Genomic DNA, 57,484 nt, shown 5'->3' with positions numbered 1-57,484 from the left:
GCCAATGATCACAACTTCGGTCGAGCGCACAGCCATGTCCTCACAAAAATTCTGAATTGAAATACAGTCAAATGTGGGAGCGGGCTTGCTCGCGAATGCGGTGGTTCAGTGACAAACGTGTCGACTGATACTCCGCATTCGCGAGCAAGCCCGCTCCCACAAGGGATCTTCACCCATCGATAGGTCTTTACAAAATACGCACGCGCAGCGAACGGCCCTTGATCTTGCCGTCATTCAAACGCTGCAGCGCCTGCTTGGCGATGCCGCGCTCCACGGCCACGAAGGCCTGGAAATCAAAGATCGCGATCTTGCCGACCTGGGCACCCGGAATGCCGGCTTCACCGGTCAATGCACCGAGGATGTCGCCTGGGCGAACCTTGTCTTTACGCCCGGCGGCGATGCACAGGGTGCTCATCTGCGGCAAGAGTGGGCCACCGCTTTGTGGCTTGAGGTTGTCCAGTTGGTCCCAGTTCAGCGGCGACTTTTGCAGTTGCTCGATGGCCTGGGCGCGGTGGGCTTCGGACGGCGCCACCAGGCTGATGGCGATGCCGGTCTCACCGGCACGGCCGGTACGGCCTACACGGTGGATGTGAATTTCCGAGTCGCGGGCCAGTTCGACGTTGATCACCATGTCCAGGGCGTCGATGTCCAGGCCACGGGCGGCAACGTCGGTGGCCACCAGCACCGAGGTGCTGCGGTTGGCAAACATCGCCAGTACCTGGTCACGGTCGCGCTGTTCCAAGTCACCATGCAGGCCAACGGCGGAGATGCCCTTGGCGGTTAGGTGGTCGACGGTTTCCTGCACTTGCTGCTTGGTAAAGCAGAACGCCACGCAGGAGGCCGGGCGAAAGTGCGCCAGCACCTTGGTCACGGCGTCCATGCGTTCTTCCGGGGAGATCTCGTAGAAGCGCTGTTCGATCTGGTCGTCGGAGTGGAACGCTTCGGCTTTCACTTGCTGAGGCGCACGCATGAACTTGGAAGCGAGCTGCTTGATGCTCACTGGGTACGTGGCCGAGAACAGCAGGGTTTGGCGACGCGGCGGGGTCTTGCTGATGATGTCTTCGATGGCGTCGTAGAAGCCCATGTCGAGCATGCGGTCGGCTTCGTCGAGGATCAGGGTGTTCAAGCCGTCCAGCACCAGCGAACCTTTACGCAGGTGCTGCTGGATGCGACCTGGCGTGCCGACGATAACGTGGGCGCCGTGCTCCAGGGAGGCGATCTGCGGGCCGAGGGACACGCCGCCGCACAGGGTCAGTACCTTGATGTTGTCCTCGGCACGGGCCAGGCGGCGGATTTCCTTGGCCACCTGGTCGGCCAGCTCGCGGGTCGGGCACATCACCAGCGCCTGGCAACCGAAGTAGCGCGGGTTGATCGGGTTCAACAGGCCGATGCCGAATGCAGCGGTCTTGCCGCTGCCGGTCTTGGCCTGGGCAATCAGGTCCAGCCCTTTGAGGATCACCGGCAAGCTTTGCGCCTGGATCTGCGTCATCTCGACATAACCCAGCGAGTCGAGGTTAGCCAGCATGGCGGCGGACAGGGGCAAAGTATTAAAAGCGGTGGCGATGGTAGTCACGGGACTGGCTCTGCAAAACAAAATGTCGCGCAGTGTACCAGTCTCGTGGGATTTTCCCCGCAAGTTCTCGACGAGACGCCCGTTAGTGCTCGATATCGTGCTCGCGGCTGACCACGCGTTTGCCGTCTTTAGGCGACAGTTGCAGGAAGATCGCCGCCGCCAGCATCGCCATGATGCCCACGGTGAGGAAGGTCAGCTGGAAGGCGCCCAGCACCGTATTGACCCCGTCATTGCCGGCTTCGGCGGTAAAGCCGCCGAGCAATGCACCGGCACAGGCCACGCCCAGGCTCAGGGACAACTGCGCCACCACCGACAGCAAGCTGTTGCCGCTGCTGGCCTGGGCGTCGTCGAGGTCGATCAGGGTGACGGTGTTCATCGCGGTAAATTGCAGGGAGTTGATGGCCCCCAGTACTGCCAGCATGCCTAGCAGTAACGGGTAGGGCGTTTGTTCGCTGACCAGGCCCATGCTCGCCAGCATCAGGCCCAGGGCCAGGGTGTTGCCGGTCAGGACGATGCGGTAGCCGAGGCGCTCGATAAGCGGGCGGGCGATGGATTTGGCGAACATTGCCGCCGCCGCCAGCGGCAGCATGCTCATGCCCGCTTCTGACGGCGAATAGCCCAGCGCCACTTGTAACAGCAGCGGTACCAGGAACGGCAATGCGCCGCTGCCCAGGCGCGCAAACAGGTTGCCGAGGATCCCCACGGCAAAGGTGCGCGTCTTGAACAGCACCGGCGAGAACAGCGGGTTATCGATGTGCCCGGCGCGCAGCCAGTACGCGGCCAGGCAGGCAAGCCCGCCGAACAACAGCAACATCACCCGCAGGTGCGGCAGGTGCAGTTCGCCCAGGCCCTCCATGGCGATGGTGATCAGCACCATCGCCGCGCCGAACAGCAGAAAGCCCAGGCCGTCGAAGCGCGTGCGCTCGCTGCCGCGCAGGTCGGGGATGAATTTCCACACGGCATAGCAGCCGATCATGCCCACCGGCAGGTTGATCAGGAAGATCCAGTGCCAGGTCAGGTATTGCACCATCCAGCCGCCCATCGTCGGGCCAAGCAAGGGGCCGAGCAGGCCGGGAATGGTGATAAAGCCCATGATCCGCACCAGCTCGGAGCGCGGATAAGCGCGCAGCACCACCAGCCGCCCGACCGGCAGCATCAGCGCGCCGCCCAGGCCCTGGACCACCCGTGCGCCCACCAGCATGCTCAGGCTACTGGACAGCGCACACAGCAACGACCCGATGCTGAACAGCATGATCGCGCCAAAGAAGATCTTCTTGGTGCCAAAGCGGTCGGCGATCCAGCCCGAGGCGGGAATCAGCAAGGCCACGGTGAGCATGTAGGCGATCACCACCCCTTGCATGCGCAGCGGGTTTTCCGCGAGGTCCTGGGCCATCGCCGGCAGCGCGGTGTTGAGAATCGTCCCGTCCAGCGACTGCATGAAGAAGGCAATCGCTACCACCCAGGGGAGCCAGCGGGCGGTCTTGGCATCGAGAGGGGCACGATTCGGCATGGGATCCCTTTTTATTAGCAGGCTATGTGTTCGCGATTATGCGCCATCCGTCGTCCGTTTTCCCACTGGCGGTTCGTCTATAGCTGACAACGTCGCATGCTCGCCCACCAGGAAGTCCAGCAAGGCCCGATGCACTGCCAGCGCGGCTTCGCGGGACTCCAGGTCCAGCAGATGGCCGGTGTGTTCGGCCACGGCAAAGCTGCTGCGGCCTACATAGTGTTTGAACAGCTGGGCCTCGTCGGCCGGGGTGTATTCGTCCAGCGCGCCGTTGAGAAAGTGCACCGGTGTTTCAATCTGCCTGAGCGCCGGCAAGTAGTTGCCATCGCCCAAGCCCAGCACCTGATGAATATGAAAGCGCGCCTGGCGGTACTCGGTGGTGGCCATGGTCGACAGGTGCCGATGGTTATTGCGCTTGAGGCGCGGCGACAGGTATTTGCCCACCGTTTCGTTGAGCAGATGGCCGACCGCCGACTTGTCATCAGCCTCGATCAGCACACGCACGCGCTCGACATACTCGAGCATCGCCTGGTTGAGGTTGGGCGCCAGGGCCATCACCACCGAGCTTTCGATGGAGGGCGGGTTGTGCGCCAGGGTCAACAGCGTGGAGATGCCGCCCCATGATGCCGAGACCAGATGGTTGACCGCAAAGCGCGCCACCAAGGCACGCAGGATTTGCACTTCGTCGTCCTTGGTAACCAGGTCGAGTTCGGTGTTGTGCTCGCGTGACAAGCCAGAGAAGGGCAAGTCGAACAGCAGCACATTGAAGTGCTCGGCCAGGCATTTACTGGTGCGGGCAAAGGAGCGCGTGGTGGACAGCGCGCCGTTGACCATCAGTACGGTTTTTCTGTGCGGGTCGTTACCCAGTTGCTCTACGTGAACGTTGTAGTGCTTGTACAGCTTCTCTATGACAAAACTTCCATGGTTCATCTCAAGACTCCAGCTTGCCTTTCCCAGGCAAGGTTATGCTCTCGTGGGCAGGGGTGGCGGGATAGACGTTTCTTTGCAGTGCAGGTTATTGCTCTGTAGGAGCGAGCTTGCTCGCGAAAAACGCCAACGATAACGCAGCGCTGACAGCCAGCCCGCAGTGTCTGTACGTTCTTCGCGAGCAAGCTCGCTCCTACGGTTTATAAGGTCAGCGTCAGGCGTTTTACCAAAGCGCCTGGCAACAGGTTGGAAGCGGTATTGCGCTGGCTGTAGGTACTGGCCGACAACAGCAGCTCCCGATCAGCAGTCAGCGCTTCCAATTGCGAACCGAGCAACTGATAGACACTGTCATCAAAGCGCATGGTGCTGACCGGCGCCTGGATCTCGCCGTTTTCCACCCAGAAGGTCGCAAAGCGCGTCATGCCGGTCAGACGCGCTGCCGGCAGGTCGGAGTAGTTCAGGTACCACAGGTTGCTGATATACAGCCCAGTGCCCAACTGCTTGAGAATATCGGCCTGGGCCAGGTTGCCGGCCGCCATTTGCAAGGCGCTGGGCGACTCGTCGCTGCTGGCGCCGTTGGTTTTCAAGCCGTATTCGGCGGCGCTGCGCGAGTTGATCAACTGCCCCTCCGCCTGGCCTGCGTTGATCAGGGTGACATCCTTGCGCGGGTAGCCTTCAGTGGAAAACGCCTGGCTCAGGGAGCCGCTGATCTGCTCATCCACCGTCACCAGCGGGCTCAGTGACTGATCACCCGCGTACAGGCGTTGCAACGAACTGCCTTTGCTGGCGATGGCCTGGGCCGAAAAACCACCCCAGGTGATGATGCTGATGATTTCTTCCAGCGCTGCCGGCGCAAGGTAGGCGCGGTATTGGCCGGGCGCCAGGTTGTGCAGCGGGCGCCCGAGAAACGCCAGTTGCTCCCGGGCCTGTTGGAAACGCGCGGCGAAGTCAGCGCTGTTCCAGGTGTGCCCGGCGTAGCTGGCTTTGACCGCTTCGCCATTGGCGTGGAACAGGCTGAAATCGAAATTGAAACTGTTAGCCCGGTGCCAGCCGAACGCGCCCGTTGAGCTGGCGAAACCACGGCTGATGGGGCCGGCGGCGTAGAAACCGACCAGGTCCACGCCGTCGGCGGCCTGGCTGATATCGTCCAGCACCTGGGCCAGTTCCGGCAGCGGGCGCAGCTGTTCGTTATGGTTGTGCCAGGCGTCGGGGTTCAACAGCAGGTACGGGTCAGGCGGTAACAGCGGCAAGGTTTCGCGCAGTTGTTGCAGGCCATTCGCCAGGCGTTGGCGATCCAGCTCCGCTTCGCCCGACAGGGTGATACCCAGGTCGGCGTGGCGCCCATCGTTGATTAATTTGAGGTTCAGGCTGGCCTGCTGTACCTGGCCGGCCTGGCGCACCTGTGCGTGGTTGAAGCGCACGAACTCGGACGCTTCATCCGCGTAGCCGAGTTGAAAGTGTTCCTTGTCGGTGATGGCTTGCTGGAGCCAGTCCACCAGTGCCTTGAAGTGGTTCATCAGGCATCTCCCCCAAATACATCGACATTGCTGAATACACAGGCCGGCGACGCATGGCCGACGCGGATCACCTGGTTGGGTTCGCCCTTGCCGCAGTTCGGCGTGCCCAAGACCTTGAAGGTGCTGGCATCGCCCACCGCGCTGAGCTTGCGCCAGAACTGCGCGGAAATCGCCCGGTAGTTGGGGTTCTTTACCACGCCCTTGAGCTCGCCGTTTTCGATCAACTGGCCCCACTCGCAGCCGAACTGGAACTTGTTGCGCGCATCGTCGATGGACCACGAACGGTTGGTCGACATCAGGATGCCGCTTTCAATACCGCCCACCAGTTGCGCGAGGCTTTTATCGCCGGGCTCGATATTCAGGTTGGCCATGCGGTCGATGGGCGCACGGTTCCAGCCGCAGGCGCGGCTGTTGGCAACGCCTGGCAGGTTGGCGCGAAATTGCGACAAGGCCCCGCCCAACGGCTTGAGCAGCAGGCCCTCGCGAATCAGAAATTGCTTGCTGGCAGGCGTGCCGTCGTCGTCATGGCCGTAGCTGGCAAGCTGTTCGGGGATGTCCGGGTCGAAGGTCACGTTGAGCAACGGTGAGCCATATTGCAGGTGGCCGAAGTCGCTGGCCTTCACAAAACTGGTGCCGGCGTAATTGCGCTCGTCACCGAGGATGCGGTCCAGCTCCAGCGGGTGGCCGATGGACTCGTGGATCTGCAGGATCATCTGGTCGGGCATCAGCAGCAGGTCACGCGGGCCGTGGGGCGTATTCGGTGCGAGCAGCAATTGCAGGGCTTCGTCGGCCACTTTACGGGCGGCGCCCACCAGGCCGAAGCGCTGGATCACGCCGGCACTGCCTTGCTGGCCGAAGTTGGTACCGCCCAGGGTGCGGGTCTGGCTGTCGTTGCCGTCGAAGGCGGTGACGCTCAGGCCGGGGAACACGAAACGCTGGGCCTGACGCAATTGCGCGCCGGCGCTGTTGAGGTAGATCTGTTCGACCCGCGTGGTGCCCAAGCTGACTTCCCAACTCACCAGGCGCTCATCCTTGGGCACGGCGGCGGACTCATCGCCGAGCAATTGGTAGCAGTCGCTCAGGGACGGGAAGGGCTGGTCGAGGTCGGGCGACAGGTAGTCGGCGACGTCGCTGGACACCGGTTGCTGGTGCAGGTCGAGCAGGGCGTGGGGCTTGATCAACCGGGCTTGCTGTTCAGCACGCTCAAGGGCGGCTTGCAGGCCGGCAAGGGAAATATCGTTGGTCGCGGCGTAGGCTTCCACGCCGTTGAGGCGCACGGTGAGCATGGCGCCTTCGTCGTGGCCCAGGTGAGGCGGTTCGGCGACGTTCTTGCGCACCGACAGGTACTGGCCGGATTCGCGAACGTAGCGCAGGGAGAAAAATTCGGCAGTGGTGCGCAGGGCACCGAAGTGTTTCTTGAGCGTGGCGTGGTGTTCGAACATGGGGCCTTCCTTGTGGGCGGCTCGGCGCGGGCAGGCCAACAGAGTAGGCCTGGGCGGGGAGCTGATCAAGGGAGGTTTTGTTGTGTGATCGTTCCCACGCTCTGCGTGGGAATGCCACCCCGGACGCTCTGCGTCCGCTCTTGAAGGGCGTGACGCGGAGCGTCACAGGATGCGTTCCCACGCGGAGCGTGGGAACGATCAACCGCGGTGTTTCAGTTACTGCGCAATCTCACGCAACGGCTTGCCACGCACCGGCGCATCGCCTGCCACGTAGTAATCGGCGGTGCTGCGCGGCAATGGCTTGCGGCCACGGATCTTGTCGGCGATTTTCTCGGCGATCATGATCGTCGGCGCGTTGAGGTTGCCGGTGGTGATGATCGGCATGATCGAGGCATCGACCACACGCAGGCCCTGCATGCCATGTACGCGGCCTTCACCATCGACTACGGCCATCTCGTCGGTGCCCATCTTGCACGAGCAGGACGGGTGGAACGCGGTCTCGGCGTGCTCGCGGATGAACTTGTCCAACTGCTCATCGGTTTGCACGTCGATGCCCGGGCTGATTTCGCGGCCACGGTATGGGTCCAGTGCAGGCTGCTGCATGATTTCACGGGTCAGGCGGATGCCATCGCGGAACTCCTGCCAGTCCTGCTCGGTGGCCATGTAGTTGAAGAGGATGCTCGGGTAGTCCCGTGGGTTCTTCGACTTCAGCTGGATACGGCCACGGCTTGGCGAACGCATGGAACCCATGTGCGCCTGGAAACCGTGCTCTTTCACACCGTTGCTGCCGTTGTAGTTAATGGCTACCGGCAGGAAGTGGTACTGGATGTTCGGCCACTCGAATTCTTCACGGGTACGGATAAACCCGCCCGCTTCGAACTGGTTGCTGGCGCCGATGCCGGTGCCGTTGAACAGCCATTCGGCACCAATCGCCGGCTGGTTGTACCAGAGCAGCGAAGGGTACAGCGACACCGGCTGGGTGCACGCATATTGCAGGTACAGTTCAAGGTGGTCCTGCAGGTTTTCACCCACACCCGGCAGGTCGTGGACCACCGGGATGTCGAGGCTTTCCAGCAGTTTGGCCGGGCCAACGCCGGAGCGTTGCAGCAGTTGCGGCGAAGCGATTGCGCCGCTGCACACCAGTACTTCTTTACGCGCACGGGCTTCAACGCGTTCTTCGGCGGCGCCAATCAGGTAACGCACGCCCACGGCACGCTTGCCTTCGAACAGTACTTTGTCGGTGAGGGCATGGGTGACGATGGTCAGGGTCGAACGCTTTTTAGCCGTGTCCAGGTAACCGCGAGCGGTGCTGGCGCGACGGCCGTTCGGCGTGACGGTACGGTCCATCGGGCCGAAGCCTTCTTGCTGGTAGCCGTTCAAGTCTTCGGTACGTGGGTAACCGGCCTGTACGCCCGCTTCAACCATGGCGTGGAACAGCGGGTTGTTGCCCGCTTTCGGCGTGGTCACGCTGACCGGGCCGTCGCCACCGTGCCAATCGTTAGGGCCGATGTCGCGGGTTTCGGCTTTGCGGAAATACGGCAGGCAGTCCAGGTAGGTCCAGTCTTCCAGGCCCGGCAGCTTCGACCAATTGTCATAGTCCATGGCGTTGCCACGGATGTAGCACATGCCGTTGATCAGGGAAGAGCCACCCAGGCCCTTGCCGCGACCGCATTCCATCCGGCGGCCGTCCATGTGTGGCTCTGGATCGGTTTCGTAGGCCCAGTTGTAGCGGCGGCCTTGCAGCGGGAAGGCCAGGGCGGCTGGCATCTGGGTACGGAAGTCGAGGCGGTAGTCCGGGCCACCGGCTTCCAGCAACAGGACGGTGACGCCTTCGTCTTCGGTCAGACGGGTCGCCAGGGTGTTACCGGCGGAGCCGGCACCCACAATGATGTAATCGTATTCTTGGGACATTAAATGCACCCTCTTTGAAGTATGGTCAGGTCTGGCGAGTGCTTCGCACTCGATCGCAGGCAAGCCAGCTCCCACATTTGATCGGGTTCACACAGAACAAATGTGGGAGGCGGGCTTGTCGAGTCGTCGCACCGCCGCGATGGCCTCACGGGCAATACAAGACTCGCTGGTGTTAGAACACCGAGGCGTAATCGCCCAATTCAACCTGTACCGATTTGATGCGGGTGAAGTTGTTCAGCGAGCTGATGCCGTTTTCACGGCCCACACCCGACTGCTTGTAGCCACCGACCGGCATTTTCGCGTCGGACTCGCCCCAGGCGTTGATCCAGCAGATACCGGCTTCCAGTTGATGAATCACGCGGTGGGCGCGGTTCAGGTCGCGGGTTACAAGGCCAGCGGCCAGACCGAAGTCGGTGTCGTTGGCGCGGCGGATCACTTCTTCTTCGGTTTCGTAGGTGAGGATGCTCATCACCGGGCCAAAGATTTCTTCACGCACGATCACCATGTCGTCGGTGCAGTCGGTGAACACGGTCGGGGCCACGAAGGCGCCTTTGGCGAAGTCGCCGTCGGTCAGGCGGTCGCCGCCGCACAGCAGGCGTGCGCCTTGCTCTTTGCCTTTGGCGATGTAGCCCAGCACGCTTTCCATGTGGGCGAAGCTGACCAGCGGGCCGAAGTTGGTGTTTTCGTCTTCCGGGTTGCCGATGCGAATACGCGCAACACGCTCAACGATCTTGGCTTCGAACGCGGCTTGCAGGTGCTTGGGCACGAACACGCGGGTGCCGTTGGTGCAGACCTGGCCGGAGCTGTAGAAGTTGGCCATCATGGCGGTGTCGGCGGCGCGGTCGAGGTCGGCGTCGTCGAAAATGATCAGCGGGGACTTGCCGCCCAGTTCCATGGTCACGTCTTTGAGCGAGGAGCTCGACGCGCTGGCCATGACTTTCTTGCCGGTGTCGGTGCCGCCGGTGAAGGAGACTTTCTCGATGCGCGGGTGCTCGGTCAGCCAGGTGCCGACTTCACGGCCGCTGCCGGTCAGTACGTTGAACACGCCTGCTGGAACGCCAGCCTCGGTGTAGATCTCGGCCAGTTTCAGGGTGGTCAGCGAGGTGACTTCGCTTGGCTTGAAGATCATCGCGTTACCGGCAGCCAGGGCTGGTGCGGATTTCCACAGGGCGATCTGGATCGGGTAGTTCCACGCGCCGATACCGGCAACCACGCCCAGCGGCTCGCGGCGGGTGTAGACAAACGAAGTGTCGCGCAGTGGGATCTGCTCGCCTTCGATGGCTGGCACCAGGCCGGCGTAGTATTCCAGCACGTCAGCACCGGTGACGATGTCGACGTACTTGGTTTCGGAAAAGGCTTTACCGGTGTCCAGGGTTTCCAGGGCGGCCAGCTCATCGTTGCGCTCGCGCAGGATGTCCACGGCACGACGCAGGATGCGCGAACGCTCCATGGCGGTCATGGCGGCCCAGATTTTCTGGCCTTTTTCAGCGCTGACCACGGCACGTTCAACGTCATCGAAGGTGGCGCGTTGCACTTGGGCGAGAACTTCACCGTTAGCCGGGTTGATGGCTTCGAAGGTGGCATCGCTGCCAGCGTCGCTGTAGCCGCCGTCAATGTAGAGTTTTTGCAGGTCGAAACGGGCCATAAAGTCCTCGCAAGTGCATAAGTGGTTGGCGTTAACCGCCGAACAGTGGGCCATAAGGGTGTGGCAACACTGAGCGGCAGCAGTTCAGGGGTTGAGCGGTTATGTGTGCTCTAACTCACCTGCTTGGCCAATTGAAAATCCATGTATTCGTAAGCGATCCGTTGCGCCTGCGCCGTGTCGAAAGCGTCTCCCGACAGGGCGCCGCGCAACCACAAACCGTCGATCAGAGCCGCCAGGCCTCGGGCTGCTTTGCGTGCGTGCGGCAGCGGCAGCACTCGGCGGAACTGGCAGCACAGGTTGGAATACAGACGTTGATCGTTGATCCGCTGCAACCTGTGCAATGACGGGTGGTGCATGCTGGTGGCCCAGAAGGCCAGCCAGGTTTTCATTGCCGGGCCGTTGACCTGGCTGGCGTCGAAGTTACCTTCGATGATCACCTGAAGATGCGCCCGTGGGCTGTCATCCTTCAAGGCACGCCTGCGTTCTTGCACGTTCTCGATCAGCGCATTCATCAGGTAGCGCATCGTCGCTGCGATCAGGCCGTTCTTGTCCTGAAAGTAGTGGCTGATGATGCCGTTCGAGACGCCGGCCAGACGGGCGATCAGCGCAATGCTGGCATCTCCCATCCCGACCCGATCGATGGCCGTCAACGTGGCTTCGATCAACTGCTGGCGGCGTATGGGTTGCATACCGACCTTGGGCATGTAGCACCTCTCCTTAGGCCTGCCGATGGGCGATCCACGTCCGTCGGCTTGAGGGCCAGTCTATTTTGTTTTGATTGAACGTTCAATCAACAAAGAATAAGATCTGCGACAAATGGTCGCTGCCTACAGATATTTCCTACCTGCGAGCTGCAACCTTCGACACCTGCAAAAACCCTTGAAACAGGCCACTTCAGAGCCTGATCACCGCCTTGGCGGGCTCAAGAATTTTCGGGGTGTCTTTATAACACCCGTCCGTCGACTGCCGAAAAATCGATGTCCCGGGATAACCGTTGCCTTGTGTTTCTCTCTCGCACTGCCTGGAGCATCTGCGCCATGAGTTCTGCCTCTCTTATAAAGACCCCACCGGAAAAGGTCCGGGTCAACGGTTGGGTGTTCTACACCTCCACCGCGCTGATTTTATTGTTGACCGCCATTCTGATCGTCGCCCCGCAGGAGGCCGGGCGCCTGCTCGGTGTAGCACAGGCCTGGCTGTCGAAAAGCTTTGGCTGGTACTACATGGTGGTCATCGCCGCCTACCTGGTGTTTGTGGTCGGCCTGGCGTTTTCGTCCTATGGGAAACTTAAGCTGGGTGCGAAGGACGATACCCCAGACTTCAGCTACGGCGCCTGGGCCGGCATGTTGTTCTCGTCGGGTATCGGCATCTCGCTGTTGTATTTCGGTGCGTCCGAGCCGTTGGACCACTACTTCAACCCGCCCGAAGGCGCTGCGGCCAGCAATGGCGCGGCACGCCAGGCGCTGCAACTGACCTTCCTGCACTGGGGCCTGCACGGCTGGGCGATCTATGCGCTGGTGGGTCTGGCCGTGGCGTACTTTGCCTACCGCCACAACCAGCCGCTGGCCTTGCGGTCGGCGCTGTACCCGCTGGTAGGCGAGCGCTGGGTGAAGGGCGCGGCCGGCCATGCGGTAGACGGTTTCGGTATGTTCGTGACCCTGCTGGGTCTGGTGACCAACCTGGGGATCGGCTCGATGCAAGTGTCGTCGGGGCTGGAAAACCTGTTCGGCATGGAGCACAGCAATACCAATTTGCTGATCGTGATCATCGTGATGAGCACCGTGGCGACCATCGCCGCGGTGTCGGGTGTGGAAAACGGCATTCGTCGCCTCTCCAACCTCAACATCGTGCTGTTCAGCGGTTTGCTGATCTTCGTGCTGCTGTTCGGCCCCACCTTGCACCTGCTCAATGGCCTGGTGCAGAACACCGGTGATTACCTCAACGGGATCGTGCTCAAAACCTTCGACCTGTATGTGTACGAAGGCGACGGTGCCAAGACCGAACGCTGGATGGGCCTGTGGACCCTGTTTTACTGGGCCTGGTGGATTTCCTGGGCGCCATTTGTAGGCATGTTCATCGCGCGTATTTCCCGTGGGCGTACCGTGCGTGAACTGGTGGCTGGCGTATTGCTGATCCCGTTGGGCTTTACCCTGGCGTGGCTGTCGATCTTCGGCAACTCGGCCCTTGATTTGGTGTTGAACCATGGGGCGGTGGAGTTGGGCAAGACGGCGCTGGAGCAACCGTCCATGGCCATCTACCAACTGCTTGAGCATTACCCGGCGTCGAAAGTGGTGATCGGCGTGTCGATCTTCGTGGGCTTCGTGCTGTTCCTGACGCCTGCGGATTCCGGCGCGGTGATGATGGCCAACCTTTCCTGCAAAGGCGGCAACGTGGATGAAGACGCGCCGCACTGGTTGCGTATCTTCTGGTCGGCGGTGATCACCCTGGTGACCATCGGCCTGCTGTTTGCCGGTAACTTCGAAGCCATGCAAACCATGGTGGTGCTGGCGGGGCTGCCGTTCTCGGTGGTACTGGTGTTCTTTATGTTCGGTTTGCACAAGGCCATGCGCCAGGACGTGGCCATCGAACAGGAGCAGGCGCAATTGGCTGAACGCGGGCGTCGTGGTTTCAGCGAGCGCTTGACGGCGCTGGACCTGCAACCGAGCCAGGCCACCGTGCAGCGCTTTATGGACAAGCACGTAACGCCGGCGTTGGAAGAAGCCGCGATTGCGTTGCGTGATCAGGGGTTGGAAGTGCAGACCTTGTTGGGCAAATCCAAGCGCTGCATCGGCGTGCGAATCGAGATGGACGAGGGCAACCCGTTTGTCTATGAAGTGAGCCTGGATGGCTACTCGGCAGCACCTGCTGACCTGCCTGAAGAAGAGCGCACCCGTTACTACCGTGCCGAGGTGTACCTGCACAACGGGCCGCAGGAGTATGACCTGATGGGCTTCACCCAGGAGCAGATCACCCGGGATGTGCTCGATCAGTTTGAAAGCCATCGGCAGCTCCTTGGCCGGGTCTATAGCTGATGCTTGAAGGCCGGTGGCGTCGTCCTGACGCCACCGGCTCCCTGTAGGAGCGAGCTTGCTCGCGAAAGACGTGAACGATAACGCAGCGCTAATCTGGTAGCTCGTGTTGCTTGCTCGTTTTTCGCGAGCAAGCTCGCTCCTACAGGGGGTCGGTTTTAGCCCAGGTTCTTGCCCAGCAGGGCATGGTAGAGCTCGCTGTCTCCCAAAATCCCCACCACCTTGTTGTTGTCGTGCAGCACCAGCTTGTTGCCTGTCTGGTAGCGAATCTGCAACGCATCGCGCATGCCGATGTTCGAGTCCACCAGCGTCGGTACGCGGCCCAAGCCTTCCACGGCTTGCCCTGGCGCCCAGTTCTGCAGATTCATCGTCACGCCATTCTGGCGTGCGCCCTGGATGGTGTTGCCTTCGGCCAGGTCCAGCCAGGAGTCGCCACCCGGATCAAGGCACACTGAACCATTCACACGCGTGCAGTTATCCAGGGTGCGCATCAGGCTGCGCCCGCACAGCACGTTCAGCGGGTTGGTATGGGCGACGAAGGTGCGCACATAGTCATCCGCCGGGTTCAGCACAATCTCTTCCGGCACGCTGTACTGGATGATCTTGCCGTCTTTCATGATCGCGATACGGCTACCGAGCTTGAGTGCTTCATCCAGGTCGTGGCTGACGAACACGATGGTCTTGCTCAACTTGCGTTGCAGTTCCAGCAGTTCATCTTGTAAGCCTTGGCGGATCAGCGGGTCGAGGGCCGAGAAGGGTTCGTCCATCAGCAGGATATCGGCGTCCATCGCCAGGGCGCGGGCCAGGCCGACGCGCTGCTGCATGCCGCCGGACAACTCGTCGGGCTTCTTGTTGCGCCATTGGCTCAGGCCCACCAGTTCGAGCTTTTCGTCCACCAGCGTACGTCGTTCTTTCTCTGGGCGGCCCTGCATCTCCAGGCCGAAGCTGATGTTCTCGCGCACCGTCAGCCAGGGCATCAGGGCGAACTTCTGGAACACCATGGCGATGCGTTTAGTGCGCATCATTTTCAGTTCGGCGGGGGTGCAGGAGGCGATGTCGATCTGGCGACCTTCATGCTCCACAAACAGCTGGCCACGGCTGACGGTATTGAGGCCGTTGATGCAGCGCAGCAAGCTGGACTTGCCTGAGCCCGAGAGGCCCATCAGCACACAGATCTCGCCTTTCTCAATGTCCAGGCTGGCCTTTTCAACGCCGACAATCTGCCCGGTCTTCTTCAGGATTTCGTTACGGCTCATGCCCTGGTCCAGCAGCTTGAGCGCTTCGCGTGGGTCTTTGGAAAAGATCACGTCGACATTGTCGAATCGGATAATGCTCATGCATCACCCCCTACTTTAGCGTCGGGTTGTTTGCAGATACGGTCGAGCATGATGGCGAGCAACACAATGGCCAGGCCCGCTTCAAAGCCCAGGGCAATATCGGCGGTGTTGAGTGCGTTGACCACCGGCTTGCCGAGGCCATCGGCGCCCACCAAGGCCGCGATCACCACCATCGACAGCGACAGCATGATGCACTGGGTAATGCCGGCGGCGATGCTCGGCATGGCGTGGGGCAGTTCAATGCGCGAGAGCAACTGGCGGCGCGAGCAGCCAAAGGCCTTGCCGGCGTCCATCAGTTCTTGAGGGACATCACGGATACCCAGGTAGGTCAGGCGGATCGGCGCGGCAATCGCGAACACCACCGTGGAAATCAGCCCAGGCACCACACCCAGCCCGAAGAGGGTCAGGGTAGGGATGAGGTAGACGAAGGTCGGCACGGTCTGCATCAGATCGAGTACCGGCCGCATCATGGTGTAGAACATCGGTTTATGCGCGGCAACAATGCCCAGCGGCACACCGATGACCACGCAGACCAGGGTGGCGAACAGCACCTGCGCGAGGGTTTCCATGGTTTCCTGCCAGTACCCCAGGTTGAGGATCAGCAGGAAGGAGGCGATGACAAAAACAGTCAGTCCCCATTTACGTTGAATAAAGTGAGCCAGCAGCGCAATCAGACCGATCAATGCCAGTGGATTGAACCAGGTCAGCGCAAACGTCACGCCGTGGATCATCGTTTCCAGTGTCGATGCGATTGCGTCGAAGTAGTTGGCCCCGTGTTGGGTCAACCAGTCGACGAAGGCAGCGATGTACTGGCCTAGTGGGATTTTCTGTTCAGTCAGCATGGTAGTGAATGTCCACATGCGAAGGGGAAAACATCCCAGGCCAGCGCACCGGCCTGGGGTCAGCGGGTGCTATTTGGCGAGGTAAGCTTTAACGGCATCGAGCCCTGGTTTGCCATCAACGGTGGTGACACCGGCGAGCCAGGTGTCGAGCACTTGCGGGTTCTTTTGCAGCCAGGCCTTGGCGGCAGCATCGGCCTTCATCTTGTCGTCCAGGACGTTCCCCATCAGGGTGCTTTCCATGTCGAGGGTGAACACCAGGTTCTTCAGCAACTGACCAACGTTGCTGCACTCCTGGGTGTAGCCTTTGCGGGTGTTGGTGTAGATGGTGGCCTGGCCGTAGTTGGGGCCGAACGAGTCGTCACCACCGGTCAGGTACTTCATCTTGAAGCGGGTGTTCATCGGGTGCGGTTCCCAGCCGAGGAACACGATGGCCTGGTCGCGCTTGGAGGCGCGCTCAACCTGAGAGAGCATGCCGGCTTCGCTGGATTCAACCACCTTGAAGCCGGCGGTTTTGAGGCCGAAGGCATCTTTGTCGATCAGCGTCTGGATGGTGCGGTTGCCATCGTTGCCCGGCTCGATGCCATAGATCTTGCCGTTCAGCTCATCCTTGAATTTGGCGATGTCGGCGAAGTCCTTCAGGCCCTTGTCGTACAGCGCCTGTGGGACTGCCAGGGTGTACTTGGCGTTCTCCAGGTTGGCGCGCACGGTTTCCACGGTGCCGGCATCACGGTACTGCTTGATGTCGTTTTCCATGGTCGGCATCCAGTTGCCGAGGAAAATGTCCATGTTCTTGCCGTCGGCCAGGGACTTGTAAGTCACCGGTACCGAAATCATCGTGGTGCGCGGCTTGTAGCCCAGGCCCTTGAGGATCTCGCTGGTGGTCGCGGTGGTGACGGTGATGTCGGTCCAGCCGACATCGGAGAAGTTGACGGTCTTGCACTGTTCCGGTTCTGCGGCGTGTGCCACGACTGGCAGACTCAGCATGGCGGCCAACAACAACGAGGGTGAACCTTTCATGTGGGTAGACTCCTGTGTCTTTTCTGGCGGCATTCGCCGCGCTTTATAAGTGTTGCGGTTGGAGCGTGAGACAACAGCTCTGGCGCGGTGCCTTGCAAACGAGTCGAGACTGATCATGTACCAGTGAAAATCTGACGCCTACAGGGGGCGTCGTATCCAGTACAGGGAGGGTCGCATCCAGTACCGATGACGTCGCTTACAGGTTTTTCCGAAGGTAAAACTGCTGTTTTTACCCTTCTGCACCGCAAAAAACGGCCAAAACTGGCGTTCGCACGCGAGCGCCGCTGGTGAGCATGAGTGCGTCGGTGTGAGACGCCGTGATGACGAATAAAAGCTTGATGATGCCGCCATCTGGGCGATCTGAGCGTAGCACCTCGTTCAAGCCCGGCCCGTGCTTATCGAGGAGTTTCACGTTAATGGCTATCAGCGTTTTCGACCTGTTCAAGATCGGCATCGGGCCTTCGAGTTCGCACACCGTGGGGCCCATGCGCGCCGCGGCGTTGTTCGTTCAAGCGTTGCGTGAGCGTGGGTGGCTGGAACAGGTGCAGCGTGTCGAAGTGCAACTGTACGGCTCGCTGTCGGCCACCGGCATCGGTCATGGCAGCGACACCGCCACCATCATGGGCCTGATGGGCGAATGGCCGGACGCAATCGACCCCACGCAAATCGGCGCACGTATCCACACCCTGCGCGAAACCGACACGCTGCTGCTGGACGGGCGTCTGCCGGTGCCGTTTGTGTGGGCGCGGGACATGCGCCTGCTCGATGAAAACCTGCCGTTCCATCCCAACGCCATGACCCTGGTGGTGTTTGGCGAAAACGGCGAGTTGCACCGCGACACCTATTACTCGGTGGGTGGCGGTTTTGTGGTGGATGAAGCCCAGGCCCAAAGCGGTGTGGCAGACATGGACCGCACTGAGCTGCCCTATGACTTTTCCAGTGCCGTGGAGCTGTTGCAGCTGTGCAAGACCCACAACCTGCGCGTTGCCGAACTGATGCTGGCGAATGAAAAAACCTGGCGCAGCGAAGAAGAAATCCGCAGCGGCCTGATGAAGCTCTGGCGCGCCATGCAAGATTGCGTGGAGCAGGGCCTCAAGCACGAAGGCATCCTGCCCGGCGGCTTGAACGTGCGCCGTCGCGCCGCCAAGTTGCACCGCAGCTTGCAGGAGCTGAACAAGCCGAATGTAATCGGCTCGACCTTGAGCGCCATGGAATGGGTCAACCTGTTCGCCCTGGCGGTCAACGAAGAAAACGCCGCCGGTGGGCGCATGGTCACGGCGCCCACCAATGGCGCGGCGGGGATCATCCCGGCGGTGTTGCACTACTTTATGAAGTTCAGTGAAGAAGTCACCGAAGCCAACGTGGTCGACTACCTGCTCGGCGCGGCGGCGGTGGGCATCCTGTGTAAAAAGAACGCCTCGATCTCGGGGGCCGAAGTCGGTTGCCAGGGCGAGGTCGGTTCTGCGTGCGCCATGGCCGCGGCCGGGCTGGCGGAGATTCTCGGCGCCACCCCGGAGCAACTGTGCAACGCCGCTGAAATCGGTTTGGAACATAACCTTGGCCTGACCTGCGACCCGGTGGGCGGTTTGGTGCAAGTGCCGTGTATCGAGCGCAATGCGATCGCGGCGGTGAAGGCGATCAACGCGGCGCAAATGGCGTTGCGTGGCGATGGCCAGCACTTCATCTCGTTGGACCGGGTGATCCGCACCATGCGTGATACCGGGGCTGATATGCATGACAAGTACAAAGAGACATCGCGGGGTGGGTTGGCGGTGAGTGCGGTTGAATGTTGAGTCAGTGACATGATTGTTCCCACGCTCCGCGTGGGAATGCCGCCCCGGACGCTCCGCGTCCCATGGGTGACGCAGAGCGTCACAGGATGCATGCCCACGCAGGGCGTGGGAACGAGCCGAACAGAGGAGCATCATTGCTCACAAAGTGAACATCCCGGCCAAAATCGCCACCTTTTAGCGCGTCGCAAATAGATAAGTAGCTTCCGAACGATTCCTACACGATCACACGCCTGATGTGCTTTGGGTGACAGACTTCTCCTACGCCCGCAAAGCGCCTTCCCACAAGTGCTACCGATCTGCTCACACCCCTTGAACCCCGCCCGTTATGCGTCATATCCCGCACTTCACGCGCGGGCTTGTATAGACGCATCAACAGGTCGTTTTCAGGAGTTCTTGAATAGCCATTCAATTTTAGGCATGGCATTTGCTCTATCAATTGCAAAGCCTCTCCTTTTCAGGACGAGCGCAATAACAAGAGCCTCGCCTGAGGCCACCACCTGCTTTGTGTGATGTGAGGAGATACTGCGATGACGTCGACCAACTCCGGGGCCCAACCCCAGAACCGTGCGCCTCAATCCATCGGCTTTTTGCTGCTGGACAATTTCACGCTGATTTCCCTGGCGTCAGCCGTGGAGCCACTGCGCATGGCCAACCAGCTGTCCGGCCGCGAGCTGTATCGCTGGACAACCCTGAGTGTCGACGGCAACCAGGTGTGGGCCAGCGATGGCCTGCAAATCACCCCCGATGCCTCCATGCACAAAGCACCCGTCCTGGACACGGTCATCGTGTGCGGCGGCGTGGGTATCCAGCGCACCGTCACCCGTGAACATGTGTCGTGGCTGCAAAGCCAGGCACGCCAGTCTCGTCGCCTCGGCGCAGTGTGCACCGGCAGCTGGGCCCTGGCCTGCGCGGGCTTGCTCGACGGCTTTGATTGCAGCGTGCACTGGGAATGCCTGGCGTCGATGCAGGAAGCCTTCCCGCGGGTGGCCATGAGCACGCGCCTGTTCACCCTCGACCGCAACCGCTTCACCAGCTCCGGTGGCACCGCGCCCCTGGACATGATGCTGCACCTGATCAGCCGCGACCACGGCCGTGAATTGTCGGCCGCCATCTCCGAGATGTTCGTGTACGAACGCATCCGCAACGAACAGGATCACCAGCGTGTGCCGCTCAAGCACATGCTCGGCACCAACCAGCCGAAACTGCAGGAAATCGTCGCGCTGATGGAAGCCAACCTCGAAGAGCCGATCGACCTGGACGAACTGGCGGTGTATGTCGCCGTGTCGCGCCGGCAGTTGGAGCGGCTGTTCCAGAAATACCTGCACTGCTCGCCGTCGCGCTACTACCTCAAGCTGCGCCTGATTCGCGCACGGCAACTGCTCAAGCAGACGCCGATGTCGATCATCGAAGTCGCCTCGGTGTGCGGGTTTGTGTCTACGCCGCACTTTTCCAAGTGCTACCGCGAGTACTTCGGCATTCCGCCACGGGATGAGCGCGTAGGCTCCAACACCACCCAGCAAGTGGCGATGATGCCGATTCCGCCGGCACTGGTGCTGTCCCCATTGTCGGGGCCGATGTCGGCGTTGAGCCAGGCGCGCAACGAGTCGACGTTTGCTAGCGTAAGGCTCTGACACCGGGCTGCCTTATGGTAGGAGCGAGCTTGCTCGCGAAAAACTCAAGATCGCCGTGGGGTATCTGATGCCCCGTTATCGTTGGCGATTTTCGCGAGCAAGCTCGCTCCTACAGAGGATGTATTTCAGGCGCCAGAGCTTTGTTTGAACTGCATCAGCGCCGGCAACAATTGCTTGTCGATCGCCTGCCTTACCGCCGGCAAAATCGTCGCGCTGCCGCTGTACATCTTTTCAACCATGCCCTTGAGCGCCTTGGCCCGGGCTTCGCTCAACCCGCGCACCGCACATTCGCAAGCCTGCTCGGCGGTAGCGCCGCTGGACACTTCAAAACCCAGCGAGCGCAGTTGGCCCAGCAGGTCATCCTGGTCAATCAAATCCGCGTGCATCATGACGGTCATCCTGGTGTAGGGAGCGGGAATTGACTTGGATTCTGGTAGGCCCCAGGACTGGCGGCAAGGGCAGAATCCAGCGATGGCTCTTATGGCTATGAACAGGTCGTTTTCGGGTCACTTGATCTGACCCGTAACAGGCACACTGAACCAGGCACGCAGCTTGACGGTTTGGTCACCCTCGAATGCACGGCTCACACAAAGCACTCTGCCCCGATCCCGTCACGGCTGGATCGGGGCTTTTTTTTGCGCGGGCAGCCCGATCACCCGGCCGAGCAGGGCAGGCCGGAGTAGGTCGGCGTGTTCCTGGCTCAGGGCAGTGAGTTTTTCCAGGGTGGCGCCGGCAAACGGCGCCGACTGCGGCCCGGCCAGGTCGACATGCAGCAGCATCTGTTCGTTACCCGCCAACTCGCGTGCTTCGCCCACAAGGTGCAGGCTGTGATAGAGGTGCAGGCGCTTGGCGTCGTGGGCGATCAGTTGGGTATGCACCTCAACCTCGGCGCCGAGCTTTACCTCGTGCAGGTAGTTCAGGTGCAGCTCCAGAGTGAACAGCGAGTGGCCGCTGGCTTCGCGGTTTTCGCTGTCCAGCCCTAGGGTGTCCATCAGCGCATCGGTGGCGTAGCTGAAGATCAGCAGATAGAACGCGTCACGCAGATGGCCGTTGTAGTCGACCCAGTCGGGCAGGATTTTGGTGGTGTAGGTGGTCAGTGCGCGCATGGTAGGAATTCCAATGTGTAGGAGCGAGCTTGCTCGCGAAAAACTCAAGATCGCCGTGGGGTACCTGATGCCCCGCGTTATCGTTGGCGATCTTCGCGAGCAAGCTCGCTCCTACAGGGTTATTCGGCGAAGTTCATGCCGTGTTTGGCTTTGGTTGTTTTTACGGCTTCCAGTACCGCCAGCAGGCAGTCATCACGATAGCGCTCCAGCGCCGAGATGCTGTGGTTACCTAACTGTTCACTGGTGCCGTCGACCACATCATCAATCAGTTTTTCAGTCAATTCAGGTGCCGGCAGGTAAGTCCACGGCAACTGCAACGCTGGGCCGAACTGGGCCATGAAGTGGCGCATGCCGGCATCGCCGCCCGCCAGGGTGTAAGTGAGGAAGGTACCCATGAACGACCAGCGCAACCCGGCACCAAAACGAATGGCATCGTCGATTTCACCAGTCGTCGCCACGCCGTCATTGACCAGGTGCAGGGCCTCACGCCATAGCGCTTCCAGCAGGCGGTCGGCAATAAACCCCGGCACTTCCTTGCGTACATGCAGCGGGCGCATGCCCAGGGATTCATACACCGTGATCGCTGCCTGGATCGCCTCTGGCGCGGTGTTTTTGCCGCCCACCACTTCTACCAGTGGCAACAGGTAGACCGGGTTGAAGGGGTGGCCGACCACGCAGCGTTCCGGGTGGGTGGAGCCCTCATAGAATTCGCTGGGCAACAGCCCGGAGGTGCTCGAACCTATCAAGGCATTGGGCTTGGCCGCGGCGCTGATCTGGCTGTGCAGTTGCAGCTTGAGCTCCAGGCGTTCAGGGGCGCTTTCCTGGATGAAGTCGGCGTCTTTTACGCAGTCTTCGATGGTGGTGACAAAGCGCAGGCGGTCTTGGGAGGCACCGGGCGCCAGGCCCTGTTGCTCAAGGGCGGCCCAGGCGTTGGCGACACGTTTGCGCAGGGCCGCCTCGGCGCCGGGGGCGGGGTCCCAGGCGACCACATCCAGGCCATGGGCAAGGGCACGGGATACCCAGCCGCTGCCGATGACGCCGCTGCCCAACGCGGCGAAGGTTTTGATGTCGGTGATAAAGCGCATGGCATATTCCTAAAAAGTTCGGTAATCCCCTGTGGGAGCGGGCTTGCTCGCGAATGCGGTGTGCCAGTGGGTGCATTCGGTACTGACCCACCGCATTCGCGAGCAAGCCCGCTCCCACAGGGTTGTGTGGTGTTTGTGTTAGCCGCGTTGGGTCAGGCCCATCTTGATGCGGCCTTCGGCCGGGGTCAGGACCCGTGCGCCTAACCGGCTGAGAATTTCACTGGCGCGTTCCACCAACTGGCCATTGGTGGCGAGCACGCCCTTGTCCAGCCACAGGTTGTCCTCCAGGCCCACCCGTACGTTGCCGCCCAACAGCACCGCTTGCGCGGCCATCGGCATTTGCATGCGACCAATGCCGAAGCCGGCCCACACCGCGTTGGCGGGCAGGTTGTCGACCATGGCTTTCATGGTGGTGGTATCGGCCGGTGCACCCCAGGGAATGCCCAGGCACAGTTGGAACAGCGGGTTATCGAGCAACCCTTCCTTGATCATCTGCTTGGCGAACCACAGGTGGCCGGTGTCGAAAATCTCCAGCTCGGCCTTTACGCCCAGTTCCTGGATACGTTTGGCGCCGGCACGCAGTTGCGCCGGGGTGGACACGTAAATGGTGTCGCCATCACCGAAGTTCAGCGTGCCGCAGTCCAGGGTGCAGATTTCCGGCAGCAGTTCTTCGACGTGGGCCAGGCGGGTCAGTGGGCCGACCAGGTCGGTATTGGGCCCGAACTCCATGGGATTCTCGCCACCACCGATCTCCAGGTCGCCGCCCATGCCGGCGGTGAGGTTGACGATGATGTCGATGTCGGCCTCGCGGATGCGCTCCATCACTTCGCGGTACAGGGCTACATCGCGGCTGAATTTGCCGGTCTGCGGGTCGCGTACATGGCAGTGCACCACGGTGGCGCCGGCCTTGGCGGCTTCCACCGCGGCGGCGGCGATTTGTTTGGGCGTGACCGGCACGTGTGGGCTTCTGGCGGTCGTGTCGCCAGCACCGGTGAGTGCGCAGGTGATGATGACGTCGTGGTTCATGAGGCGGTTCCTTACAGGCGTGGTGGTGCCGTTCGCGGTCGCAAGTGGCCGCGAAACGGTGGTTCGCAAAACGTTATTTGCTGGTCAGTTGCAGGTTGGTCGCGGCGGGTTTGCCGTCGAAAGTGGTGACGCCATCGAGCCAGCGCTGCCGGTCTTGAGGGTGATCCTTGAGCCACTGCCGTGCGGATTCCAAAGCGTCCTTGTGATCCAGCAACGGCTGCATCATCCGGCTCTCGTCGGCGGCGGTGAACGTCAGGTTGGTCAGCAACTTATGCACGTTGGGGCACTGCTCGGCGTAGGCCGGCGCGGTCACGGTCCATACGGTGGCCATGCCTTCGTTCGGGCCCAGGGCGTCTTCGCTGCCGGTGAGGTAAGTCATCGCCACATTGACGTTCATCGGGTGCGGCGCCCACCCAAAGAACACCACCGCTTCCTTGCGGCGCACGGCACGGTCCACGGCCGCCAACATGCCGGCTTCGCTGGACTCCACCAACTGGAACTTGCCCAGGCCGAACTGGTTCTTGGCGATCATTGCCTTGATCTGCGTGTTAGCCCCCGAGCCCGGCTCGATGCCGTAAATCTTACCGCCCAGTTCTTTCTCGAACCTGGCGATGTCAGCAAAGGTTTTCAGGCCCTTGTCGGCCAGGTAAGTCGGCACTGCGAGGGTGGCGCGGGCGTCTTCCAGGCTGGCTTTGTCGAGGACCTTGACTTGCTTGGCGTCGACGAACGGCGTGATGGTCTGGGTCATCAGCGGGTTCCAGTAGCCGAGAAACAGGTCCAGGCGCTGGTCGCGGATGCCGGCAAAGATGATTTGCTGAGAGGCGCTGGTTTGTTTGGTCTTGTAGCCGAGGCCATCGAGCAGCACCTGGGCCATGGCACTGGTGGCGATGACGTCGGTCCAGTTGACCACGCCCATGCGCACGTTCTGGCAAGCAGGGGCATCCGCTGCCATGACAGGGGTGCTCAAAATAGCGCTGGCGCTGAGTGCAAGTACGCAGCGGCTGATCAGTCGGTTCATGGGTGAAACCCTCGGCAGGTCGTTATTGTGGGTGCCGGCGTCTTGGTGCGCCGTGGGATCACGTTACGCAGCTTGGCACCCCGCAAAGCGCACGGCGGCGACTCGCTCTTGCACTGCAGCGACCTGTGCTCTTGAATGGCCGGTTGAACTGGCGTATCACAGTGACCACGCTGCCCGTCCGACGAGAGCGCCACCATGTCCCAGGATGTCTACTTCTTGCTGATGCCGGGTTTCTCGGCCCTCGGTTTTATCTCCGCACTGGAACCGTTGCGGGTGGCCAACCGCTTTCGCGGCGAGCTGTACCGCTGGCACATCTTGAGTGCCGATGGCGGCGCTGTGCTGGCGAGCAACGGCATGTCGGTCAACGCTGACGCAGCGCTCGAGCCACTGAAAAAAGGCGCGACTTTACTGGTGGTGGCCGGCTTCGAACCCCTGCAGTTCGCCACGCCCGCCCTGGAGCATTGGCTGCGCCGCCTCGACCATGAGGGTGTAACGCTCGGCGCCATCGACACCGGCGCCTGCGTGCTGGCCGAGGCGGGGCTGCTCGACGGCCACCGCCTGACCTTGCACTGGGAAGCCATCGACGCCTTCAAGGAAGCCTATCCACATCTGAGCGTGACCCAGGAACTGTTCGAAATCGACCGGCGCCGCATCACCTGCGCCGGCGGCACTGCCTCCATCGACCTGATGCTTGACCTCATCGCCCAGGCCCACGGCCCGGAGCTGGCTGTCCAGGTTTCCGAGCAATTCGTACTCAGCCGCATCCGCCCGCGCAAAGACCACCAGCGCATGCAGATCGCCACGCGCTACGGCATCAACAACAAGAAGCTGGTGCACGTGATCGGCGAAATGGAACAGCACACCGAACCGCCCCTGAGCACCTTGGCCCTGGCCGAAACGATCAAGGTCACCCGACGCCAACTGGAGCGGTTGTTTCGCCTGCACCTGAACGACACCCCCAGTAATTTCTACTTGGGCCTGCGCCTGGAGAAAGCCCGCAAACTGTTGCGCCAGAGCGACATGAGCGTGCTGGAGGTGAGTATTGCGTGTGGGTTTGAGTCGCCGTCGTATTTCACGCGAAGTTATCGAGCCAGGTTTGCCAAATGCCCAAGGGAGGATCGGCGACGGGAGGTGGTTTAAGTGTTGGTGCAGATTCAAGCCAGCTCCCACATTGGTAAGTAGTGTGGTGTCAGGAAACGCATGTGGTGGCGTGGGAATATTCTTGTTTTGCAAGGCTGCGAGCGATTACTGGAAACGGACTGCTAACGTCCAAAGGGTTCCTTACGTAACCATAAGAGGTTGGCATGCTGAAAAAACTAGTCACTCTGATTGCACTTGCGTCCACCCCAGTGTGGGCCGCCCAGGCGCCAGCGCCGTTCACCGGCGCCGATTACAGCGGCCGTTATGCATGCACTGGCCAGGACAAACATATCGGCAACTTCAAAGGCGTTGTCGAAATGAAGCTCGACGCCAAGCAAAGCACTGGCAAATATGCGGCTTACACCTTCACTTTGACCCTGGAAGACAAGTCCCACTATGAAGGCATGGCCGCCGGGACTGCCGATACCCTGGGTATCTACTTCGCTCACACCGATCCGGCCTTGAAGGACTTTGGCGTGGGCGTGGCGCAAGTGACACCGACCCCGGAAGGCAAAGTCTCCTTCGTTAAATACTATTACGGCCCTGAATACGAAGGCGGCGGGCACGGCTTGGAGCACTGCGTCAAAAGCTGATGTGCGGTTATTTCTTCATCAGACATGAGCACGCGGTCTTATAGGCCTCGTGCTGATACTTGTTGAGCGTCGCTGGCAGATCAAAGGTGTGCTTTTTGTATTGCGCATTGATGGTCTGCGGCGACAGCAGCGTCACCTCAACCCCCTCCAGCAATTGAAACACCCCTTCAATCTTGAACGTCGTCGGGCCACCGGCGAATTCACCTTTTTTGCTGCGTTTCTTGATCGCGATACGGGTAATGGCGTTCGCCTGCACGAACGCCTTCACCTGGGCGGCGAAGGCTTTTACGTTGGCCGCTTCATCGTCATCGTCGAGGGCGATTTTCTTGGTGGCCAGGGAGACGTGGGTCAGCGCCTGGTTGTCCAGGGAGGCGACGGCGATGATGGCTTCGCTGCCTTTGATTTCGATGCCGCAGAGAGTCATGAGTAGCCTTGATCAAAATAGAAGGTGGCGCGATTGTCGCTTATTCCTGCCCAATCGACTCCAAAAACTCCGACCGCTCATCACTCATCCGCGCCAGGCAGTCGTTGTGCGCAATGGCATAGGCCTTGGTGCCGGTTACCGCCGGGAAGGTGTCCACTGCACAATCGGCGTCGCGCAGTTTTTCCCATTTTTGCTGGGCATCCTTCAGACGGGCGGTAATGTCCGCCAGTTTGGTCTTGTCGCTGCCGTAGGTCGAACCCATGCGCTCCAGCAACCCCTGATAGTTATCCTTGAGCAATTGCTCGGCGGTGGTTTTGTTGTAGGTGGCGCATTCCAGGGTTTGCTGGTCGTTCTCGATACCGTCGCACGGCGTGCTGTCGGGGTCTTCGGCCGCGTGGGCGGTGGTTGCGATGAGTGCCAAAGCCAGGAAAATCGATTTCATTGCGCCGTCTCATATCAGGTGATGAGGAATTCTGGCTCAAGCGTAAGACAAAGAACAGCCGACCGTGGGGCCTGTCTTCGCAGCCTTTGTCGCGGATTGACGCTTTCGGCAATTCCCCTGTCGTTTTTGCACCCGGCTCCGTCGGTGCCTGGGCATATGCTGGCCCCAAAGCGCCGGCAGACGATTCGGCGCATGAATCGCCAATAAGGGGACGCCTGATGAGCCCAGCCGAGTTGCACGCCGACAGCATCGTTATCGACGGTCTGATTATTGCCAAGTGGAACCGCGACCTGTTCGAAGACATGCGCAAAGGTGGCCTCACCGCCGCCAATTGCACGGTGTCGGTGTGGGAAGGCTTCCAGGCCACGATCAATAACATCGTTGCCAGCCAGACCCTGATCCGGGAAAACAGCGACCTGGTGATCCCGGTGAAAACCACCGCCGACATCCGTCGCGCCAAGGAGCAGGGCAAGACCGGCATCATCTTCGGCTTCCAGAATGCCCATGCGTTTGAGGACCAACTCGGCTATGTCGAGATCTTCAAGCAGCTCGGCGTTGGCGTGGTGCAGATGTGCTACAACACCCAGAACCTGGTGGGCACCGGTTGCTACGAACGCGATGGCGGCCTGTCGGGTTTCGGGCGTGAGATCGTCGGCGAGATGAACCGCGTCGGCATCATGTGCGACCTGTCCCATGTCGGCTCCAAGACCAGCGAAGAGGTCATCCTCGAATCGAAAAAGCCGGTGTGCTACTCCCACTGCCTGCCGTCCGGGCTTAAAGAGCACCCGCGCAACAAGTCCGATGAAGAGCTGAAGTTCATCGCCGACCATGGCGGTTTTGTCGGCGTGACCATGTTCGCGCCGTTTTTGGCCAAGGGCATCGACTCGACCATCGACGACTACGCCGAAGCCATCGAATACACCATGAACATCGTCGGCGAAGACGCCATCGGCATCGGCACCGACTTCACCCAGGGCCATGGCCAGGATTTCTTCGAAATGCTCACCCATGACAAGGGTTACGCCCGCCGCCTGACCAGCTTCGGCAAGATCATCAACCCGCTGGGCATCCGCACCGTGGGTGAGTTCCCCAACCTCACCGAGACCCTGCTCAAGCGCGGCCACAGCGAGCGCGTGGTGCGCAAGATCATGGGCGAGAACTGGGTCAACGTGCTCAAGGACGTCTGGGGCGAATAAGCCACTGCTCGCTTAATCCTTCACCCGCCGCCATCCGCGCGGCGGGCATCAAAACGAATTTTCTGGAGTTAAGTTTCCATGGCCAAGATCGCCCCGCAATTGCCTATCGAAGTCGACAGCGAAACCGGTGTCTGGACCTCCGACGCCCTGCCGATGCTGTACGTGCCACGCCATTTCTTCGTCAACAACCACATGGGTATCGAAGAAGTGCTGGGCGCTAACGCCTACGCCGAGATCCTCTACAAGGCCGGCTACAAATCCGCCTGGCACTGGTGTGAAAAAGAAGCTGAATGCCATGGCCTGGAAGGCGTCGCGGTGTTCGAGCATTACATGAAACGTTTGTCGCAACGCGGCTGGGGCCTGTTCAAGATCCAGGACATCGACCTGGATAAAGGTACCGCCAGCGTCAAGCTGGAACACTCGGCATTCGTCTATGTGTACGGCAAGGTCGGCCGCAAGGTGGACTACATGTTCACCGGCTGGTTTGCCGGCGCCATGGACCAGATTCTTGAGGCCCGTGGCAGCAAGATCCGCACTGTCGCCGAACAAGTCTACGGAGGCTCCGAAGAGGGCCACGACGATGGTCTGTTCACCGTCAAACCGTTGTAAGCCGAGGACCGTGCCATGGCTTTCGAAGCAATGTTCCAGCCGATCCAGATCGGCAAACTGACCATCCGCAACCGCGTGCTCAGCACTGCGCATGCCGAGGTGTATGCCACCGACGGCGGCATGACCACCGACCGCTATGTGAAGTACTACGAAGAGAAAGCCAAGGGCGGTATTGGCCTGGCAATCTGCGGCGGCTCCTCGGTGGTGGCCATCGACAGCCCGCAGGAGTGGTGGGCGTCGGTAAACTTGTCCACCGACCGCATCATCCCGCACTTCCAGAATTTGGCCGATGCCATGCACAAGCATGGCGCCAAGATCATGATCCAGATTACCCACATGGGCCGTCGCTCGCGTTGGGACGGCTTCAACTGGCCAACCCTGATGTCGCCGTCCGGCGTGCGTGAGCCGGTGCACCGTGCCACCTGCAAGACCATCGAGCCGGAAGAGATCTGGCGCGTGATCGGCAACTATGCCCAAGCTGCGCGCCGGGCCAAGGCCGGGGGCCTGGACGGGGTGGAATTGTCGGCGGTGCACCAGCACATGATCGACCAGTTCTGGAGCCCGCGGGTCAACAAGCGTACCGACGAATGGGGCGGCACTTTCGAGGGCCGCATGAAGTTCGGCCTGGAAGTGTTGAAGGCCGTACGTGCCGAAGTGGGTGACGACTTCTGCGTGGGCATGCGCCTGTGCGGTGACGAGTTCCACCCGGACGGCTTGTCCCACGAGGACATGAAGCAAATCGCCAAGTACTACGACGACACTGGCATGCTCGATTTCATCGGTGTGGTGGGCTCGGGTTGCGACACCCACAACACCCTGGCCAACGTCATCCCGAACATGAGCTACCCGCCGGAGCCGTTCCTGCACTTGGCGGCCGGCATCAAGGAAGTGGTCAAGGTCCCGGTGCTGCACGCGCAGAACATCAAGGACCCGAACCAGGCCACGCGCATTCTGGAAGGCGGCTATGTGGACATGGTCGGTATGACCCGTGCGCACATCGCCGACCCGCACCTGATCGCCAAGATCAAGATGGGCCAGATCGACCAGATCAAGCAGTGCGTGGGCGCCAACTACTGCATCGACCGCCAGTACCAGGGCCTGGATGTGCTGTGCATCCAGAACGCCGCGACCTCCCGTGAATACATGGGCGTGCCGCACATCATCGAGAAGTCCACCGGGCCCAAGCGCAAGGTGGTTGTGGTGGGCGCCGGCCCGGCCGGGATGGAAGCCGCGCGCGTGGCGGCTGAACGTGGCCACGACGTGACGCTGTTCGAGAAAAAGGAGTTTATCGGCGGGCAAATCACCACCGCGTCGAAAGCGCCGCAGCGTGACCAGATCGCCGGTATCACCCGTTGGTATCAACTGGAACTGGCGCGCTTGAAAGTTGACCTGCGCCTGGGTGTTGCAGCCGATGCCGAGACCATCCTGGACGTGCGTCCGGATGTGGTGGTGCTGGCGGTGGGCGGTCATCCGTTCATCGAGCAGAACGAACACTGGGGCGCCGCCGAAGGCTTGGTGGTGAGCAGTTGGGACGTGCTCGACGGCAAGGTGGCGCCGGGCAAGAACGTGCTGGTGTACGACACCATCTGTGAATTCACCGGCATGTCGGTGGCCGACTTCCTGGCCGACAAAGGCAGCCAGGTGGAAATCGTCACCGACGACATCAAGCCGGGCGTGGCGATTGGCGGTACGTCGTTCCCCACGTACTACCGCAGCATGTACCCCAAGGAAGTGATTATGACCGGCGACATGATGCTGGAAAAGGTCTACCGCGAGGGCGACAAGCTGGTGGCTGTGCTGGAGAACGAATACACCGGCGCCAAAGAGGAGCGGGTGGTCGACCAGGTGGTGGTGGAGAACGGCGTGCGTCCCGACGAGGCCATTTACTACGGGCTCAAGGAAGGCTCACGCAACAAGGGCCAGATCGACGTTGAAGCCTTGTTTGCGATCAAGCCGCAGCCCTGCTTGAGCGAAGCGGGCGAGGGGTACTTGCTGTTCCGCATTGGTGACTGTGTGGCCCAGCGCAATACCCACGCCGCCATCTATGACGCCCTGCGCTTGTGCAAGGATTTCTGACGCACCTGATCGTTCCCACGCTCTGCGTGGGAATGCCGCCCTGGACGCTCCGCGTCTGCTTTTAAGGTCGTGACGCAGAGCGTCACAGGATGCATGCCCACGCAGAGCGTGGGAACGATCTTAGTGGGAGCTTCACCATGCTGAATACCCTTCTTCCCATCCTGCTCTTTGCCGCCCTGGGCCTCGCCGTCCTCGGCGCCCTGCGCCGGGTGAACATGTGGCGCCGTGGCCGCGCATCCAAAGTCGACCTGCTGGGTGGCCTGTTGGCCATGCCCAAGCGCTACATGGTCGACCTGCACCACGTGGTCGCCCGTGACAAATACATCGCCAACACCCACGTTGCGACGGCGCTGGGCTTTGTGCTGTCGGCGCTGCTGGCGATTGCGGTGCACGGTTTCGGCCTGCAGAGCCGCATTCTTGGCTATGCACTGCTGCTGGCGTCGACATTGATGTTTGTCGGCGCGATCTTCATGTACCTGCGCCGCCGCAATCCGCCTGCGCGCCTGTCCAAAGGCCCGTGGATGCGCCTGCCCAAAAGCCTGATGGCCTTCTCGGTGAGCTTCTTCCTGGTGACCTTGCCGGTGGCCGGGATTCTGCCCGCCGACTTCGGCGGCTGGTTGCTTGCGGCATTGCTGAGCGTGGGCGTGTTGTGGGGCGTGTCCGAAATGTTCTTCGGCATGACCTGGGGCGGGCCGATGAAACACGCCTTCGCAGGTGCCCTGCACCTGGCCTGGCACCGCCGCGCCGAACGCTTTGGCGGTGGCCGCTCCACCGGTTTGAAACCGTTGGACCTGAGCGATAAAACCGCGCCGCTGGGCGTGGAAAAACCCAAGGACTTCACTTGGAACCAACTGCTCGGCTTTGACGCCTGCGTGCAGTGCGGCAAGTGCGAAGCGGCGTGCCCGGCGTTTGCCGCCGGCCAGCCACTGAACCCGAAAAAACTCATCCAGGACATGGTGGTCGGCCTGGCCGGTGGCACCGATGCCAAGTTCGCCGGCAGCCCGTACCCCGGCAAACCGGTGGGCGAACACGGCGGCAATCCGCACCAGCCGATCGTCAACGGCCTGGTGGACGCCGAGACCCTGTGGTCGTGCACCACCTGCCGCGCCTGCGTGGAAGAGTGCCCGATGATGATCGAGCACGTGGACGCCATCGTCGACATGCGTCGCCATCTCACCCTGGAAAAAGGCGCCACGCCGAACAAGGGCGCCGAAGTCCTGGAAAACCTGATCGCCACCGACAACCCTGGCGGTTTCGCTCCCGGTGGTCGTCTGAACTGGGCAGCAGACCTGAACCTGCCGTTGCTCAGCGACAATGGCAGTTGCGATGTACTGTTCTGGGTCGGCGACGGCGCCTTCGACATGCGTAACCAACGCACCCTGCGCGCGTTCGTCAAAGTGCTCAAGGCTGCCCAGGTGGACTTCGCCGTGCTTGGCCTGGAAGAACGCGACAGCGGTGACGTGGCGCGGCGCCTCGGCGATGAAGCGACCTTCCAGCTGCTGGCCACGCGCAATATCCAGACCCTGGCCAAGTACAGCTTCAAGCGCATCGTCACCTGCGACCCACACAGTTTCCATGTGCTGAAAAACGAATACGGTGCCTTCAACGGCAACTACCGGGTGCAGCACCACAGCACCTTCATGGCCGAGCTGATTGGCGAGGGCGCGCTGAACCTGGGCCAGCACAAAGGCAACAGCGTGACCTACCACGACCCGTGCTACCTGGGCCGCTACAACGGTGAATACGAGGCGCCACGCCAAGTGCTGCGGGCGTTGGGTATCGAGGTCAAGGAAATGCAACGCTCGGGCTTCCGTTCACGCTGCTGCGGTGGCGGCGGCGGCGCGCCGATCACCGACATTCCCGGTAAGCAACGTATTCCCGATATGCGCATGGACGACATCCGCGAAACCGGTGCCGAACTGGTGGCCGTGGGTTGCCCGCAATGCACCGCGATGCTGGAAGGCGTGGTCGAACCACGCCCGTTGATCAAAGACATCGCCGAGCTGGTCGCCGACGCGTTGCTTGAAGACGCCGCGCCAGCCAAAGCCCCCCTCAAGCGTGAACCTGCGGAGGTGCACTGATGAGCGACATTATCCGCCGCGACCCACGGGCCGAATGGATCGCCCGTAACCGCCTGCACCCGTTGCACGCGGCGATGCAGCCGCTGCAACACAGCTGGATGGGGCCCAACGGCGTCATTCGCAAAAACGTGCATGGTGTCGGTTTTATCGGCCCCAACGGCATCAAGCGCATCGACCGCAGCGGTGCCCAGCAGGGCGGTGCGGCCAAGCGTACCGCAGCAGTGGAAGTGCAATTGCCGCTGCATCAGGTGCCGGCCCCGGCGTTCTATATCAACGTGGTGCCGGACATGGTCGGCGGCCGCCTGAGCAGCCACGACCGCGACCTGCTTGGCCTGGCGCGCCAGTTGGCCGGCATTGACGGCGCGGTGTTGGCGGTGGTGTTCGGTGAACACAAGGAAAGCGCCTTTGCCACCGCCGGCGTCGACCGACTGCTGGTGCTGGAGGGGCATGAATTCGAAGGTTATGCACCGGAGCAACGCGTGCAGGGTTTGCGTGCTGTGGATAACCAATTCAGCCCGCGCCACTGGCTGCTGCCAGACAGCCGCAGCGGGGGAGGCGAACTGGGGCGACGTTTTGCCGCCAGCCTCAAGGAACGCCCGGCAACGCGGGTGTGGCAGATCAAGGGCGAGGAATGCATCGGCCGCGCCGGTGCCGGCCAGGAAGACCTGGCGCGACCGTTGCCCCGTCTGATCCTCGCCGCCGCCGAATGTGCCGATCCGGTCAGCGAGACCCGCCACGAAGTCTTGCCCGTGGAGTTATCCACAAGCCTGGCGCGCAGTTTGCCGCGTATCGAAGACCTCGGTGCGGTGGCGGTCGACCCGGCAGCGATTCCAATGGCCGAGGCCGAGTTCATTTTCTCCGGTGGCAACGGCGTGAAGGACTGGGCGCTGTTCCACCAGACCGCCGCGGCCCTGGGCGCCACCGAAGGCGCCTCGCGGGTAGCAGTGGACGATGGCTTCATGGCGCGTGATCGCCAGGTCGGCGCCAGCGGTACCTGGGTCACTGCGCGGGTGTACGTGGCCGTCGGGATTTCCGGGGCGATCCAGCACCTGCAAGGCATTGGTGCCTGCGACAAGGTGGTGGCAATCAACCTCGACCCGGGTTGCGACATGATCAAGCGTGCCGACCTGTCGGTGATTGGCGAAAGCGCCGCGATACTCAACGCTTTGATCGCAGCGGTCGAAACCTACCGCAACGGCGCCAAGCGCGATGCAGCCTGAGGATATGACCATGACGAACACTGTATTCAGCCTGGTGTCCATCGGCGCTCACCCCACTTCCGGACGACCACGGCGCGCCGAGCAGGACGCGCGCGCGGTCGAGCTGGGGCTGCAACTGGCTGGGGATAAGTTGCAGGTGCTGCACGCGGGTGATGTCAGCGAGCCGACCCTGCGTAGCTACCTGGGCATGGGCCTGCCGCAACTGCAGGTACTCGAACAGCCGGCCGGCGCCGATGCGTTGCCGGTGCTCAGCGAGTATCTGCGCGACGCCGGTGCCCAAGTGGTCCTGACCGGAAGCCAGGCAGAAACCGGCGAAGGTTCGGGGATGCTGCCGTTCCTGTTGGCCGAACAATTGGGCTGGCCGCTGATTGTGGGGCTGGCGCAGGTGGAGTCCATCGACGCCGGCGTAGCCCTGGTGCTGCAGGCGTTGCCTCGCGGCCAGCGGCGGCGCTTGAAGGTGCGCCTGCCGTTTCTTGCCACTGTGGATAACGCGGCGCCCAAGCCACGCCAGAGCGCCTACGGCCCGGCGCAACGGGGTGAGCTGGCGGCCCATGACGTCGAGATTGAACAGGATGAGTTATTCACAGGCGCACTGCTGCAACCGGCCAAGCCACGGCCCAAGCGCCTCAAGGTGATCAAGGCCAAGAGCGGCGCCGATCGGATGAAGGCTGCCACGGCCAAGGCCAGTGGTGGTGGGGGGCAGGTGCTCAAGGGCGTCAGCGCCGAAGAAGGCGCGCAGGCGATTCTCAAGCTTCTTGTAGAAGAGGGTGTCGTACGCTGATACCTGACCACCACCAAACCTTGTGGGAGCTGGCTTACCCACAAGGCCTGTTGATCCGCCTGTGGATAACCTGTTCGCGGTTGTCCACAAGCCCGGCGTATCAAGCTCTCCAGCCCTTTGTACGAAAACTAACCAGCCTAACTCTCGGTTTTTGCTCGGGTTTTCATCGGCTCAATGCCTCGACTTGCCCCCAAAGTCTGTTGGCGCTTTTGTGGATAAGATGTTCGCTATCCGCTACAGGCCTTATGAAACGTGGCTTTCGCAGGATTGGTTAATAATTGATCAAATCTAACTTTTTCGCGTTTTTAACTGCGGCACATCCCCGATTTATGAGGGTTTCCCAGGCTTTTCCACAACCCGGATAAAGTTGCCCCCAAAGTCTGTTGGTGCATCTGTGGATAAGGTGTTCGCTTACCGCTGAAAGCCACGCCAAACAAGGCTCTTGTAGGTTTGATCAATAAATGAACAGCTTAAGATAAAACCCGCAAGTTTAAATAAGTCACGGATTTTCTTGATTTAATTTGCGTGCACGGCGTACTTGCCCACAATTGCTGTGGGTGGCTTTGTGGATAAGTTGTTGGGTAAAGGCTGTAGGGCAGGGCGCTAACGGCTTGTAGGAGCGAGGGGGACGCCTAGTTCTTGCTCGCGAAAAACGTCAACGATAACGCGTGCTTCCTGGATAAACACGGTGCCTGTGAGTTTTTCGCGAGCAAGCTCGCTCCTACAGTGTGATCCATAGGTGTCAGTTATTCGTGTGCTGCCACACCTTTGAGGTACGGCGCCGGAGCAGCGCCCAGGTTGCTCAACATGCGCTCGCTGTACCAATCCACAAAATTCACCACGCCAAACTCATAGGTCTTGGAGTAAGGGCCAGGCTGGTAAGCGGTGGAGTTGATGCCACGTTGGTTCTCTTCGGCCAGGCGACGGTCCTGGTCGTTGGTGGCGTCCCACACCTGGCGCATGCGCTCCACGTCGTAGTCCACGCCTTCCACGGCGTCCTTGTGCACGATCCACTTGGTGGTGACCATGGTTTCCTGGGCGCTGATGGGCCACACGGTGAACACAATGATGTGGTCGCCCATGCAGTGGTTCCAGGAGTGGGGCAGGTGCAGGATGCGCATCGAGCCCAGGTCCGGGTTCTTGATGCGGCCCATAAGCTTGGCGCAGCCTTGCTTGCCATCCAGGGTCATCGACACGGTGCCCTTGAGCAGCGGCATGCGCACGATGCGGTTACGCAGGCCGAAGCTGGCGTGGGCGTAAGGGATTTTTTCGGCATCCCAGGCGGCGGCAGAAGCGGCCACGTGGTCCTTGAACGCTTGGTCGGCGCGTGGGTCGGTGACGTCGTCCCACTCCAGCAGGGTTTTCAGCAGTTCGGGGTGTGACGCGTTGCAGTGGTAGCACTCGCGGTTGTTTTCCAGCACCAGCTTCCAGTTGGCTTTTTCGAACAAGGTGGTCTGGATCGCCACCTTGGTGTTCTCCATGTCGTAGGGTTCCATGTAATGGCTGAGCGTCGACAGGAAGTCATCGATGGCCGGTGGGTTCTCGGCCAGGCTGATAAAGATGTAGCCGCCAGCGGTCTTTACGTTCACCGGCTTGAGGCCGTACTGCTTCATGTCGAAATCGGCGCCCATCTCGGTGCCGGCGAACAGCAGGCGGCCGTCCAGCTCGTAGGTCCACTGGTGGTAGTGGCAGACCAATTTGGCGACCTTGCCCTTGTCGCTGGTGCACAAGCGCGAGCCACGATGGCGGCAGACGTTGTGGAACGCATGCACCACGCCGTCGGCCCCCCGGATCACGATGATCGGGTTCTTGCCCACTTGCAGGGTCAGGTAGTTGCCCTTGGTGGGGATTTCGCAGGTCATGCCGGCGATTAACCACTCCTTCTGGAAGATCTCCTGCATGTCGATATCGAACAGCCGCTCATCAGAGTAAAACGGCTGCGGCAGCGAAAAAGTGCGCTCGCGCTCTTGCAGCATTTGCGCGGTGGCCTTGCGTGCGGGTTCCAGCGGATCGCCCAAGCTTAAGGTTGCGGTGACGTCCATCGTGTGTGTCCTCATGGCCATTCTGTGTGGCCGGCGAATAGTGGCTACGGTTGGTGCTGTGCAAGGCGTAAAGAACGCGTCTTTGTTGGGAGCGAGTGTGGGCCCGGCGTCACGTCGGACCTTATCCATGGGCGACATGGCCCAATCTGATCCCGACGCGCAAGCCCCTGTCTTTGGGGGCTGGTCGCCGTAAGTATGTGAATGTCGCAGATAGGTAAATGGGTGGTTCTCGCGTTACGCAGAATCGCCACCATAAGGCCGACGTCGGCGGTGGAGAACAACATGTCCAATAATTTCCTGAATCCGGTAACCACCCAGACCTGGGCCAATGGTCGGCACATCGTCCGTTGCGTCAAAGTCATCCAGGAAACCTGGGATGTGCGCACCTTCTGCTTTATGGCCGATCAGCCGATCCTGTTCTTTTTCAAGCCGGGGCAATTCGTCACTCTGGAGCTGGAAATCGAAGGCCAGCCGATCATGCGCTCGTACACGATTTCCAGCTCACCGTCGGTGCCTTACAGCTTTTCGGTGACCATCAAGCGTGTTCCGGGTGGCCGGGTTTCCAATTGGCTGCACGACACCTTGCACGAAGGCCAGGAGTTGGCGGTGCACGGCCCGGTCGGGCTGTTCAATGCCATCGACTTCCCAAGCCCTAAAGTGCTGTACCTCAGCGGTGGGGTTGGGATCACGCCGGTGATGTCCATGGCGCGCTGGTTCTACGACACCAACGCCAACGTCGACATGACCTTTATCCACAGCGCCCGCTCGCCCAAGGACATCATCTATCACCGCGAGCTGGAGCACATGGCGTCGCGGATCGACAACTTCAGCCTGCACCTGATCTGCGAAAAACACGGCCTGGGCGAACCCTGGGCCGGGTATCGCGGCTATCTGAACCACAAGATGCTCGAGCTGATGGTGCCGGACTTCCTCGAGCGTGAAGTGTTCTGCTGCGGCCCTACGCCGTACATGAACGCAGTGAAGCGTTTGCTGGAAGTCGCCGGTTTCGACATGACCCGTTATCACGAAGAATCCTTTGGCGCGACGCCACCGGAAGCCCGTGCCGATGCGGTGGAGCAGGCCGAGCAAGCGGCGGATGCGCCGGAGATCGACCTGGCGGACCTGCACCAAGTGGAATTTATCGCGTCGGGCAAGAGCATTCGCGTGGCGCCGGGGGAAACCGTGCACGCCGCAGCCGCCAAGCTCGGCCTGCTGATCCCCAAGGCCTGCGGCATGGGCATCTGCGGTACATGCAAGGTGATGAAGCTGGGCGGCGAAGTGGAGATGGAGCACAACGGCGGGATTACCGAAGAGGACGAAGCCGAAGGCTACATCCTGTCGTGCTGCAGTGTGCCGAAGGGTGATGTACGCATCGAATTCTGATCTGCTCGTTGGGAACGCCGCCCAGGACGCTCCGCGTCCCGTCGCAAGTGAAGGGTGACCCGGATCTTCAGAGCCACGGTTGGATGTCGATCAGGCCAGGCATACCCGCATAGTTGCGAGCGCTGGAGTAACGCCAGTGTTCAGCCAGGTCCACATAGCCTCGCTTTATGGGGTTGTGATGGATGTAATCAAGCTTCTGGCGCATGACAGCCTCGCTGTAGATCAATTGCGCATGTGAGCCTTCCTGCCACAGTTGATAAACACGATCTGTCTTGTGTGCACGCTTGCAGAAACGCAGGCGCTGCAATACCCGCTCCGCGCCTTTGCTTTGCAGGTCGTCAATGATGGTGCGAGCGGTGAAGGATTTGAATTGGCTGACGCACTTTCCCAGATCGGGCGCTTGAGCAATAAAGTGCAAGTGATTTTCCAGGATGACGTAACCAAACAAGTTTAATGCGTGGTTGCTTTGTTGATATCGCCAGCAATCCAGAAGATGGTCCACCAGATAGTTGCGGGTGAAGAGGGGGAGCCATTCCATGACAGTGCAGGTAAGGAAGTGTGGTTTTTCGGGTTCGGTGATGACATAGCGGCTTCTACCCACGTGTTCATCCTTGAGTTCGGGTGGACGCGGAGCGTCCGGGGAGGCATTCCCACGCGGAGCGTGGGAACGAGCAGCGTGTGAACGATCAACTTCTTCAGCGTCGCGTCGCAGTCTGCGACGCGAGCCTTAGGTGTTAACGCTTATTGGGCGTAGATATGAACAACAAAGTGCTGGCCTGAGGTTGTCAGTTCGTAGACTTTGTCGTAGATGGTCAGGGTTTGCGATGGCTCTTGAATGGTATCCCCGATTTTGGCGTGTTTCCTGAACTCATCCCAGTCAATGACCGTGGTGCTACTGCTGCCGCCGCTTTGCAATGTGTTGCTATTGCTTTGATATTCCATGATTAAGCTCTCCATTGATTTACCTTTGCCGCCGATTATTCGGCCGGCAGTGAAACCCGAAAGGTGGCAGATATCGCTGCGTTTTCCTTGCGGGTAACAAGAGGCTAGACAATAAAAACGAGCCGTATTGCTGTCAGAAATATCAAAAAACAGTCTCGGCGATCGGCCAGTACGGACTGGCCGAATTCGTACGTTAAGCGTTCATGACTTCCCGAATATCGGCGGCCAGTTCCCTTACACGCTCTTCCTCGGTATCCCACGCACACATGAAGCGCGCACCGCCTTTGCCGATGAAGGTGTAGAAGCGCCAGCCCTTGGCGGTCAGCGCTGCAATTGCGGGTTCCGAGAGTTGCAGGAACACGCCGTTGGCCTGTACCGGGAACATCAATTCCACGCCGGGAATATCCGCCACCAGGCTGCTCAGCAATTGCGCGCAATGGTTGGCGTGGCGTGCATGCTTGAGCCAGGCGCCATTTTCCAGCAGGCCTACCCATGGTGCAGAAAGGAAGCGCATTTTCGACGCCAACTGACCGGCCTGTTTGCAGCGGTAATCAAAGTCTTCAGCCAGTTTGTGATTGAAGAACAGGATGGCTTCACCCACCGCCATGCCGTTTTTGGTGCCGCCAAAGCACAGCACATCCACGCCGGCTTTCCAGGTCAGGTCGGCCGGTGAGCAACCCAGGAATGCACAGGCATTGGCGAAGCGTGCGCCGTCCATGTGCAGGTTCAGGCCCAGCTCCTTGCAGGTGGCGCTGATCGCGCGGATTTCTTCGGGGGTGTACACGCTGCCGACTTCGGTGGCTTGGGTCAGGGTGACCACGCGAGGCTTGGGGTAGTGGATGTCCTGACGCTTGAGGGCGATCTCGCGGATCGACTCCGGGGTCAACTTGCCGTTTTCGGTGCGGGCAACCAGCAGTTTGGAGCCGTTGGAGAAAAACTCCGGCGCGCCGCATTCGTCGGTCTCGACGTGGGCGGTTTCCGAGCAAATCACGCTATGGTAGCTCTGGCACAACGAGGACAGCGCCAGGGAGTTGGCGGCCGTACCGTTGAAAGCGAAGAACACCTCGCAGTCGGTCTCGAACAGATTGCGGAAACCGTCGGCGGCGCGGTGGGTCCATTCATCATCGCCGTAGGCGCGTTGATGGCCCTGGTTGGCTTGTTCCATGGCGGCCCAGGCTTCCGGGCAGATGCCGGAATAGTTGTCACTGGCGAATTGTTGGCTCTTGTCGGTCATGGCCCGTTCCTGTGGTCGATGTTGGTGCGCACTTTACCCAAGATTGCCGGGGGCGCGCACGCACTGTAAATGCAAAGTCGTTGGGGAATTATGCACGGTACTCAAACCCTGCCTGTCGGACCTGTCCGAGATGGCGCTTTGGATCTGCTCAAGTGGCTGGCGCTGTTGAGCATGGTGCTCGATCACCTGCGCTATGTGGGGCTGAGCCTGGATGGGCTATACGTGCCGGGGCGCTTGGCGTTTCCGTGGTTTTGCCTGGCGATTGCGGCCAATTTGCATCGGGTCCGCAATGCTCCGGTGACCGGCCATTGGCGCTACCTGGGTTGGTTGCTGCTGTTCAGCGTGATCAGCGAGGTGCCGTATCGGCTATTTATCGAGGATGTCGATACCTTGAACGTGTTGCCGACCCTGGCGCTGGGCTTGCTGGTTGCCCGAGGTTGGCAGCAACAGGCGCTTTTTGATCGAGGATTAGCGCTGATAGCACTCAGTATCGCGGCGGTGTTTGCGACACATCTGATGTTCGGCTTTTTCGGCGTGTTGCTGCCCTTGGCGATGTTGCTGGTGTTCAGTCGCCCTTGGTATTTCAGTGTGCTTCCAGGCTTGGTTTGTGTTGCTGCCAATCAATGGCAGATTCTGCTCAATAGCGGCACGCTCGTGGCGCAGCTGGGGTTGGCGGCATGTCTGATTGCGCCCGTGGCTGGGTGGGTCTTATTGCGACATGCCCGCAGCGTTGCGCCCCCGCCAATGCGCCGCTGGGCCTATGCCCTTTATCCGCTGCACTTCCTCCTGCTGCAGCTCCTTCGCACGCTCATCGCCTAACCCTCCTGTAGGAGCGAGCTTGCTCGCGAAAAACGTCAACGATTACGCGTGCTTACTGAATAAACACTGCGCCTATGAGTTTTTCGCGAGCAAGCTCGCTCCTACAAATTGTGAGGCCTGCCAATATCATTCGTTCAGTCATGTCGTAAACGCACCTTTGCGTGGCGTGCGCAGGCATTTGGCCCGCACGCGCCAGCCCTACCATCGCATCAAAGGGCCCTGCACGGGCCTCAACAATACGAAAGGCTGGGAGAGACGCGATGTTCAGCAAACAAGACCAGATCCAGGGATATGACGACGCACTGCTGGCGGCGATGAATGCCGAGGAGCAGCGCCAGGAAGATCATATCGAGCTGATCGCGTCGGAGAACTACACCAGCAAGCGCGTGATGGAAGCCCAAGGCAGCGGCCTCACCAACAAATACGCCGAAGGCTACCCGGGCAAGCGCTACTACGGTGGCTGCGAGCATGTGGACAAGGTCGAAGCCCTGGCCATTGAACGCGCCAAGCAGCTGTTCGGCGCCGATTACGCCAACGTGCAGCCGCACTCTGGTTCCTCGGCCAACAGCGCGGTGTACCTGGCGCTGATCAATGCCGGCGACACCATTCTGGGCATGAGCCTGGCCCACGGCGGTCACCTGACCCACGGCGCCAAAGTGTCGTCCTCGGGCAAGCTGTACAACGCGGTGCAATACGGCATCAACACCGACACCGGCTTGATCGACTACGACGAAGTCGAGCGCCTGGCGGTCGAGCATAAGCCGAAGATGGTTGTGGCGGGTTTCTCGGCCTACTCCAAGACCCTGGATTTCCCACGCTTCCGTCAGATCGCTGACAAAGTAGGCGCGCTGCTGTTCGTCGATATGGCCCACGTTGCCGGCCTGGTCGCCGCCGGCCTGTACCCCAACCCGCTGCCTTACGCCGACGTGGTCACCACCACCACCCACAAGACCCTGCGCGGTCCACGGGGCGGCCTGATCCTGGCCAAGGCCAACGAAGAAATCGAAAAGAAACTCAACGCCGCGGTATTCCCCGGCGCCCAGGGCGGCCCGCTGATGCACGTGATCGCTGGCAAGGCCGTGTGCTTCAAGGAAGCGCTGGAGCCCGGCTTCAAGGCTTACCAGCAGCAAGTGATCGATAACGCCCAGGCCATGGCCGAAGTGTTCATCAAGCGTGGCTACGACGTGGTCTCCGGCGGCACCGACAACCACCTGTTCCTGGTCAGCCTGATCCGCCAGGGCCTCACCGGCAAAGAGGCGGACGCCGCCCTGGGGCGCGCCCACATCACCGTCAACAAGAACGCGGTGCCAAATGACCCGCAGTCGCCGTTCGTGACCTCGGGCCTGCGCATCGGTACCCCGGCGGTGACCACCCGTGGCTTCAAAGTGCCGCAGTGCGTCGAGCTGGCCGGCTGGATCTGCGACATCCTCGACAACCTCGGCGACGCCGATGTCGAGGCCAACGTGGCCAAGCACGTGTCTGCCCTGTGCGCTGATTTCCCGGTTTATCGCTGAGCGCGGTTTTGGAGTAATGACTATGCAACGCTACTCAGGCTTCGGCCTCTTCAAGCACTCCCTCAGCCATCACGAAAACTGGCAGAAGATGTGGCGCACGCCGACCCCTAAAAAGGTCTATGACGTGGTGATCGTCGGCGGTGGCGGGCATGGTCTGGCGACCGCCTACTACCTGGCCAAGGAGCACGGCATCACCAACGTGGCCGTGGTCGAAAAAGGCTGGCTGGGCGGCGGTAACACCGCGCGCAACACCACCATCGTGCGTTCCAACTACCTGTGGGACGAGTCGGCGCACCTGTACGAACACGCCATGAAACTCTGGGAAGGTTTGTCCCAGGACCTGAACTACAACGTGATGTTCTCCCAGCGCGGCGTGTACAACCTGTGCCACACCCTGCAGGACATCCGTGATTCCGAGCGCCGTGTGAGCGCCAACCGCCTCAACGGCGTAGACGGCGAACTGCTGAATGCCCAGCAAGTGGCCGACGAAATCCCGTACCTGGATTGCTCCAAGAACACCCGTTACCCCGTGCTCGGTGCCACCGTGCAACGGCGCGGCGGCGTGGCCCGTCACGATGCCGTGGCCTGGGGCTTTGCCCGCGCTGCCGACGCCTTGGGCGTGGACTTGATCCAGCAGACCGAAGTGATCGGTTTTCGCAAGGAAAACGGCGTGTGCATCGGTGTGGAAACCAACAAGGGCTTTATCGGCGCCAAGCGCGTCGGTGTGGTCACAGCCGGTAACTCCGGGCACATGGCTTCGCTGGCGGGCTTTCGCCTGCCGATCGAATCCCACCCGCTGCAAGCTCTGGTGTCGGAGCCGATCAAGCCGATTATCGACAGCGTGATCATGTCCAACGCCGTGCACGGCTACATCAGCCAGTCCGACAAGGGCGACCTGGTGATCGGCGCCGGTATCGACGGCTACAACGGCTACGGCCAGCGCGGCTCGTACCCGGTGATCGAGCACACCATCCAGGCCATCGTCGAGATGTTCCCGGTGCTGTCACGGGTGCGTATGAACCGCCAGTGGGGCGGCATCGTCGACACCACTCCGGACGCCTGCCCGATCATTTCCAAGACCCCAGTGCCGAACATGTTCTTCAACTGCGGTTGGGGTACGGGCGGCTTCAAGGCCACCCCAGGCTCAGGCAACGTGTTTGCCGCCAGCCTGGCCAAGGGTGAAATGCACCCGCTGGCCGCGCCTTTTTCCATCGACCGTTTCCACAACGGTGCGCTGATCGACGAACACGGCGCTGCGGCCGTCGCCCACTAACAGGAGAAATTCCCTATGTTGCATATCTTCTGTCCTCACTGTGGCGAACTGCGCTCCGAAGAGGAATTCCACGCGTCCGGCCAAGCGCACATCCCGCGCCCGCTGGACCCGAATGCCTGCACCGACGAGCAGTGGGGCGACTACATGTTCTTTCGCGATAACCCACGCGGGCTGCACCACGAACTGTGGATCCATGCCGCCGGTTGCCGCCAGTATTTCAACGCCACCCGCGACACTGTGACCTACGAAATTCTTGAAACCTACAAGATCGGTGAGAAGCCTCAGTTCACCGCCAAGGCCTCTGGAGAGAAGGTATGAGCCAGATCAATCGCCTGTCCAACGGTGGCCGCATCGACCGTAATAAAGTCCTGACGTTTACGTTCAACGGTCAGAGCTACAAAGGCTTTGAAGGCGACACCCTGGCCGCAGCCCTGCTGGCCAACGGCGTCGATATCATTGGCCGCAGCTTCAAGTACTCGCGCCCACGGGGCATCTTTGCCGCAGGCGCCGAAGAGCCGAACGCGGTGCTGCAGATCGGCGCCACCGAAGCCACGCAGATCCCCAACGTGCGCGCCACCCAACAGGCGCTGTACCAGGGCTTGGTCGCCACCAGCACCAACGGCTGGCCGAGCGTGAACAACGACATGATGGGCATTCTCGGCAAGGTCGGCGGCAAGCTGATGCCGCCGGGCTTCTACTACAAAACCTTCATGTACCCGCAATCGTTCTGGATGACCTACGAGAAGTACATCCGCAAGGCGGCGGGCCTTGGCCGTTCGCCCACCGAGAACGATCCGGACACCTACGACAACTTCAACCGTCATTGCGATGTGCTGGTGGTCGGTGCAGGCCCATCCGGCCTGGCAGCGGCACTGGCGGCGGCGCGCAGCGGTGCCCGTGTGATCATCGCCGACGAGCAAGAGGAATTTGGTGGCTCGCTGCTCGATTCCCGTGAAAGCCTCGACGGCAAGCCCGCCACTGAATGGGTCGCCAGCGTCATTGCCGAATTGAAAGCCCTGCCGGACGTGGTGCTGCTGCCCCGCGCCACCGTCAACGGCTACCACGACCATAATTTCCTGACCATTCACGAACGCCTGACCGACCACCTGGGTGACCGTGCGCCGATTGGCGTGGTGCGTCAGCGTATCCACCGCGTACGTGCCAAGCGTGTGGTGCTGGCTACCGGTGCGTGCGAGCGTCCGCTGGTGTACGGCAACAACGATGTGCCGGGCAATATGCTCGCGGGTGCGGTGTCTACCTACGTGCGTCGCTACGGCGTGGCACCGGGTAAAAAGCTGCTACTGTCGACCAACAACGACCATGCCTATCGCGTAGCGCTGGACTGGTTCGATGCGGGCCTCACCGTTGTCGCGGTGGCCGATGCGCGTCACAACCCACGCGGGGCACTGGTTGAAGAAGCCCGTGCCAAAGGCATTCGCATCCTCACCGGCAGCGCCGTGATCGAAGCCCGTGGCAGCAAGCACGTGACCGGTGCCCGCGTGGCGGCCATCGACGTCAAGGCGCATAAAGTCACCAGCCCCGGCGAGTGGCTGGACTGTGACCTGGTCGCCAGCTCCGGCGGTTACAGCCCGGTGGTGCACCTGGCCTCGCACCTGGGCGGCAAGCCGACCTGGCGTGAAGATATCCTCGGTTTTGTACCGGGCGAAGCTCCACAAAAACGCGTGTGCGTGGGCGGCATCAACGGTGTCTACGGCCTTGGCGATTCCCTCGCCGATGGCTTTGAAGGTGGCGTGCGTGCGGCCAGCGAAGCCGGTTTTGCCCCGGTTGAAGGCACGCTGCCAAAAGCCTTGAGCCGTCTTGAAGAACCAACCCTGGCGCTGTTCCAGGTGCCCCACGAAAAAGCCACTGCACGGGCGCCAAAGCAATTTGTCGACCTGCAAAACGACGTGACCGCCGCCGCCATCGAACTGGCCACTCGCGAAGGTTTCGAGTCGGTGGAGCACGTCAAGCGCTACACCGCGTTGGGCTTTGGCACCGACCAGGGCAAGCTGGGTAACGTCAACGGCCTGGCCATCGCCGCCCGTTCGCTGAACGTGACCATCCCGCAGATGGGCACCACCATGTTCCGTCCCAACTACACGCCGGTGACATTCGGCGCCGTAGCGGGCCGTCACTGTGGGCACATTTTCGAACCGGTGCGCTACACCGCTCTGCAAGCCTGGCACGTGAAGAACGGCGCCGAGTTTGAAGACGTCGGCCAGTGGAAACGCCCGTGGTATTTCCCGCGTAACGGTGAAGATCTGCACGCCGCAGTGAAGCGCGAATGCCTGGCGGTGCGTGACAGCGTCGGCCTGCTGGACGCGTCCACCCTCGGCAAGATCGACATTCAAGGCCCGGATGCCCGCGAGTTCCTCAACCGTATCTACAGCAACGCCTGGACCAAGCTCGACGTGGGCAAGGCGCGCTACGGCCTGATGTGCAAGGAAGATGGCATGGTCTTCGACGACGGCGTGACTGCCTGTCTGGCCGACAACCACTTCCTGATGACCACCACCACTGGCGGCGCCGCCCGCGTGTTGCAGTGGCTGGAAATCTACCAGCAGACCGAATGGCCGGACCTCAAGGTGTACTTCACCTCGGTCACCGACCATTGGGCAACCATGACCCTGTCGGGCCCCAACAGCCGTAAGCTGCTGGCGGAAGTCACCGACATCGACCTGGACAAGGACGGCTTCCCGTTCATGACCTGGAAAGAAGGCCTGGTGGGCGGCGTGCCGGCGCGGGTGTTCCGTATCTCGTTTACCGGTGAGCTGTCGTACGAAGTCAACGTGCAGGCCGACTACGCCATGGGCGTGCTGGAAAAAATCGTCGAGGCCGGCAAAAAGTACAACCTGACCCCGTACGGCACCGAGACCATGCACGTACTGCGCGCCGAGAAGGGCTTCATCATCGTCGGGCAAGACACCGACGGCTCGATGACCCCGGATGACCTGAACATGGGCTGGTGCGTTGGCCGTACCAAACCGTTCTCGTGGATCGGCTGGCGTGGGATGAACCGTGAAGACTGCGTGCGCGAAGAGCGCAAGCAATTGGTGGGGCTCAAGCCGATTGATCCGAACGTGTGGCTGCCGGAAGGCGCGCAGTTGGTGTTCGATCCGAAGCAGAGGATCCCGATGAAGATGGTGGGTCACGTTACCTCAAGTTATGCACATAACTCCCTGGGCTATTCGTTTGCCATGGGTGTGGTGAAGGGCGGCTTGAAGCGCATCGGCGAGCGGGTGTTCTCGCCGCAAGCGGATGGCAGCGTGATCGAGGCCGAGATTGTTTCATCGGTGTTCTTTGACCCGAAAGGCGATCGCCAGAACATCTGACACCTGATCGTTCCCACGCTCCGCGTGGGAATGCATTCCGGGGCGCTCTGCGCCCCAAGAGCGGACGCTGAGCGTCCATGGCGGCATCCCCACGCAGAGCGTGGGAACGATCAACAGAATTCAGAACAGGTGCTTTATGACAGCAGCCAATGTTTACCAACAACGCCCCACCACCGGTGCCAAGGCCGAGTCGTCGCTGCACCATGCCGACCTCGCCAGCCTGGTGGGCAAGGGCCGCAAGAATGCCGGCGTGACCGTGCGTGAAAAGAAACTCCTCGGCCACCTGACCATCCGTGGCGATGGCCATGACGCCGCCTTCGCCGCTGGCGTACACAAGGCCGTCGGCATTGAACTGCCCGGCCCCCTGAGCGTGGTCTTCAAGGGTGAAACCAGCCTGCAGTGGCTCGGCCCGGATGAGTGGCTGTTGATCGTGCCGAGCGGTGAAGAATTTGCCGCCGAGCAAAACCTGCGCGCTGCCCTGGGCGACCTGCATATCCAGATCGTCAACGTCAGCGGCGGCCAGCAGATTCTCGAACTGAGCGGCCCGAATGTGCGCGATGTGCTGATGAAGTCCACCAGCTACGACGTGCACCCCAACAACTTCCCGGTCGGCAAGGCCGTGGGTACGGTGTTCGCCAAGTCGCAACTGGTGATCCGTCATACCAGCGAGGACACCTGGGAACTGCTGATCCGTCGCAGCTTCTCGGATTACTGGTGGTTGTGGTTGCAGGATGCCTCGGCCGAATTCGGCCTGAATGTTGTCGCATGATGATCATTCCCACGCTCCGCGTGGGAATGCATACCGGGACGCTCTGCGTCCCAAAAGCGGACGCAGAGCGTCCATGGCGGCATTCCCACGCAAAGCGTGGGAACGATCAGCCTGAGGAGTGACCTATGAGCCGCGCACCCGATACATGGATTTTGACCGCCGACTGCCCCAGCGTGCTCGGCACGGTGGACGCGGTCACCCGCTACCTGTTTGAACAGGGCTGCTACGTCACCGAGCACCATTCGTTTGATGACCGCCTCTCGGGTCGGTTTTTCATTCGTGTTGAGTTCCGTCAGCCTGACGGCTTTGACGAGCAGGCGTTCCGCGATGGCTTGGCCACCCGTGGTGAAGCCTTTGGCATGATCTTCGAACTGACGGCGCCGAACTATCGGCCCAAAGTGGTGATCATGGTCTCCAAGGCCGATCACTGCCTGAACGACCTGCTGTATCGCCAGCGCATCGGCCAGTTGTCGATGGATGTGGTCGCGGTGGTGTCCAACCACCCTGATCTGAAACCGTTGGCCGACTGGCACCAGATTCCCTACTACCATTTCCCCCTGGACCCCAACGACAAACCGTCCCAGGAGCGTCAGGTATGGCAGGTGATTGAAGACACCGGCGCCGAATTGGTGATTCTTGCGCGCTACATGCAAGTGCTGTCACCGGAGCTGTGCCGCAAGCTGGACGGCAAGGCCATCAACATTCATCACTCGTTGCTGCCGGGCTTCAAGGGCGCCAAGCCGTATCACCAGGCGTACAACAAGGGCGTGAAACTGGTGGGCGCCACGGCGCATTACATCAACAACGATCTGGATGAAGGGCCGATCATCGCCCAAGGCGTGGAAGTGGTGGATCACAGCCACTATCCCGAAGACTTGATTGCCAAGGGGCGGGATATCGAAGGGCTCACATTGGCGCGGGCGGTGGGGTATCACATTGAGCGGCGGGTGTTCTTGAATGCCAATCGCACTGTCGTTCTTTAGATCGCTATCGCAGGCAAGCCAGCTCCCACACGCTTGAATGTGTGAACCCGATCCACTGTGGGAGCTGGCTTGCCTGCGATGAGGCCCTTACAAGCAACACAAGAAACAGCATCTGTAATCCGAGCACTTAACGCGCGGCCCCAAGGGCAACGCAGTTCCATAAAAACAACAGCGAGGTGAAAGCATGTCTGGTAATCGTGGTGTCGTGTATCTCGGCAACGGCAAGGTCGAAGTACAGAAAATCGACTATCCCAAAATGCAGGACCCCCGTGGCAGGAAGATTGAGCACGGCGTCATCCTGCGCGTGGTCTCCACCAACATCTGCGGCTCCGACCAACACATGGTGCGCGGCCGCACCACGGCCCAGACCGGCCTGGTGCTGGGTCATGAAATCACCGGTGAAGTGATCGAGAAGGGCAGCGACGTTGAGAACCTGAAAATCGGTGACCTGGTGTCCGTGCCCTTCAACGTGGCGTGCGGCCGCTGCCGCTCCTGCAAGGAACAACACACCGGCGTCTGCCTGACCGTCAACCCGGCCCGGGCCGGTGGTGCCTACGGCTACGTGGACATGGGCGACTGGACCGGCGGCCAGGCCGAGTACGTGCTGGTGCCGTATGCCGACTTCAACCTGCTGAAACTGCCGGACCGCGACAAGGCCATGGAGAAAATCCGTGACCTGACCTGCCTCTCCGACATCCTGCCCACCGGCTATCATGGCGCCGTCACGGCCGGTGTTGGCCCAGGCAGCACCGTGTATATCGCTGGTGCCGGTCCGGTCGGTCTGGCGGCGGCGGCATCGGCACGCCTGCTGGGTGCAGCGGTGGTGATCATCGGCGACGTCAATTCAATCCGCCTGGCCCACGCCAAGGCCCAGGGTTTTGAAGTGGTCGACCTGTCCACCGATACCCCTCTGCACGAACAGATTGCCGCGTTGCTCGGCGAGCCGGAAGTGGATTGCGCCGTTGACTGCGTAGGCTTTGAAGCACGCGGCCACGGCCACGATGGCGTCAAGGCCGAAGCCCCGGCCACGGTGCTCAACTCGCTGATGGGCGTGGTGCGCGTGGCGGGCAAGATCGGTATCCCAGGCCTGTATGTGACCGAAGACCCAGGTGCTGTCGATGCCGCCGCGAAAATGGGCAGCCTGAGCATTCGCTTTGGCCTGGGCTGGGCCAAATCCCACAGCTTCCACACCGGGCAGACGCCGGTGATGAAGTACAACCGCCAACTGATGCAGGCGATCATGTGGGACCGTATCAACATCGCCGAAATCGTCGGCGTGCAGGTGATCAGCCTCGATGACGCCCCCCGCGGGTATGGCGAGTTCGATGCGGGTGTGCCGAAGAAGTTTGTGATTGATCCGCATAAGTTGTTCAGTGCGGCGTAGCGCGTTGGGCAAATGAAAAAGGGCGACCCGTGGGTCGCCCTTTCTTATTTTTGTAGATTCAGCCTCAAATTTGGAACGGCGGTTTGGCCATTTTCAACAATGGTTTTTCCGCCGTAGTTGCACCGAGTTACGCCATTAACTACCTCGTAGGACTCAGGTGCAAGTTCGTACTTGTCCGCCAGGTAGTCATCCGTTGTTCCAGCAGTTTCTCCTGTCCAGGAGCCTTCAGTATTAGATGACGTGTATTTGAAACCGTCTTCGAATTTCTTTTCCTTACCCACAAAATACTCTTGCTTCGTGGGCGTTGACTCTATGTTTTTGACTTTGGGGCATTTATCTATGTCAGCAGCATAAGCATTGCCAGCTAATAAACAGGCCGCCATCAACCCTACAATTAACGTCTTATCCATTTTTCCGTTCCTTGAAACGTGGTGTGGAACTAGATGTTATTAAGCGTGATAAGCGAGGGATACTGTGAGAACTGACAGTTATTCATATCGATAAGGAATAAGAAGGAGGAGGTATATTCCGTGTGTTTCATTGTGAGCGGCAGCAGGGGCTTTAAAAAAATGCCGGCCACTGACCGCTCATATCACATGCTGTGAGGGTTAACGCATTGCCAGTGCCCCTTGATACACCGTCGGGCCGGTTGGCTGCTTACTCACTGAACCACCTTTGGTTTCAGAACTTACCATCAACTCCACCGGTTGTTTGATGGTCTCCTGCTGGCGGGGGTTCAGGCCAATGATGCCTTTGCCATCCTCGGGCAACAGGCCAAGGGATACCGGTGTGCCGTCTTTGGGAATCGCCCAGAGTTCAAGGCTTTGGTCCGGTGCTGGCGCCGTGGAGGCAATCGGTTCTACTTCCAGGTAATCCTTATGGGCCATGATCTGTGCTGCTGGCTGCTGGGTCGTGGTCACCAACGTTGCCGCGGATTTGACGCTGTCCTGGGTGTAGAGCGCGCCGCCGATACCGGCAACCACCACCACGCAGGCGCCGATGAACAGGCGAGGGCGGCTCCAGAACGCAGGCTTGTGCTCAATCACTGGGGGTTGGATCGCAGTCATAAGTCTCTTCTCGACAAATTTTGTAGTCAGTTCATGGACCCGCTTATCCCCGATGGGTTCCTGAGGGGCTCCGGAACAACCGACGGGTTACCCAGTCCAACGCCTGCGTTTACCCCTATACCCAGAGGTTGTTTCGATGAAGATTTCACGCGGTTTTGCCCTGTCCTGCCTGTTGACCGTGGCCGCCGGCCCGGTGTTCGCCGCAGGTTTCAGCCTTGGCGATGCAGCCAACGCCATTTCCGGCATGCAGGGTGGCAACAACAAGGCCGCTGCCGCCGCGCCTACGTCGGAAACGGCCGACCTGCTGACGGCCCTGACCTCGCAACTGAACATCACCCCCGAGCAAGCGGTGGGCGGCACGGGTGCCATGCTGGGTCTGGCCAAGAACAAACTCAGTGGCAACGACTTCTCGCAGTTGAGTAGCACTGTGCCGGGGCTGGACAAGTTATCGGGTAATAACGCATTGGGCAGCCTCGGTGCCTTGAGCGGGATGCTCGGCCAAACCGGCGGCAGCAAGACCAGCGGCCTGGACGGCCTGCTGGGTAACGTGAAAAGCACCAATGACTTGAACACCGCCTTCAGCGCCCTGGGCATGGACAGCGGCATGGTCGGCCAGTTTGCCCCGGTGATTTTGCAATACCTGGGCGGCGAGGGTGCCAACAGCTCCGTACTGGGCAAATTGGCTCAGGCTTGGGGCACCGGCAGCTAAAGAGGCTCCTCGCGCAGTTGTTCGATGCGCGCATCCTTTTCCATCCAGAGCTGGTTGACCCAGTTCTGGACTGTCTGGCGAAACGCCGGATCATTCTCGTAATCCCCTTGCCACAGCGCCGGGTCCAGTTCGCGGGTACGGATATCCACGATCACCTTCGGCACCGCGCCGCTGATCAAGTCCCAGAAGCCCGGAATCTTTTGCTGCGGGTACACCACGGTCACGTCGAGGATCGCGTCCAACTGTTCGCCCATCGCCGCCAGCACAAAGGCCACGCCGCCCGCCTTGGGCTTGAGCAACCGGTTATACGGTGAAGCCTGTTGCGTGCGCTTGGCCTCGTTGAACCGCGTGCCCTCCAGGTAATTGACCACCGTGACCGGCTGGCGCTTGAACAGCTCGCAGGCCTCTTTGGTGATCTTCAAATCCTGCCCCGCCAGCTCCGGGTGCTTGGCCAGGAACGCCTTGGTGTAGCGTTTCATGAAGGGGTAATCCAACGCCCACCAGGCCAGGCCGAGAAAGGGCACCCAGATCAGTTCTTTTTTCAGGAAGAACTTGAAGAACGGCGTGCGCCGGTTCAATGCCTGGATCAGCGCGGGAATATCGACCCAGGATTGGTGGTTGCTGATCACCAGGTAAGAGGTATCGCCGCGCAGGTCCTCGCCACCGCGAATATCCCATTGGGTGGGGATGCACGCGGCGAAGATCAGCTTGTCGATCTCGGCCCAGGTCTCGGCGATCCACATCACCGCCCATGAGGCATAGTCACGCGAGCGCCCTGGCGCCACCAGCTTGAGCAGGGCGAAGACCATCAAGGGGCCGATCAGGATCAGCGTGTTGAGTAACAGCAGCAGTGTAACCAGACAGCCGGTGAGCAGGCGGCGCATAAGCAACTCTTGGAATTCTGTGGGCGGGCCATGATAAGCAAGGTGAGTCTAGAGGCCAAATCGCAAAATCGCGCACGAATGTTTCACACTGCGCGCGATATGCTCGGTCATCCAACTAAGTGCTGTGTTTGCGGTCTAGACTCCGCCCACTTCTTTCGAGGAAATCCTGCCGTGAAATTACTCCTTGCCGCGTTTGCCCTGGTTGCCGTACCTGTCATGGCGGCCGAGCCGACCCTTTACGGTCGCTACGAATACATCCAGTTGCCGGAGATCGGCCAGACCTTCAAGGCCAAGATGGACACCGGCGCGCTGACCGCCTCGCTGTCGGCGCGTGACATCGAAACCTTTCAGCGCGACGGCGATGATTGGGTACGCTTCCGCCTCGGCGGTGAGGACGCCGGTAACAAGGTGTATGAGCACAAGGTGTCGCGCATCAGCAAGATCAAGAGCCGCGCCGACGAAGATGATGACAAGGACGAAGCCAGCGTGGCCAAGCGCCCGGTGATCGACCTGGAAATGTGCCTGGGTGACGTCAAACGCACCGTTGAGGTCAACCTTACTGACCGCAGCAGTTTCAACTACCCACTGCTGATCGGCGCCAAGGCCCTGCGTGAGTTTGGTGCTGCGGTAAACCCGGCGCGTCGTTACACTGCCGACAAACCGGACTGCTGATTGAGCCCATGCCGCACATCCTGATTGTCGAAGACGAAGCGGCGATAGCCGACACGCTGATTTTTGCCCTGCAAGGCGAAGGCTTCACCACCACCTGGCTGACGCTCGGCCAGGCGGCGCTGGAGCATCAGCGCCAGACCCCGGCGGACCTGGTTATCCTCGATATCGGCCTGCCGGACATCACCGGCTTTGAAACCTGCAAGCAATTGCGCCGCTTCAGCGAAGTGCCGGTGATGTTCCTCAGTGCCCGGGATGCCGAGATCGACCGGGTGGTGGGGCTGGAGATCGGCGCCGATGATTACGTGGTCAAGCCTTTCAGCCCGCGGGAAGTGGCGGCGCGGGTCCGGGCGATTCTCAAGCGGGTCGGCCCGGGTGTGGCGCCGACGCTGTTCCAGGTAGACCTGGAACGCATGCAGATTCTCTATCGCGGCCAACCCTTGAGCCTCACGCGCCATGAGTTCCGCTTGCTGCAAAGCCTGCTGGAGCAACCCGAGCGTGTGTTCAGCCGCGAGCAACTGCTGGACGCGGTGGGCGTACCTGCCGATGCCGGTTACGAGCGCAATATCGACAGCCATATCAAAAGCCTGCGCAGCAAGCTTCGGAGTGTGGCGGCGGACGCCGAGCCGATCCAGACCCATCGTGGCCTCGGTTATAGCTACAGCCCGAGCCACAGCTGATGCGCCTGGGGCTGCGGATTTTTCTGGTGTATGCACTGTTTATCGGCCTGACCGGCTACTTCGTGCTCAACACCGTGATGAAGGAAATCCGCCCCGGCGTGCGCCAGTCCACCGAAGAAACATTGGTGGACACCGCCAACCTGTTGGCCGAGATCCTGCGCGAGGACGTGAAGAACGGCACCCTCGGCCAGAGTCATTGGCCTGCGCTGCTCAAGGCTTATGGCAACCGTCAACCGGGTGCGGTGATCTGGGGGCTGCCGAAGAACCAGGTCAACCATCGCATCTACGTGACCGACGCCAAGGGCAGGGTATTGCTCGACTCCAGCGGTGAAGCGGTGGGCCAGGACTATTCGAAATGGAACGACGTGTACCTGACCCTGCGTGGCGAATACGGTGCGCGCTCCACCCGCAGTGACGCGGACGATGCCACCTCATCGGTGATGCACGTGGGGGCGCCGATTCGCGATAACGGCCAGATCATCGGTGTGGTCACGGTGGCCAAGCCCAACAGCTCGTTGCAGCCCTACGTGGATCGCACTGAGCGGCGCCTGTTGTGGTACGGCGCCGGGCTGGTCACCCTGGGGCTGCTGCTGGGCGCGCTATTGTCGTGGTGGCTGACGGCGGCGCTCAGGCGCCTTACCGCCTATGCCGAAGCCGTGAGCGAGGGCCACCGCGCCGAGTTGCCGCATTACCGCGGCGGCGAGCTCAAGCAGTTGTCCACCGCCGTGGAACACATGCGCACGCAGCTGGAAGGCAAGGCTTACGTAGAGCGCTACGTGCACACGCTGACCCATGAATTGAAAAGCCCATTGGCGGCGATTCGCGGAGCGGCGGAGCTGTTGCAGGGTGACATGAGCCGCGAGCAGCAGCAGCGTTTTGTCGGCAATATCGACAGCGAAAGCGCGCGCCTGCAACAGTTGATCGAACGCCTGTTGAACCTGGCCCAGGTGGAGCAGCGCCAGGGTCTGGAGGAGCAGTCGAGCATTCCTTTGGCCGCGCTGGTTGAGGATGTGCTCAAGGCTCAATGTGCGCGGATCGAAGGCGCCGGCTTGCACGTCGAGCAGGCCATCGCCGCTGATGTGAAGGTGGTTGGCGAACCCTTCCTGCTGCGCCAGGCCCTGGGCAACCTGTTGGACAATGCCCTGGATTTCACCCCGCCGGGCGGCACGCTGAGGTTCAGCGCCCAGGTGCAGCATCACGAGGTGCAGGTCAGCCTGTTCAACCAGGCGCAGGCAATTCCCGACTACGCCTTGCCGCGCCTGAGCGAGCGCTTCTACTCGCTGCCGCGCCCGGCCAGCGGGCGCAAAAGTACGGGCCTGGGGCTCAACTTTGTCGAGGAGGTGATGAAGCTGCACGGCGGCTCGTTGCAGATCGGCAACGTACCCGGCGGCGTGCGAGCGGTGCTGCATCTCCACACAGTCTCCACATTGCCCACATAAATCCCTCATACCGGCTGGGCAGACTCTCCCCATCAAAACAGGGAGAGACCCATGAACCGCAACCTGCTTTTCAAATTGGGCGCGATTGCGCTGCTGATCCTGCTGTTGCTCATTCCGTTGCTGATGATCAACGGCATCATCAGCGACCGTCAGCAATTGCGCGACGGCGTGTTGATGGACATTGCCCGCAGTTCAAGCTTTGCCCAGCGCCTCACCGGGCCGGTGATGGTGGTGCCGTATCGCAAGACCGTGCGTGAGTGGAAGCTCAATGAGAAGCTCAACAAACGCTACGAAGAAACCCGTGAAGAACGCGGCCGTCTGTATTTCCTGCCGGACCGTTTTGAGCTCGACGGCAAGGTGCAAACCGAACTGCGCTCGCGGGGTATCTACCAGGCACGGTTGTTCCATGCCGACAACCGTATCAGCGGGCGTTTCGAGTTGCCTGCGCAGTTGGGGATCACCGAAGACTTTGCCGATTATCGCTTTGAGCCGGCGTTTCTGGCGGTGGGCATCAGTGATATTCGCGGCATTGAAAACGCGCTGAAGCTGGAACTGGGCGAGCAGCGGCTGGAGTTCTCGCCAGGCTCTCAAGTCGACTGGCTGGGCGAGGGCGTGCATGTGACGCTGCCCGAGCAGGACAGCAAGAAACCCGCCGTGGTGGAGTTCGCCTTCGACCTGCGCCTGCAAGGCACCGAGCAACTGCAAGTGGTGCCCGTGGGCAAGACCAGCCAGGTGTCACTGGCGTCCAACTGGCCGCACCCGAGCTTTATCGGCAACTTCCTGCCGGCTCAACGTGACGTCACCGACCAGGGTTTCAGCGCCAATTGGCAAACGACATTCTTCTCCACCAACCTGGAACAAGCCCTGCAGAACTGCCTGGACGGGCAAGGCTGTGAAAACTTCAGCAACCGCAGCTTTGGCGTTAACTTCATCGACCCGGTAGACCAGTACCTCAAGAGCGACCGGGCGATTAAATATGCGCTGTTGTTTATCGCCCTGACCTTTGCCGGCTTCTTCCTCTTCGAGGTGCTCAAGAGTCTGGCGGTGCACCCGATCCAGTACGCTTTAGTGGGCGTCGCACTGGCGTTCTTCTACCTGCTGCTGTTGTCGTTGTCCGAGCATCTGGGCTTTGCCCTGGCCTACCTGATATCTGCCAGCGCCTGTGTGCTGTTGATCGGCTTCTACGTGTGCCATGTGCTGCGCAGCGTTGCCCACGGCCTGGGGTTTTCGGCTGGGCTGGCGGCGCTGTATGGCTTGCTGTACGGGTTGCTCAGTGCCGAGGATTACGCGCTGTTGATGGGCTCGCTGTTGCTGTTTGGCTTGCTGGGCACGGTGATGGTGCTGACACGCAAGCTGGATTGGTATGGGGTGGGTAAACGCAAGGTGGAGCAAGGGC

51 protein-coding genes (2 of these 51 cut by a window edge) are annotated in these 57,484 nt (G+C 60.8%); 25 read left to right on the top strand and 26 right to left on the bottom strand.

Annotated features, from left to right (window positions below):
- From PSH76_RS28100 to betI, 9 genes are all read right to left on the bottom strand, one after another.
- Positions 1-30, bottom strand: the beginning of a protein-coding gene (locus PSH76_RS28100) for an NAD(P)/FAD-dependent oxidoreductase (protein ID WP_032897743.1). The gene continues 1,149 nt to the left of window position 1, outside the view; the window shows 30 of its 1,179 coding nt (coding positions 1-30); its start codon is at positions 28-30; the stop codon falls past the left edge of the window.
- A gap of 157 nt (positions 31-187) precedes the next feature.
- Positions 188-1,525 (bottom strand): ATP-dependent RNA helicase DbpA, encoded by a 1,338-nt coding sequence (dbpA, locus tag PSH76_RS28095; protein ID WP_232964675.1) that lies wholly within the window; start codon positions 1,523-1,525, stop codon positions 188-190.
- A 130-nt stretch (positions 1,526-1,655) separates the two neighbouring features.
- Positions 1,656-3,083, bottom strand: a complete 1,428-nt coding sequence (gene mdtD / locus PSH76_RS28090; protein ID WP_032894917.1) for a multidrug transporter subunit MdtD — start codon at positions 3,081-3,083, stop codon at positions 1,656-1,658.
- Positions 3,084-3,119: 36 nt separating this feature from the next.
- Positions 3,120-4,010 (bottom strand): alpha/beta fold hydrolase, encoded by an 891-nt coding sequence (locus PSH76_RS28085; RefSeq protein WP_305493278.1) that lies wholly within the window; start codon positions 4,008-4,010, stop codon positions 3,120-3,122.
- Between the two features lie 197 nt (positions 4,011-4,207).
- Positions 4,208-5,524 (bottom strand): TldD/PmbA family protein, encoded by a 1,317-nt coding sequence (locus tag PSH76_RS28080; protein WP_305493277.1) that lies wholly within the window; start codon positions 5,522-5,524, stop codon positions 4,208-4,210.
- Positions 5,524-6,966: a TldD/PmbA family protein gene (locus PSH76_RS28075; RefSeq protein WP_098950158.1), complete on the bottom strand. Its 1,443-nt coding sequence runs from the start codon at positions 6,964-6,966 to the stop codon at positions 5,524-5,526. Before PSH76_RS28075 ends, PSH76_RS28080 begins: the two co-directional genes overlap by 1 nt.
- A 216-nt stretch (positions 6,967-7,182) precedes the next feature.
- The gene (betA, locus tag PSH76_RS28070) at positions 7,183-8,877 is read right to left on the bottom strand and encodes a choline dehydrogenase (RefSeq protein ID WP_032894927.1); all 1,695 of its coding nucleotides are present in this window, start codon (positions 8,875-8,877) and stop codon (positions 7,183-7,185) included.
- A gap of 172 nt (positions 8,878-9,049) precedes the next feature.
- On the bottom strand, positions 9,050-10,522 hold the full coding sequence (betB, locus tag PSH76_RS28065; RefSeq protein WP_044271841.1) for a betaine-aldehyde dehydrogenase: 1,473 nt from the start codon (positions 10,520-10,522) through the stop codon (positions 9,050-9,052).
- A gap of 110 nt (positions 10,523-10,632) precedes the next feature.
- Positions 10,633-11,226, bottom strand: a complete 594-nt coding sequence (gene betI, locus PSH76_RS28060; protein ID WP_044271839.1) for a transcriptional regulator BetI — start codon at positions 11,224-11,226, stop codon at positions 10,633-10,635.
- Positions 11,227-11,616: 390 nt separating this feature from the next.
- Here betI and PSH76_RS28055 point away from each other — a divergent pair, with 390 nt between their 5' ends.
- Entirely contained in the window at positions 11,617-13,551 is a 1,935-nt protein-coding gene (locus PSH76_RS28055; RefSeq protein ID WP_238344580.1) for a BCCT family transporter, read from the top strand.
- Positions 13,552-13,706: 155 nt separating this feature from the next.
- On the opposite strand, the gene choV is transcribed toward PSH76_RS28055, so the two are convergent.
- The 3 genes from choV to PSH76_RS28040 form a co-directional block, all read right to left on the bottom strand.
- The gene (gene choV, locus PSH76_RS28050; protein WP_032894931.1) at positions 13,707-14,885 is read right to left on the bottom strand and encodes a choline ABC transporter ATP-binding protein; all 1,179 of its coding nucleotides are present in this window, start codon (positions 14,883-14,885) and stop codon (positions 13,707-13,709) included.
- Positions 14,882-15,727 carry a choline ABC transporter permease subunit gene (gene choW, locus PSH76_RS28045; protein ID WP_003194913.1) on the bottom strand — a complete coding sequence of 282 codons (846 nt, stop codon included), beginning with the start codon at positions 15,725-15,727 and terminating at the stop codon, positions 14,882-14,884. Before choW ends, choV begins: the two co-directional genes overlap by 4 nt.
- A 69-nt stretch (positions 15,728-15,796) precedes the next feature.
- Complete coding sequence (locus tag PSH76_RS28040; RefSeq protein WP_032894932.1) at positions 15,797-16,744, bottom strand: choline ABC transporter substrate-binding protein; 948 nt, start codon at positions 16,742-16,744, stop codon at positions 15,797-15,799.
- 416 nt (positions 16,745-17,160) lie between these two features.
- Between PSH76_RS28040 and PSH76_RS28035 the strand changes: the two genes are divergently transcribed.
- The gene (locus PSH76_RS28035) at positions 17,161-18,537 is read left to right on the top strand and encodes an L-serine ammonia-lyase (RefSeq protein WP_278915789.1); all 1,377 of its coding nucleotides are present in this window, start codon (positions 17,161-17,163) and stop codon (positions 18,535-18,537) included.
- A 527-nt stretch (positions 18,538-19,064) separates the two neighbouring features.
- Entirely contained in the window at positions 19,065-20,168 is a 1,104-nt protein-coding gene (locus tag PSH76_RS28030) for a GlxA family transcriptional regulator (RefSeq protein ID WP_003194907.1), read from the top strand.
- Between the two features lie 125 nt (positions 20,169-20,293).
- Here PSH76_RS28030 and PSH76_RS28025 read toward each other — a convergent pair whose 3' ends face one another.
- The 5 genes from PSH76_RS28025 to PSH76_RS28000 all read right to left on the bottom strand — a co-directional run bounded on the left by PSH76_RS28025 (position 20,294) and on the right by PSH76_RS28000 (position 24,403).
- Positions 20,294-20,557 (bottom strand): hypothetical protein, encoded by a 264-nt coding sequence (locus PSH76_RS28025; RefSeq protein WP_032894934.1) that lies wholly within the window; start codon positions 20,555-20,557, stop codon positions 20,294-20,296.
- A gap of 222 nt (positions 20,558-20,779) precedes the next feature.
- The gene (locus PSH76_RS28020) at positions 20,780-21,274 is read right to left on the bottom strand and encodes a thioesterase family protein (RefSeq protein ID WP_305493276.1); all 495 of its coding nucleotides are present in this window, start codon (positions 21,272-21,274) and stop codon (positions 20,780-20,782) included.
- A 119-nt stretch (positions 21,275-21,393) separates the two neighbouring features.
- Positions 21,394-22,359, bottom strand: a complete 966-nt coding sequence (locus PSH76_RS28010) for an L-carnitine dehydrogenase (protein ID WP_305493275.1) — start codon at positions 22,357-22,359, stop codon at positions 21,394-21,396.
- 138 nt (positions 22,360-22,497) lie between these two features.
- Positions 22,498-23,385 carry a 3-keto-5-aminohexanoate cleavage protein gene (locus tag PSH76_RS28005; protein ID WP_056782933.1) on the bottom strand — a complete coding sequence of 296 codons (888 nt, stop codon included), beginning with the start codon at positions 23,383-23,385 and terminating at the stop codon, positions 22,498-22,500.
- 73 nt (positions 23,386-23,458) lie between these two features.
- A complete protein-coding gene (locus tag PSH76_RS28000; protein ID WP_032894940.1) occupies positions 23,459-24,403 on the bottom strand; it encodes a choline ABC transporter substrate-binding protein in 945 nt (314 codons plus the stop codon).
- 195 nt (positions 24,404-24,598) lie between these two features.
- On the opposite strand from PSH76_RS28000, the gene PSH76_RS27995 reads away from it, so the two are divergent.
- Together PSH76_RS27995 and PSH76_RS27990 are read left to right on the top strand one after the other, a co-directional pair.
- Entirely contained in the window at positions 24,599-25,543 is a 945-nt protein-coding gene (locus tag PSH76_RS27995; protein WP_305493274.1) for a GlxA family transcriptional regulator, read from the top strand.
- A 164-nt stretch (positions 25,544-25,707) separates the two neighbouring features.
- Complete coding sequence (locus PSH76_RS27990) at positions 25,708-26,136, top strand: hypothetical protein (RefSeq protein ID WP_305493273.1); 429 nt, start codon at positions 25,708-25,710, stop codon at positions 26,134-26,136.
- Positions 26,137-26,143: 7 nt separating this feature from the next.
- Here the strand turns inward: PSH76_RS27990 and PSH76_RS27985 are convergent, their stop codons facing one another.
- Entirely contained in the window at positions 26,144-26,560 is a 417-nt protein-coding gene (locus PSH76_RS27985; protein ID WP_305493272.1) for a DUF3010 family protein, read from the bottom strand.
- Positions 26,561-26,600: 40 nt separating this feature from the next.
- Positions 26,601-27,002, bottom strand: a complete 402-nt coding sequence (locus PSH76_RS27980) for a lysozyme inhibitor LprI family protein (RefSeq protein ID WP_044271826.1) — start codon at positions 27,000-27,002, stop codon at positions 26,601-26,603.
- A gap of 218 nt (positions 27,003-27,220) precedes the next feature.
- Here PSH76_RS27980 and PSH76_RS27975 point away from each other — a divergent pair, with 218 nt between their 5' ends.
- From PSH76_RS27975 to PSH76_RS27950, 6 genes are all read left to right on the top strand, one after another.
- Entirely contained in the window at positions 27,221-28,198 is a 978-nt protein-coding gene (locus tag PSH76_RS27975) for a dipeptidase (RefSeq protein ID WP_014720245.1), read from the top strand.
- A 78-nt stretch (positions 28,199-28,276) separates the two neighbouring features.
- Positions 28,277-28,807, top strand: coding sequence for a DUF5943 domain-containing protein (locus PSH76_RS27970; RefSeq protein WP_305493271.1), 531 nt, complete (start codon positions 28,277-28,279; stop codon positions 28,805-28,807).
- A gap of 15 nt (positions 28,808-28,822) precedes the next feature.
- Positions 28,823-30,883, top strand: coding sequence for a dimethylglycine demethylation protein DgcA (gene dgcA / locus PSH76_RS27965; RefSeq protein ID WP_032894946.1), 2,061 nt, complete (start codon positions 28,823-28,825; stop codon positions 30,881-30,883).
- Positions 30,884-31,020: 137 nt separating this feature from the next.
- A complete protein-coding gene (dgcB, locus tag PSH76_RS27960) occupies positions 31,021-32,964 on the top strand; it encodes a dimethylglycine demethylation protein DgcB (protein WP_305493270.1) in 1,944 nt (647 codons plus the stop codon).
- A complete protein-coding gene (locus PSH76_RS27955; RefSeq protein WP_305493269.1) occupies positions 32,964-34,184 on the top strand; it encodes an electron transfer flavoprotein subunit alpha/FixB family protein in 1,221 nt (406 codons plus the stop codon). The genes dgcB and PSH76_RS27955 overlap by 1 nt, the downstream gene beginning before the upstream one ends.
- A 4-nt stretch (positions 34,185-34,188) precedes the next feature.
- A complete protein-coding gene (locus tag PSH76_RS27950) occupies positions 34,189-34,965 on the top strand; it encodes an electron transfer flavoprotein subunit beta (RefSeq protein ID WP_164545343.1) in 777 nt (258 codons plus the stop codon).
- Between the two features lie 746 nt (positions 34,966-35,711).
- On the opposite strand, the gene gbcA is transcribed toward PSH76_RS27950, so the two are convergent.
- Positions 35,712-37,007 (bottom strand): glycine-betaine demethylase subunit GbcA, encoded by a 1,296-nt coding sequence (gene gbcA, locus PSH76_RS27945; RefSeq protein WP_032894948.1) that lies wholly within the window; start codon positions 37,005-37,007, stop codon positions 35,712-35,714.
- Between the two features lie 282 nt (positions 37,008-37,289).
- Between gbcA and gbcB the strand changes: the two genes are divergently transcribed.
- Complete coding sequence (gbcB, locus tag PSH76_RS27940; RefSeq protein ID WP_014720237.1) at positions 37,290-38,390, top strand: glycine-betaine demethylase subunit GbcB; 1,101 nt, start codon at positions 37,290-37,292, stop codon at positions 38,388-38,390.
- Between the two features lie 67 nt (positions 38,391-38,457).
- On the opposite strand, the gene PSH76_RS27935 is transcribed toward gbcB, so the two are convergent.
- The 3 genes from PSH76_RS27935 to PSH76_RS27925 form a co-directional block, all read right to left on the bottom strand.
- Complete coding sequence (locus tag PSH76_RS27935; protein WP_138762870.1) at positions 38,458-38,991, bottom strand: transposase; 534 nt, start codon at positions 38,989-38,991, stop codon at positions 38,458-38,460.
- A gap of 140 nt (positions 38,992-39,131) precedes the next feature.
- Complete coding sequence (locus tag PSH76_RS27930) at positions 39,132-39,332, bottom strand: hypothetical protein (RefSeq protein ID WP_138762869.1); 201 nt, start codon at positions 39,330-39,332, stop codon at positions 39,132-39,134.
- Positions 39,333-39,525: 193 nt separating this feature from the next.
- Entirely contained in the window at positions 39,526-40,566 is a 1,041-nt protein-coding gene (locus PSH76_RS27925; protein ID WP_032894950.1) for a low specificity L-threonine aldolase, read from the bottom strand.
- A gap of 90 nt (positions 40,567-40,656) precedes the next feature.
- Here PSH76_RS27925 and PSH76_RS27920 point away from each other — a divergent pair, with 90 nt between their 5' ends.
- The 8 genes from PSH76_RS27920 (at position 40,657) to fdhA (ending at position 50,640) form a co-directional block, all read left to right on the top strand.
- Positions 40,657-41,385 (top strand): TraX family protein, encoded by a 729-nt coding sequence (locus PSH76_RS27920; RefSeq protein ID WP_032894952.1) that lies wholly within the window; start codon positions 40,657-40,659, stop codon positions 41,383-41,385.
- 260 nt (positions 41,386-41,645) lie between these two features.
- The gene (gene glyA / locus PSH76_RS27915) at positions 41,646-42,899 is read left to right on the top strand and encodes a serine hydroxymethyltransferase (RefSeq protein WP_003194857.1); all 1,254 of its coding nucleotides are present in this window, start codon (positions 41,646-41,648) and stop codon (positions 42,897-42,899) included.
- Positions 42,900-42,921: 22 nt separating this feature from the next.
- Positions 42,922-44,172, top strand: coding sequence for a sarcosine oxidase subunit beta (locus PSH76_RS27910; RefSeq protein ID WP_003176546.1), 1,251 nt, complete (start codon positions 42,922-42,924; stop codon positions 44,170-44,172).
- 15 nt (positions 44,173-44,187) lie between these two features.
- The gene (locus PSH76_RS27905) at positions 44,188-44,490 is read left to right on the top strand and encodes a sarcosine oxidase subunit delta (protein ID WP_003194855.1); all 303 of its coding nucleotides are present in this window, start codon (positions 44,188-44,190) and stop codon (positions 44,488-44,490) included.
- Positions 44,487-47,504, top strand: coding sequence for a sarcosine oxidase subunit alpha (locus tag PSH76_RS27900; protein WP_305493268.1), 3,018 nt, complete (start codon positions 44,487-44,489; stop codon positions 47,502-47,504). The genes PSH76_RS27905 and PSH76_RS27900 overlap by 4 nt, the downstream gene beginning before the upstream one ends.
- 136 nt (positions 47,505-47,640) lie before the next feature.
- A complete protein-coding gene (locus PSH76_RS27895; protein WP_032894956.1) occupies positions 47,641-48,273 on the top strand; it encodes a sarcosine oxidase subunit gamma in 633 nt (210 codons plus the stop codon).
- A gap of 125 nt (positions 48,274-48,398) precedes the next feature.
- Positions 48,399-49,256 carry a formyltetrahydrofolate deformylase gene (purU, locus tag PSH76_RS27890; protein WP_060766722.1) on the top strand — a complete coding sequence of 286 codons (858 nt, stop codon included), beginning with the start codon at positions 48,399-48,401 and terminating at the stop codon, positions 49,254-49,256.
- A 184-nt stretch (positions 49,257-49,440) separates the two neighbouring features.
- On the top strand, positions 49,441-50,640 hold the full coding sequence (fdhA, locus tag PSH76_RS27885) for a formaldehyde dehydrogenase, glutathione-independent (protein WP_014720230.1): 1,200 nt from the start codon (positions 49,441-49,443) through the stop codon (positions 50,638-50,640).
- Between the two features lie 44 nt (positions 50,641-50,684).
- Here fdhA and PSH76_RS27880 read toward each other — a convergent pair whose 3' ends face one another.
- Positions 50,685-51,050 (bottom strand): hypothetical protein, encoded by a 366-nt coding sequence (locus tag PSH76_RS27880; protein ID WP_305493267.1) that lies wholly within the window; start codon positions 51,048-51,050, stop codon positions 50,685-50,687.
- Positions 51,051-51,248: 198 nt separating this feature from the next.
- A complete protein-coding gene (locus PSH76_RS27875; RefSeq protein WP_032894959.1) occupies positions 51,249-51,707 on the bottom strand; it encodes an anti-sigma factor domain-containing protein in 459 nt (152 codons plus the stop codon).
- Positions 51,708-51,843: 136 nt separating this feature from the next.
- Between PSH76_RS27875 and PSH76_RS27870 the strand changes: the two genes are divergently transcribed.
- Entirely contained in the window at positions 51,844-52,416 is a 573-nt protein-coding gene (locus tag PSH76_RS27870) for a DUF2780 domain-containing protein (RefSeq protein WP_098950167.1), read from the top strand.
- Here the strand turns inward: PSH76_RS27870 and PSH76_RS27865 are convergent.
- Complete coding sequence (locus tag PSH76_RS27865; protein WP_032894964.1) at positions 52,413-53,300, bottom strand: acyltransferase; 888 nt, start codon at positions 53,298-53,300, stop codon at positions 52,413-52,415. The genes PSH76_RS27870 and PSH76_RS27865 overlap by 4 nt on opposite strands.
- A gap of 171 nt (positions 53,301-53,471) precedes the next feature.
- Between PSH76_RS27865 and PSH76_RS27860 the strand changes: the two genes are divergently transcribed.
- The 4 genes in view from PSH76_RS27860 to creD are tightly spaced (at most 51 nt apart) and all read left to right on the top strand, a layout consistent with a single transcriptional unit that may run on beyond the window.
- Entirely contained in the window at positions 53,472-53,972 is a 501-nt protein-coding gene (locus tag PSH76_RS27860; RefSeq protein WP_014720226.1) for an ATP-dependent zinc protease, read from the top strand.
- A gap of 8 nt (positions 53,973-53,980) precedes the next feature.
- On the top strand, positions 53,981-54,649 hold the full coding sequence (gene creB, locus PSH76_RS27855; protein ID WP_034133934.1) for a two-component system response regulator CreB: 669 nt from the start codon (positions 53,981-53,983) through the stop codon (positions 54,647-54,649).
- A complete protein-coding gene (creC, locus tag PSH76_RS27850) occupies positions 54,649-56,088 on the top strand; it encodes a two-component system sensor histidine kinase CreC (RefSeq protein ID WP_098950169.1) in 1,440 nt (479 codons plus the stop codon). Before creB ends, creC begins: the two co-directional genes overlap by 1 nt.
- Before the next feature lie 51 nt (positions 56,089-56,139).
- Positions 56,140-57,484: the 5' portion of a cell envelope integrity protein CreD gene (gene creD, locus PSH76_RS27845; RefSeq protein ID WP_098950170.1), read on the top strand. Its footprint extends 5 nt past the window's final position; only the first 1,345 of its 1,350 coding nucleotides appear in the window; its start codon is at positions 56,140-56,142; the stop codon falls past the right edge of the window.

This window comes from Pseudomonas sp. FP215, from assembly GCF_030687795.1.
In the GTDB taxonomy this organism is placed as follows: domain Bacteria; phylum Pseudomonadota; class Gammaproteobacteria; order Pseudomonadales; family Pseudomonadaceae; genus Aquipseudomonas; species Aquipseudomonas salmasensis.
Note: the sequence above shows the minus strand (reverse complement) of the source record. Positions and strands in the feature narration are given on the sequence as shown.

Excerpts from the sequence above, each read along its gene's own strand:
- dbpA (WP_232964675.1), bottom strand. The coding sequence starts at position 1,525 with ATGCTGGCTAACCTCGACTCGCTGGGTTATGTCGAGATGACGCAGATC.
- mdtD (WP_032894917.1), bottom strand. The coding sequence starts at position 3,083 with ATGCCGAATCGTGCCCCTCTCGATGCCAAGACCGCCCGCTGGCTCCCC.
- PSH76_RS28085 (WP_305493278.1), bottom strand. The coding sequence starts at position 4,010 with ATGAACCATGGAAGTTTTGTCATAGAGAAGCTGTACAAGCACTACAAC.
- PSH76_RS28080 (WP_305493277.1), bottom strand. The coding sequence starts at position 5,524 with ATGAACCACTTCAAGGCACTGGTGGACTGGCTCCAGCAAGCCATCACC.
- PSH76_RS28075 (WP_098950158.1), bottom strand. The coding sequence starts at position 6,966 with ATGTTCGAACACCACGCCACGCTCAAGAAACACTTCGGTGCCCTGCGC.
- betA (WP_032894927.1), bottom strand. The coding sequence starts at position 8,877 with ATGTCCCAAGAATACGATTACATCATTGTGGGTGCCGGCTCCGCCGGT.
- betB (WP_044271841.1), bottom strand. The coding sequence starts at position 10,522 with ATGGCCCGTTTCGACCTGCAAAAACTCTACATTGACGGCGGCTACAGC.
- betI (WP_044271839.1), bottom strand. The coding sequence starts at position 11,226 with ATGCCCAAGGTCGGTATGCAACCCATACGCCGCCAGCAGTTGATCGAA.
- choV (WP_032894931.1), bottom strand. The coding sequence starts at position 14,885 with ATGAGCATTATCCGATTCGACAATGTCGACGTGATCTTTTCCAAAGAC.
- choW (WP_003194913.1), bottom strand. The coding sequence starts at position 15,727 with ATGCTGACTGAACAGAAAATCCCACTAGGCCAGTACATCGCTGCCTTC.
- PSH76_RS28040 (WP_032894932.1), bottom strand. The coding sequence starts at position 16,744 with ATGAAAGGTTCACCCTCGTTGTTGTTGGCCGCCATGCTGAGTCTGCCA.
- PSH76_RS28035 (WP_278915789.1), top strand. The coding sequence starts at position 17,161 with ATGGCTATCAGCGTTTTCGACCTGTTCAAGATCGGCATCGGGCCTTCG.
- PSH76_RS28030 (WP_003194907.1), top strand. The coding sequence starts at position 19,065 with ATGACGTCGACCAACTCCGGGGCCCAACCCCAGAACCGTGCGCCTCAA.
- PSH76_RS28025 (WP_032894934.1), bottom strand. The coding sequence starts at position 20,557 with ATGATGCACGCGGATTTGATTGACCAGGATGACCTGCTGGGCCAACTG.
- PSH76_RS28020 (WP_305493276.1), bottom strand. The coding sequence starts at position 21,274 with ATGCGCGCACTGACCACCTACACCACCAAAATCCTGCCCGACTGGGTC.
- PSH76_RS28010 (WP_305493275.1), bottom strand. The coding sequence starts at position 22,359 with ATGCGCTTTATCACCGACATCAAAACCTTCGCCGCGTTGGGCAGCGGC.
- PSH76_RS28005 (WP_056782933.1), bottom strand. The coding sequence starts at position 23,385 with ATGAACCACGACGTCATCATCACCTGCGCACTCACCGGTGCTGGCGAC.
- PSH76_RS28000 (WP_032894940.1), bottom strand. The coding sequence starts at position 24,403 with ATGAACCGACTGATCAGCCGCTGCGTACTTGCACTCAGCGCCAGCGCT.
- PSH76_RS27995 (WP_305493274.1), top strand. The coding sequence starts at position 24,599 with ATGTCCCAGGATGTCTACTTCTTGCTGATGCCGGGTTTCTCGGCCCTC.
- PSH76_RS27990 (WP_305493273.1), top strand. The coding sequence starts at position 25,708 with ATGCTGAAAAAACTAGTCACTCTGATTGCACTTGCGTCCACCCCAGTG.
- PSH76_RS27985 (WP_305493272.1), bottom strand. The coding sequence starts at position 26,560 with ATGACTCTCTGCGGCATCGAAATCAAAGGCAGCGAAGCCATCATCGCC.
- PSH76_RS27980 (WP_044271826.1), bottom strand. The coding sequence starts at position 27,002 with ATGAAATCGATTTTCCTGGCTTTGGCACTCATCGCAACCACCGCCCAC.
- PSH76_RS27975 (WP_014720245.1), top strand. The coding sequence starts at position 27,221 with ATGAGCCCAGCCGAGTTGCACGCCGACAGCATCGTTATCGACGGTCTG.
- PSH76_RS27970 (WP_305493271.1), top strand. The coding sequence starts at position 28,277 with ATGGCCAAGATCGCCCCGCAATTGCCTATCGAAGTCGACAGCGAAACC.
- dgcA (WP_032894946.1), top strand. The coding sequence starts at position 28,823 with ATGGCTTTCGAAGCAATGTTCCAGCCGATCCAGATCGGCAAACTGACC.
- dgcB (WP_305493270.1), top strand. The coding sequence starts at position 31,021 with ATGCTGAATACCCTTCTTCCCATCCTGCTCTTTGCCGCCCTGGGCCTC.
- PSH76_RS27955 (WP_305493269.1), top strand. The coding sequence starts at position 32,964 with ATGAGCGACATTATCCGCCGCGACCCACGGGCCGAATGGATCGCCCGT.
- PSH76_RS27950 (WP_164545343.1), top strand. The coding sequence starts at position 34,189 with ATGACCATGACGAACACTGTATTCAGCCTGGTGTCCATCGGCGCTCAC.
- gbcA (WP_032894948.1), bottom strand. The coding sequence starts at position 37,007 with ATGGACGTCACCGCAACCTTAAGCTTGGGCGATCCGCTGGAACCCGCA.
- gbcB (WP_014720237.1), top strand. The coding sequence starts at position 37,290 with ATGTCCAATAATTTCCTGAATCCGGTAACCACCCAGACCTGGGCCAAT.
- PSH76_RS27930 (WP_138762869.1), bottom strand. The coding sequence starts at position 39,332 with ATGGAATATCAAAGCAATAGCAACACATTGCAAAGCGGCGGCAGCAGT.
- PSH76_RS27925 (WP_032894950.1), bottom strand. The coding sequence starts at position 40,566 with ATGACCGACAAGAGCCAACAATTCGCCAGTGACAACTATTCCGGCATC.
- PSH76_RS27920 (WP_032894952.1), top strand. The coding sequence starts at position 40,657 with ATGCACGGTACTCAAACCCTGCCTGTCGGACCTGTCCGAGATGGCGCT.
- glyA (WP_003194857.1), top strand. The coding sequence starts at position 41,646 with ATGTTCAGCAAACAAGACCAGATCCAGGGATATGACGACGCACTGCTG.
- PSH76_RS27910 (WP_003176546.1), top strand. The coding sequence starts at position 42,922 with ATGCAACGCTACTCAGGCTTCGGCCTCTTCAAGCACTCCCTCAGCCAT.
- PSH76_RS27905 (WP_003194855.1), top strand. The coding sequence starts at position 44,188 with ATGTTGCATATCTTCTGTCCTCACTGTGGCGAACTGCGCTCCGAAGAG.
- PSH76_RS27900 (WP_305493268.1), top strand. The coding sequence starts at position 44,487 with ATGAGCCAGATCAATCGCCTGTCCAACGGTGGCCGCATCGACCGTAAT.
- PSH76_RS27895 (WP_032894956.1), top strand. The coding sequence starts at position 47,641 with ATGACAGCAGCCAATGTTTACCAACAACGCCCCACCACCGGTGCCAAG.
- purU (WP_060766722.1), top strand. The coding sequence starts at position 48,399 with ATGAGCCGCGCACCCGATACATGGATTTTGACCGCCGACTGCCCCAGC.
- fdhA (WP_014720230.1), top strand. The coding sequence starts at position 49,441 with ATGTCTGGTAATCGTGGTGTCGTGTATCTCGGCAACGGCAAGGTCGAA.
- PSH76_RS27880 (WP_305493267.1), bottom strand. The coding sequence starts at position 51,050 with ATGGATAAGACGTTAATTGTAGGGTTGATGGCGGCCTGTTTATTAGCT.
- PSH76_RS27875 (WP_032894959.1), bottom strand. The coding sequence starts at position 51,707 with ATGACTGCGATCCAACCCCCAGTGATTGAGCACAAGCCTGCGTTCTGG.
- PSH76_RS27870 (WP_098950167.1), top strand. The coding sequence starts at position 51,844 with ATGAAGATTTCACGCGGTTTTGCCCTGTCCTGCCTGTTGACCGTGGCC.
- PSH76_RS27865 (WP_032894964.1), bottom strand. The coding sequence starts at position 53,300 with ATGCGCCGCCTGCTCACCGGCTGTCTGGTTACACTGCTGCTGTTACTC.
- creB (WP_034133934.1), top strand. The coding sequence starts at position 53,981 with ATGCCGCACATCCTGATTGTCGAAGACGAAGCGGCGATAGCCGACACG.
- creC (WP_098950169.1), top strand. The coding sequence starts at position 54,649 with ATGCGCCTGGGGCTGCGGATTTTTCTGGTGTATGCACTGTTTATCGGC.